Origin of the sequence: Sporofaciens sp. JLR.KK001 (assembly GCF_036941055.1) — a bacterium.
Lineage (GTDB): Bacteria > Bacillota > Clostridia > Lachnospirales > Lachnospiraceae > Sporofaciens.
This window is the reverse complement of sequence record NZ_JAYMNO010000001.1, coordinates 4,199,056-4,256,726: the sequence shown is the minus strand read 5'-3', so window position 1 is coordinate 4,256,726 and position 57,671 is coordinate 4,199,056. Positions and strand designations below refer to the sequence as shown.

Genomic DNA, 57,671 nt, shown 5'->3' with positions numbered 1-57,671 from the left:
GAGCGTATCTATTTAGACCAGATATGCCGCCGCGCAGGGCTTAGCAAATCAACGCTGCTGCGGGCATTTACGAAAGAGAAGGGGGTCACGCCATACCGATACCTTGAGACAATCCGTATCAATGAAGCAAAAAAACTGCTGTCAGAAGGGATTCCCCCTGTGGAGGCAGCAATCAGGACAGGGTTTTCAGACCAGAGCCATTTTACGAATTATTTCAACCAGTTCATAGGGCTTGCACCGGGAACTTACCGTGAAATATTCTCGGAAAAAGACGAGGATGGTGGACAGCATGGGAAATAGCAGATCAGCCGGGCATTTGGCGGCACTGTTCACGATCATCATATGGGGAACAACATTCATATCCACCAAAGTCCTGCTTACGGATTTTAAGCCCGTGGAAATCCTGTTCTTCCGCTTTGTCATGGGCTTTGCGGCATTGTTTCTGGTTTGCCCGCATCGGTTGAAAGCTGTGAGCCGCAGGCAGGAGGCGACATTCGTACTGGCAGGGCTGTGTGGGATATGTTTGTATTACCTGCTGGAGAATATCGCCCTTACATATACAATGGCTTCCAATGTGGGAGTTATCATATCGGTTGCTCCATTTTTCACAGCGATACTGTCGCGGCTATTCCTGAAATCGGAAGGGAAACTGCGGGCAAATTTTTTCACTGGTTTTGTGGTGGCAACGGCAGGTGTTGCGCTGATCAGTTTTAACGGCTCTAAACTGGAACTGAACCCTGTGGGCGACCTGCTGGCAGTTCTGGCGGCTTTTGTATGGGCGTGTTATTCCATACTAACAAGAAAGATCAGCAGCTTTGGCTATCCGGTTATCCTTGCCACACGAAGGACATTTTTTTACGGCATCCTTTTTATGGTTCCGGCATTATTCCTTTTCGATTTCAGAATCGGGGTGGAACGGTTTGCTGATATGACGCATCTGCTCAATATCCTGTATCTGGGATTTGGGGCGTCCGCACTCTGTTTCGTTACATGGAATCTTGCGGTAAAGACGCTTGGGGCGGTTAAGACCAGTGTCTATATTTATATGGTTCCCGTCATAACAGTGGTGACATCTGTTTTGGCACTGAAAGAGCCAGTGACATGGATATCTGCCGTCGGAACTGTTATGGCGGTTGCGGGACTTTTCCTGTCTGAATACAGCGGAAGGGAGAGCCGGAAAATGAATGAGCCTAGAACTGCCGGAACAATATGGGCGGGCAGGCTTTCAGAAAGCCTATCTTTACCGTTGCTATCAAAAGGAGGAGAAATTTTCCAAAGATCAGGAGGATTGAGAATGGATTTACAGAATGAGAAATGTGTCATGGTGATTGACGAGAACCTGCCTTCTGGCATAATTGCAAACACGGCGGCTATTATGGGCATTACGCTTGGGAAGCAGATGCCGGAAGTTGTAGGTGTAGATGTGTATGATAAGACAGGTAACGGACATTTGGGGATTATTGGATTTCCGGTGCCAATCTTAAAAGGTAATGTGGATGTGATCAAAGCCATCCGCAAAAAACTGTATGAGCCAGAGTTTTCTGAACTAACAGTGGTTGATTTCTCTGATTTGGCTCAGGGATGCAAGACCTATGATGAATTTATAGAAAAAATGAAGGATGTTTCAGAAGCGGAACTGAATTATTTTGGGATCGCCATCTGCGGTGCAAAAAAGAAGGTCAACAAATTGACAGGGAGCATGGCATTATTGAGATAATGATATAATCAGCATGCTTTCAAATAACTGAAAATTTCGTTGCATGAAAAGCCGGAGGATGAATATCGGAGAAGGTTAGTATGATAGAATTCACCGTTGACTTGAAGCGCACTTCATAGTTTATGATAGCAGAGAGAGGTAGATTTATATGTATTCAGCAAAAGAGGCAGCAGAAATAACAGGCTTATCAACAGCAACGCTAAGGTATTACGAAAAGGAGCAGTTATTGCCGCAGATTGCCAGAAACGATCAAAAGTATAGACAATATGCAGAAGAGGACATTGAGTGGATTAAAATGATACAGTGTATGCGTAGGGCAATATACCAATTCAGTCCATTAAGGAATATGTCGCATTACTGGTACAAGGTGGAGAAACCCTTGAACAGCGTTATGCTATGGTACAAAACCACTTGAAGGATATTAAAAACCAAATGACCAATTTACAGAATGCATTTATTTTAACACAGAAAAAATTATCTTTTTATGAAAAGCTTTTAAAGGATTCTTCTTATAAAAATATGTCATATGGCGAAGAATGGAAGTTATTTAATCATGGTGAAGACTAAGGAGGAAAAGAATATGCCTTACATTACAGTTGAAAGTGGAGCTTTATCAGATAACCAAAAGGAGGAATTGATAAAGCGATTGACGGAAGTATCTTCCGAGATTATGAAAACACCGCAGGAGTTTTTTGTTACGACAATTAAGGAAGTGCCGGACAAAAATTTTGGTATTGGCGGCAAAACGATTGACAAAGTAAAAGCGGAGTATATGCAGACATATAAGTGATTTTTTAGGGTAGGAAAGGGGTGACAGCGGGCAACCGTCAAGGCTGAAATGAGTGGGTTTGCACCCGGCCTTGACCGCAGCCCGTCTTTGCTATTTTTCATCTGCTTACGATTAAAAGAATAACTCCTATAATGGAGAAAGTTTTCATTGACGGAATATGAAGCAGGCTAAATAGGAATGCCCTGACATTCTTACTATACTATAAACCTCATTGTGTAAAGATCCTACATTGCCAGTATGTAGTATGTCGATACTTTAAATTCCTTTGCCACACCTATGAGAATATCACTGCTGACCGTTCTCGTTTCGCCGCTGACAATGCGGCTCAACTGGGAAGCGGAAACGCCTATCTTCTCCGCAAGTTCTTTTTATATGAGGTGGTTCCCGTTGCATAAATCGGAAATCCGCTGTCCGGGTGTTTGGGGATTGCATTTGTATTCATAATACGGTATGCTTTTATAACACGGGGATAACATATCAGAATACTGGAAGAAGAGAGGAAGAGTTATGAGAGAGGATTCATTTGTTTTAAAGGGGAATATTTGTTATGCCAAGACAAAGGATCAGTTGTCTGTTACAGATCAGGGATATCTGGTCTGCTGTCAGGGAGTTTCTAAGGGGGTGTATCCGGTGCTGCCCGAAGAATATCGGAATCTGCCGGTGACAGATTATCAGGATATGCTGATAGTCCCCGGAATGACAGATTTGCATATCCATGCACCCCAGTATCCCTTTCGGGGGCTGGGAATGGATCTGGAGCTTTTGGAGTGGCTTGATACCCATACATTCCCCGAAGAGAGCAGGTACAAGGATCTGGATTATGCCGAAAAGGCCTATGAGATCTTTGCAGAAGATCTTAAGCAGAGCGCGACTACGAGGGCGGTGGTATTCGGAACGGTGCACGTTCCGGCTACCGAACTTCTGATGGAGAAGCTGGAAGATACAGGACTGATTACTTATGTGGGCAAGGTCAATATGGATCAGAACAGTACGGATGATCTGAGGGAGACAGATGCGGTGACTTCTCTGGATGTAACGGCTGCATGGATTGAGGAGACAAAAGAAAAGTATCAGAATACCCGGCCGATCCTTACACCGCGGTTTGCACCGACCTGCAGCGGTCCTTTGATGGAGGGATTAGGGAAGCTGCAGCGGGAATACGGGCTTCCGGTTCAGTCCCATCTGTCGGAGAATCTGTCGGAGATCGAATGGGTGAAGGAATTATTCCCCTGGTCCTCATGCTATGGAGATGTCTATGAGCACTACGGTCTGTTCGGGGGACAGGCGAAGACGGTCATGGCCCACTGTGTACATTCTTCGGACACGGAGATGGAGCTTATGAAGAAAAAGGGTGTGTATGTGGCGCATTGTCCGCAGTCGAACATCAACCTGTCTTCAGGAATCGCACCGATCCGCAGATACCTGGAAGAAGGGATTCCGGTAGGACTTGGAACCGATATGGCGGGCGGCGCGAATTTATCTATGTTTCGTTGTATGGTCGATGCTGTCGGTGTCTCTAAGCTGTATTGGAGGCTTGCGGATCAGGGGAAGAAATCGCTTGCGATGGAAGAAGTATTCTATCTGGCTACGAAGGGAGGAGGTTCTTTCTTTGGGAAAGCCGGAAGCTTTGAAGAGGGATATGAACTGGATGCACTGGTGCTTGACGATAATGGGATCCGCGGTACAAGGACGCTTGGAACGAAAGAGAGGTTGGAGCGCTGTATTTATCTGGCAGAGGAAGGCAAGAGACTGGCGGGCAAATATGCAGCAGGAAGGAAAGTGATATAGAATAATTTTGGCTTTTACCGGAATGGTTTCGTGTTTTAAGAGAGAAGGTGATTGGCATCGGTTTTACCTAAGCCAGTAGGAACAGACTTTCTGCTTATAATCTTAGTTCCAGTAGTTATATATTTGATAGTTGATATAATCAAGAACGAAAACAGAGAGAAAAAGTAAAAATTCCTGTTTGTGGGACAAAGGGGGACATCCTGTCATTATTGTTGTAACATTGGCGGCGATGGCTGTAGGCGCGATTTTGGGAGCGGCTGAGAGGGGCGGGGAACGGACAAAGGATTTGTATTTTTATATTCTGCATGTTATTATTTTCTCAAAGGGGGAGATTACATGCAGAATATTTTGATTGTAGAAGATGACGCCCGGAACAACCAGATGCTCAAGGAGTATCTGGAGGGGCATGGATATATGTGTACACAGGCTTATTCCGGCAGCGAGGCGAAATTGTTATTCTCTATGGAAGAATATGATCTGGTTCTTCTGGATCTGATGCTTCCTGGAATCTCAGGGGAGGAACTTGTATCCGTATTCTCTAAGAAGGCTCCTGTGATCGTGTTGTCTGCAAAGAGCGGGCTTGAAAGCAAGGTGGAGGTATTGTCTGCCGGGGCAGAGGATTATCTGTGCAAGCCCTTTGACTTGCCGGAGCTGTTGGTGAGGATACAGGTACAGTTCCGCCGTCGTGAGAGAGAAGAGGAGGAGACAGAAGCCAGACAGAGCCGCTGTGTAAACGGGGGAGAGAGTTCCGGAGGGATACCGGCATGGCAGACGTATTCTTACCGCGAATGGACCTTGAATCCGGATACTCAGGAGATGACGGCGAAGGGAGAGCTTATAGAATTGACAAAACATGAATTCCTGATCATGGAGCTTCTGATCCGCAATCCCAGGCGTGTATTCACGAAGCAGATGATCTATGAGTATGCCTGGGGAGAAGAATATCTGGCTGAGGATAAAACCATCAACGTGCACATCAGCAACATTCGTTCCAAGCTTAAGAGAAGCAGAACGGATACGTATATTCAGACAGTGTGGGGAATGGGCTTTAAACTTTCTTAAACTTTTCTGAGCACTTTTTGAAAACTCTTGTACTAGAATGTTTTCTGTAAGGAAGGATAAGAATCATACAAAAAGGAGACAACAAAGTGAGTACAGAAAGACAGGAACAGTTTGCCATAGAGACCATGGCCCTTACGAAGATGTACAGAGACAAGGCGGCAGTAAAGAATGTGACGCTTAAGGTTCGAGAGGGAGAGATCTATGGATTTATCGGCAGAAACGGAGCGGGCAAATCGACGGTCCTTAAGATGGTCAGCGGTCTGGCAAGCCCGACAGAAGGTGAGATCCGGTTATTCGGGAAGCCGGTCAGCGATCCGGCCGTGCGGAGGAGACTGGGAGTTCTGATCGAAGCGGCAGGCCTGTATCCCAATATGACGGCAAGGCAGAATGCGGTAATGAAAGCGAAATGCATGGGACTTGCAGATGAACGCAGTGTGGATACGGTACTTAAGGTCACAGGGCTTGCGGATACGGGCAGGAAGAAGGTGAAGCATTTCTCCATGGGGATGAAGCAGCGGCTAGGGGTTGCGCTGGCGCTTCTTGGCAACCCGGACCTGCTGCTTATGGACGAACCGATCAATGGCCTGGACCCGGAAGGAATCCGGGAACTTAGGCAGTTGATCTTAGAGCTTCACGCGGAGGGGAAGACCATCTTGATAAGTTCTCATATCCTGGGGGAACTGAGCAAGATCGCTACCAGCTACGGAATCATCAAGGATGGGGAGTTGATTGAGCAGATCAGCAGGGAAGAACTGGAAGAAAAATGCCAGGACTATTTCAGAATTGAAGTGCAGGATGTACAGCGTGCGCTTGTTATGATACAGGAGACGTTCCCGGATGTGCAGGCAGAAGTGTCCGATGCCCGGTCGATCCGGCTGTATGGGGTGCGGGATGGGTCGGAGGTGAACCAGATGCTGATAGAGAACCGGGTCTCCGTGTATGAATCAGGATTCCATCATATGGACTTGGAAGAATATTTCTTAGAACGCATGGGTAAGGAAGGGGGGTGCTGATATGTTTAACCTGTTAAGTATGGATCTGTATCGGGTGAAGAGAAGTAAGTCTGTGTATGTATGCTTCTTGTTGCTGGCGGCGGCGACGGTACTGGTTTATGGAATAATGTGGCTGCTTGAGACGCCGCAGGGACAGGAGATCGCGCTGCGGATCGGGCTGCTTGTCCCGCAGGAACTAACAGAAGCAGAGAGTATACTGGACGGTATAGACTCGTTGGGATTCTTCCGGCAGATTTGTCTGGACGGAGGGATGTATAACGTTGTATTCGGTATCTGGGTGATGTTGTTCATATGTGCGGATTTTCAGAGTGGTTTTATCAAAAATATTATGGCGCTGCATCAGAACCGGTGGAATTATATCGGAAGTAAGATTATGACAGCGTGGATCGTGGATGGCTGTTATCTGGTGCTGCATCTGTTGTTTGCGCTGCTGATGAACCGGCTGTTCGATGATCTGGTGCCGTATGCGGGGTGGAAGGATATCTTGTTTTATCTGTCATGGGTGTGGTTTGTGACGGCGGCATTTGCCGCGTTGATCATTTTCATCTGCGTGCTGACCCGAAGTGTGGCGGCAGGTTCACTGGTGGCAGTATTCTTGGGCGGCGGTCTGGTAGTGACGACGCTGTATGGGGTATTGAATATGTTCAACATAGGAGACTGGCTGAAATATTCGATCTATTTGACTTGTGCGATGGGACCTCAGAAATATACTTCCGTGAAGAATCTCTATGTTTATGTGGTAGGATTTGGATTCCTGATCTTGTATACTCTGATTGCAGGAATCGTCTTGAAGAAGAAAGATATTTAGCAGATAAGATTGTGCGGGAGGCAGATATGGTGATTGTACTTGGGGTAATGGGCGTTGTCTGTGTCGTATTGGCAATACGGTTCGTCCGCGTCATCTTTGCGGTACGCTCCTTAAGCAGGCAGATAGAGGAACTTGGGCGGGGCAGCCATATGGAGATTGGCGTGCAATACCGTCAGAGAGATATACTGACATTATGCAGGCGGCTGAATCAGCTTGTAGAGTATTGGTTCCAGAGACAGAAGCGGCAGGAGAATGCGCAGAGGATGATGAAGCAGAATATCACCAGCCTGGCCCATGATATCCGGACGCCCCTTACAGGAGCGGCGGGCTATATCCAGCTTGCACAGGAATGTGACGACGCTGTTAAGCAGGACCGGTATCTGCAGACGGCAGACGACCGCCTGAAAGAACTGGGAGATATGTTGGAAGAACTGTTCCTGTATACCAAGCTGACCAGCGAGGAATTCAAATTGAATATGTCTGAGGTACAGGTATTGCCGCTGCTTGGGGATTGTCTGATTGGATTTTACCGTCAGTTCGAGGAGAGAGGGATTGAACCTGAGGTAGAATTCCAATCAGAGGGACTGAGGGTTCTGGCCGATGAAGAATGTCTTGGCAGGATCTTTTGCAACTTGATCCAGAATGCATTGCTGCATGGCAGGGGAGGAATTGTGATCAGGCAGAAGGGAGAGTGTCTGATCTTCGAGAATCTGGTGTCAGAGACCAGCAAGCCGGATACAGACCAGATATTTGAACGGTTCTACAAGGCGGATACAGCCCGGAGAAAAGGTTCCTCCGGGCTTGGGCTGTTTATAGTAAAAGAACTGGCGGAGATGATGGGAGGAAGCGTGCGGGCAGAGATTCATGGGGAGAAACTATGGATTATGTTATTCTTGAAACAATCTGTGATGCGTGCTAAGATAAATGAAATAAAATCTGCCGATATTTAGGGAAAAGTGTTTTGGAGGAAGAGACAGTGGAATTATTGGAGTTATATGATCTGATCGGTCTGCAGCCAGAGATGATAAAGACGCTGACATCGGTCAGTGATCAGATTGATTTAGATCAGATTGAACCATATTTGCAGGAATTGACGGATATTGAAACAGCGCCCCAGGCTTATCGAGATTTGAAGGATTTATTCGGAGCAGACAAAGATAACATGGCAATGTTATACTGTCAGTTGGAATGTGCCCGAAGGACATATGACAGATATCAGGAGAAGCATATTGCGAAAGCTGTATATGCGGACACGATGAGATGCTTTACGAGGTTTATAGAGGAATGCAGGAAGAAAAACGGCAGGATGTTTTTTGATCGGGGATGGTGGACTTACAGGCAGATCAGTATGAATCTGTTCCGTATCGGGGAATTGGAATATCAGTTTAAGGAGCATGACGGTGAGAACGTGATTGCGCTTCATATACCGTCAGACGCAGACCTGTCAGAAGAGGCAGTTGATGAATCTATGAGACAGGCGGCAATATTTTTTCGGACTTATTACGAAGAGTATAAGTATAAGAAGTATACCTGTAATTCATGGCTGATGTCGCCGGCGTTGCGGCCGTTGCTGCCGGAAAGGTCGAATATATTATCTTTTCAAGAGCGTTTTGATATTGTACAGGAAGACAGAGAGGATCAGGAATATATTGAGTGGCTGTTTCAGGTTCCGGTTGATACGGATCATAGAGAACTGCCGGCAGATAGCAGCTTGCAGAAGAAGGTTAAGGAGCTGCTTCTAAGCGGGGGAGCAATTGGCTCGGCATATGGATTTATGGAGATTTAGAGATTGTAATTGACAAACCGACCGACGGTATGATAATATGAAAAGCATACCAGAGGTATGTTAAGAAAAGGGAGAAACCATGGCAAGAAATAAGCATCCGGAGGAGACTGTTAATTTAATATTGGATGTTGCCTACCGCCTGTTCATGGAGAAGGGCTATGAGCATACGTCTATCCAGAATATCATTCATAACCTGGGCGGACTTAGCAAAGGTGCGATCTACCATCATTTCAAGTCGAAGGAAGATATACTGTATGCGGTTATGGACAGGATGATGGCTGAATCCAATAAGATGCTTGCCGATATCCGGGACCGCATGGACCTTAACGGTAAGGAGAAGCTTAAGGCGATCTTCAAAGCGTCATTGAACCGGCCGGTTCAGGATGAGATATTTACGGTAGCGCCCAATCTGCGCAACAATTCGAAGCTTCTGCTCAGTCTTCTTAAGGAAACCATAGAAGATGCGGCACCCAATTATATTCTGCCGATCATCCGGCAGGGGATCGCGGACGGCTCTATTGAGACGGACTACCCTAAGGAGCTTTCTGAGCTTATCATACTTGTGGGAAATATCTGGACGAATCCGATGATCTTCGACAGTTCAGAAGAAGAGATCTATCGCAAATTCAGGGTATATGGCCAGATGCTTAAGGGATTAGGCGTGGATATCGTAGATAGTGAGATGTCAGAGAGAGCGAGCAGGCTGGCAGCTATCTATCAGCAGAACAAGTAACATTCTGCCCTGGTATACGAAATACAGGGCAGATCATTTTGGGTCAATACATACCGTCATGCGGTATGAAAATTGCAAGGAGGTATTATATGGAACAGAAGCTTTTTTCTAAGGATTTTACATTGGTTGTCATCGGGCAGATCATCTCTCTGTTCGGCAATGCTACATTGAGATTTGCGCTGCCCTTATATTTGCTGAATCTGACAGGATCATCAGCGCTGTACGGGACTGTGATGGCGTGTGCGTTCATACCGTCGATTCTGCTGTCGCCGGTGGGCGGCATCGTGGCAGACCGGGTGAATAAGAGAAATGTCATGGTGATATTGGATTTCTTCACGGCGGCGGTAATATTGGTGTTCTTCCTGCTTATGGATGGGGGGAATATCGTTGTCCTGCTGACGGCAACGCTGATGCTTCTGTATGGTATCGCGGGAGCCTATCAGCCGTCCGTGCAGGCGAGTATCCCGGCGTTGGCGGCTCCGGGCAATATTATGGCGGCGAATTCTATTATCAATACGATCAGCTCCTTTTCTTCTCTGACAGGTCCGGTGCTTGGGGGTATCCTATACAGTGCATACGGGATAAAGCCTGTCTTATGGGTATGTATGGTCTGTTTTGTCTTATCGGCAGTCATGGAGGTCTTCATACAGATACCGTTTCAGAGGCCGGCCTCGGAAGGGAGTATCTGGAAGATCGTCAAGGCCGATATGACAGAAAGCATCCGTTTTATCCGCAGAGATAAGCCTGTAATAGGGAAGACACTTCTGGTAGTATGCGGGATCAATCTGTTTCTGTCAGCCATGATCATTGTTGCGCTGCCGTATCTGGTAACGGAGGTATTTGCGCTGGAAGCGTCGCAGGCAAACAGGCTCTATGGTTATGCTCAGGGCGCCCTGGCGGCAGGAGGACTGGCGGGAGGAATCGGTGCGGGCATATTTGCCAGGAAACTGTCGATCCAGAAGGCTGGAAGCCTCATCACTGCCAGCGCCTTATGTATATTTCCAATAGCTGCTGTGCTGATCTTGTTTTCGTCCGGGATGGTCAATTATCTTGTACTCACCGTATGCTGCTTTATTATTATGATACTATCGACGGTTTTTACGGTGCAGATGATGTCTTTCATGCAGGCGGAGACACCCCAGAACCTGACCGGGAAGGTGATCGCGGTGGCTCTTACGATCGCCATGTGTGCACAGCCGTTGGGAAATGCGCTGTATGGTGTGTTGTTTGAATTCTGTGAGGGATACGAATATGCGGTGGTTCTGTTTTCCGGCGTAACGTCGCTTGTGATTGCTGTGAGGGCGGGAAGTATTTTCAGAAATTTTCGATAGCATGTATGCCAAACGGCTGATTAGCGTTGCAGTAAAAATAGCCGGGAGAGGTTGATGAATTCAACCTTCCCGGCTGCTTTTTAGATGACAAGATAGAACTTACTGTATACGGAATTGGCTGATCAGACGGTTCAAAGTCTTTGCCTGATCGGATAGTTCATTGGAAATTGCCGCGCTCTCTTCGGCAGCATCGGAATTCTCCTCTGTCACCTTAGAGACTTCTTTGATCCTGTTCTCTATAGAAGCGATCATCTCAGACTGCTGGACGCTGGCAAGTGCGATATCATCCATCAATGTCTTGATGGACTGGATGCAGTCGCCGATCACCTTCATCGCAGAGATAGCATGGTTAGTGGATTCTGTGCCTGTCTTCACATCCTGAAGCGAACGGCCGATCAGCGTACTCGTGCTGCCGGCTGCATCGGCAGATTTGCCGGCCAGGCTTCTGACCTCGTCGGCTACGACCGAGAAGCCCTTACCCGCGGTGCCGGCCCGGGCAGCTTCGACAGCGGCATTCAGCGCAAGGATATTCGTCTGAAAAGCGATATCTTCGATCGTCTTTATAATGCTGCCGATCTGGGATGAGGACTGGTCGATATTCCTCGTGGCGGTGATTAACTGCTCCATCTTCGTATCGGCTTCGGCCGCATAGCCGGTAGCCCGGTTAACCAGATCGGTAGCGTCGTTGCAGCGGACGGTACTGTTCTGGATCTGTGCGGTGATATCTGTGACATTGGACACCAGTCCGTTGATAGAATCCTTCTGCTGCATGGTGCCCTGTGATAAGGCCTGCGCTTCGGCAGACACCTGGTTGGCACTGCTATTGACCTGATTAGCGATATGCGTGATATCGCGCATTACATCTGTAAGATGGGTCCGTATGCTCTTAAGGCTCTCGGCAAGGACTTTAAAATCACCGATATAATAAGACTCGTTCTTTACGACGTCCACCGCGATATTGCCATTGGCCATCTCGCCTAAGATCCGTCCGATATCCTCGATGGTCTTCCTGAGGCAGTTGCAGACATTATGGATGGTCTGTGCGATCATGCCGATCTCGTCTGCCCTTCCATAGAAGGACTCTAGTACAGCATTGCGTAATTAGCAGTGAATTCTGCACTCGCTATCTGTGCCAGCTGCACGCCTCCAATCCTAGACGTAGCCCGCTACGCCGTCGGCTTGTAGACGCACATCTGACGCAGATATCAAGCACATTATCCACTGTTAATTATGCAATGCTGTACTAGTTCCTGATCGGCGGAAAGCTCCAGATTACCCAGATGACGGATGGAATGCTCCATAACCATGAGTTCCCGTCCTACACGGTGCAGGATCACTATCGTGACAAATATAATGACTGCCGCTACGGCTGCACACAGAATACCTACGGTAAAACGTACAGTACCGACCTCTCCGTAGACTTCCGACGTATTATCGTGTACCATGAATACCCAATCCCGGTCCTTTAGATACTTGTAGACAACTAACTGATCTACGCCGTTTTCATCCTGATAAGAATAGGTGCCCGCCTGCGTGCTGCCGTCTGATTGAATCTTCTCAAGGATCTTGAGATAACCCTTATCGGTTGTCTCGGTATTCAATAGCTCTTCGTCTTCATGGTACAGGTACATGCCGGTCGTGGCATTCAAGAATACATACTCGCTGTTGGGAAGACCTTCGATGTCCAGATCCAGCAGAGCATCCATCAGCCGGCTGGCGTAGACGCCTGCACCTACATAACCAATACACCTGTCATTGTCAAAGAGCGGGTAATACATGGAGATGATCATGCTTCCGGTTCCCGGAGACTCCATGATCCCCAGGTTGGTGAGCTGCGGCTTGGACAGTATGGTATCGCGGAATACGTCCAGAGAATCACCCTTCCGGGTGGTCATACCGATCGCGCCCTGAGAGGTATGAGTTAGGATATATGTATCAGGAGTGCCGATATAAAGTCCTTCGAACACACCTTTGACTGCTGCAAAATCCTCGGTATATTGCTGCCCTTTCTGCTGCAGGGCAGGGTCGTCAGGATTCATGAGAAGGTCGTGAACTTCGCTGCTCAAGGAAAAGGCCGTAAGATATTCTTCTGCGGAAGCAACATAGTCGTTGATAATGGCGGCCCTGGATTCCACAGCGTCGGTCATCTGGTTCGTGATATTATTTTTTACCATGGAAGCGACGCGGCTGGAGACGACAAACCATAGAAGAAGCATCCCTGCAAAGATGATTGCTGTCGTAATGATACTGATACGTGTAGCAAGCTTGCGATTTACAAGAAATTTCATAAGATTCCCCCTGAATAAATAGATTTTAGAATGAATAATACTCAAATTCCTTCAGGATTCTTGGAGTATAACTATATTTATTGATAATTTTATCACTCTTTTTTTGATTTTCAAGCTTGATTTTTTCATCTGCAAAGCTTATCATAATAAACTGTACCCATAGGATACTTGATGATGGATGGATGCCTGCGGGCGGCTTTGTCCGGCAAGATTTGATATCAGAGAGGAAGGCAGAATGGAGAATAAACAAAGAGAATATCTTTTTGACAATTATAAGGTGCTTTTGATCGTGCTGGTTGTGATCGGTCATTTTATTGAGCCCTGCTATGACCAGAACCCGTTCTTGTATGAGCTGAAATGGGGAATCGTGGCGTTTCATATGCCGGCGTTTATCTTCATATCGGGATATTTCTCGAAGAAGATTCCTTCGGTGAAGAAGCTGATTGGCGGGCTTGTGATCCCGTATTTTGTATATGAAGTGATCTATTACTTATTATATACGTTTGTTCTTGACAAAGAGACGGAGTTGTATTTTACCAGGCCCAAATTCACCTTATGGTATCTGATGGCGTTATGTGTGTGGAGACTGGCGGCGCCCGTTGTCAGGAGGATTCCTTATCATATGCCGATCACTCTGGCGGCAGGGCTGGCAGTCGGATTGGTCGGGATCGGGAATTTCCTCTCGATTCCGCGGATCCTGTTCTTCTTCCCGTTTTTCCTGGCGGGAATGGAGTTTGACAGTGTGTGGCTTGCAAGATTCCGTAATCGGCAGGGGTATATGGGCGCTCTGGGGATCCTGGGGATTCTGGCGGTATCCTTATTTGCCGACGACTATCATCACCGGTTATCGGTTAAGGTGTTCTACGGACGGTATTCCTATGAGGAGCTTGGCTTATCCCCGGCAGAGGGGATATTGGTCCGAGTGGTGTGCTACGCCATCTCGTTTTTGATGATCTATCTGTTCATGCTGGTGCTTCCGTCGAAGAAGAAGTCCTATTCCTATCTGGGGGAGCGGACGATGGCAGTCTATATCTTCCACGGATTGATCTATAGCTGTTTCAAGTACCGGTCGACCATCCTGGGGTCGGTGCGCAGCAACGGGGAGAGCATCTTGCTGATCCTGTTTTGCATAGCGCTGGTGTGGGCGGTATCCCGCAAGCCGTTTGTACGGCTTACGGAGAAGATCGCACATTTGGTATAGTTTCATATTAGTGTGATGCACTTCGGTACCTGCGGTATCCGAGCAGGATTCCTCCGGTCCCGGCTGCCAGAGCGATACACAGGTGCAGTATGAGCTGCCCCCTGGAAAATGAGAATCCGGGATTCTGCGGGAGATATGCCGGCATGGATGCCATGAAGTGGGTTACGAGCTTCGTGAGTCTTGGGCCAAGGATCCATGTAGGGGCAAATACCTTGATCCAGAAGACTGGCAGCAGGAATCCGGCGACAGAGATGACCAGCGCAAGGAAGGGGCTTTGGCAGAATGCGGAGACTCCCGCCGTAAGCCCGGTCAGGAGAATCGCCCCCGCAAGCCCAAGGAAGAAGAGGAATACCAGGAATCCTGCGGCTGTTTCCGGGTAATATCCATAAGCGAAGCTTAAGAGAGCGGCCGAAGCGTCTAGTCCCTGAGTGCCGTAGACGTCAAGGTAGATTCCCCACAGATAGGCGGTCACTGCCAAGGTCAGGACAACAGAGAAGAATAAGGCCGCCAGTATCTTCATCCAGATTCCGCTCTGTCTTCCTCTCCGCGTGGTTCTTAAGATATCCGCGGTTTTCAATTGGTATTCTTCTGAGAAGAGAGGAGTCAGCCCTATGATCAGCAGGATAAATAATACGATAATGGTCATGAGATATATTTCTGCAAGATCACTCCAGCCGTAGATATAGTCGAACCGGATTCCGCCATGGAGAAGCGGTTCGGCATTGTATTCCCAGTCCTGTCCCGTGTAGAAATGGACCTGTCCCGGATCATACCCGTCGGTCTGCATAAAATTCGTGAATTCCTTCGATATAAACCAGTTGCAGTAATTCCCCAGCCGTGTCTTATCATCCTTATCATAAGAGAAAAATCCATATTCTTCATAGATCTGTTTCACCTTATCAAGAGTCAGGGTTCCGGCATAGAGCCGGGTCAGTTCCTGATCCTTCTTGATCGCTTCTGCGCCCCGGTAGGTCTTCCCGTCGATCGTCGAGGAGTAGGTGTTCTGCTCCGAATACAGACGGAAGGTGACGAACGCCAACAGAAGGGATACCCCCAGCCAGACGAGTTTGCGGGATGCGATCTTATAGAGCTCTTCTTTCCAGATTGTCCACATGTTCTGATACCTCCTCGAAATGATATAAATATACGTCCTCCAGGCCGGGATGTACCGGCACGGCGCCTTCGCGGGGACAGGCGTCCGAGACGATTCGGAGACGGACCTTCTCTCCCTCGTTCTTCAGATTGCTGACAGCGAAGATATCGTTCATACGCAGCGCTTCTTCCTGATCTGCCAGATATTCCCATACCCTGCCTTCTATATCCCTGGTGATTTCCCCAACGGCGCCCTGGCTTTCGATCCTGCCCTGCTTCATGAGAAGGATCTTATCCGCGATAAATTCCACATCGGAGACGATATGAGTGGACAGGATGATGATCCGTCCTTTGGACAGAGAACTGATGATATTGCGGAAGCGGATCCGTTCTTTGGGATCAAGCCCTGATGTAGGTTCATCCAGGATCAGGATCTCCGGATCGTTAAGGAGAGCTTGGGCGATCCCCAGACGTCTTATCATTCCGCCGGAAAATGTCTTGATCTTCGCGCGCTGGTCTGCTTCAAGCCCTGTCAGGCGGAGCATTTCCTGCACCTTATCGCGGGCAAGCTCTCTTGGAATCGCCTTGCATGCCGCCAGATATTCCAGGTATCTTCGGGCGGAGAAGTCAGGATAATAGCCAAAGTCCTGGGGCAGATACCCCAGCATACAGCGATAATCGCCGTCTAATCTGCCGATCTCGGCGCCGTCATAGCGGATCTCTCCGGCGGTGGGCTTAAGTACGCCGCAGATCATGCGGAGCAAAGTGGTCTTCCCTGCACCGTTTGCGCCAAGGAAACCGTAGATTCCTTCTTTTAGACAGAGCGAGACATTGTCTACGGCAATCTTATTCTTGAAATGTTTGGTAATGCGGTCTAATGTCAGTTCAGGCATATATGATCCCCTCTTTCTATTTTCGTAAGTATAGAATATATTTCTGCGATCAGCACAGACAGGCCGGCGAAGGCCAGTATCTGCCATATGATCAGGTTTTCCGGCTCATATGCCGGTGCCCACAGTACCGGGAACAGTGCGAGGATACCGCAGAGCAGTCCAAGGGCGAAGGAGCGGAAGCCGTAGGAGGTGCTTCTTATGTGTACCAGCATGTGCAGGTACAGCGTATCTGACCACAGAAACGGAACCAGCATATAGAGCAAGGTTACTCCGATCCCCATGGTATTGTTATGGCCGGTAATTCCAAGAAACAGCGCCAGTATGATCAGATCGGCGATTCCTGCTTCCAGCATCCGGATACAGATCAGTTGTTTCAGGTTCAGGTAAAGTGTCTGCTCAAGCTCTGCCATATGCCAGGAAAACAGGCGTGCCGCATGATTTAAACAGATATTCCCGGCAAATACAAGGAACACGGAGCAGGCGGTAACTGAATTAAGGCTCCCGGTGTTCTCACGGCGAAGCCAAAGCGCCAGCAGCATGGCGGCTATGAGGACGCCTCCCTGGGTGAGCCATTGATCTAAGGGTCTGAAACGAAGCTGGTTCCATATGTGTTCCGGAAATGCCGGATAATGCCGGATTCGTTTCTTTAAAGCTTCCCGGCGGATGACGGCAAGGCTCTGGACTTTCTTTCGTTCGTCCAATGGAAATCGCCATTCATCGTCCTTTGGTATATGTGATGTCATAATAATCTCTCCTCTCTTTATAGATGTTCTCTGAAATCATCAGGATCCAGAAGTTTGCCGAGCTTCTGGAGTCCTTGTCGGATGCGGGATTTGACAGCATCATAAGAAGCGCCTGTCATCCGTGCGATCTCACGGTTCTTATATCCGTAGAAATGGTGGAGAAGTACGGCTTCACGCTGTGTCTGCGGGAGTGCAAGGAGCGCTTCGGCAAGTAAGACCGCGTTTTCAGAGGTTCTCGTACGGCTGTCTGCATGCGGCGTTTCTGAACTTGTCAGAATACTGTGCCAGGCCGCGGGGTCAATGATATTCTCCTGCGAATGTGTCTTCGCGGCTGCCCGCATATATTCCCGGCATAGGTTCATGGCGATGGTCAGAAGATATCCTTTCAGGTTACGGTACCGATAATGGTCTACATATCTTATGAAGCGCAGGAATGTTTCCTGTGCCAGATCGTAGGCATCTTCCCGGCTGCCGGTCTGATAGCGGCAGAAATAGTATATGTCGTTATAGTATTTTTCGGCGATCTTGTTCAGATATTCTGTTTTTCCGTTTTGGATCCGCCGGATCAGTTCCTTATCTTCCAACACGAGGCTCATCTCCCTTATGTAAAACGTCTTACAATTAATATAACCTTTTTAACGGCAAAAAGGAGTTTATTTTGGCAAAATATTTTAAACGGCATGGGAGAGAACCGCAAATGCGTCGAAAACACGGGTATCTCCGTATTGACAGCGAATTGTACAATTGTTACAATATATATGTGAAAGAATGCTTACTATTTTATATGTATATATGAGGAGAGGACAGAGATGTACCATTGCCATATTCATTTCTATTTAATAGGTCATACATGCGGTACTTTTGATATTGTGAAGGAGATACGTCCTTTTGAGAATTTTACCCATGAGTTTATGGAGAGTGAGAAACCAGAAGAAGGGCTGTCGTCCGGGGCAGACGTAATACTGGCGAATCTACATGGTATGGACAGCGTGAGTATAATGAAGACACTGGTTTCCGGGAAGAGGCCGGATGCCAGTCTTATTGTGCTTGCAGATAAGGAACAGATTCTGTTATTGGAAGAATATATGGAGGAGATCCATGATATATGGACGATGCCGATGACAGACGCCGAGAGCAGATTTCATATTCTCAGGTGGCTTAGGGAGTGTAAGACAGAGAAGGATTACTGGCAGACTAGTCATTTCTTTGAAGCAACGATCAATCATATTCCGAATCTGATCTGGTATAAGGATAAGAACGGGATACATGAGAAGGTCAACGACAGCTTCTGCAAGACGGTCAATAAGACGAAGAAGCAGGTAGAAGGACGCGGGCATGCGTATATCTGGGATGTGGAGTTCGACGATCCGGCCTGTATCGAGTCGGAGCGGGAGGTCATGAGCAAGAAGAAGACGTTCGTCTCTGAGGAGACGGTGATGACCGGTGATGGAACCAAGCTTTTGACGACTTATAAGTCTCCGCTGTATGATCTGGACGGGAGCGTGATGGGTACAGTGGGTGTCGCGATCGACGTGACTCAGGAGCGCGCCTATGAACAGGAGATCGTCAGGAAGAATCATACGCTGGAGACGGTTTTCACCAGTATGGACTGCGGAATCCTCTGCCATTCTCTGGACGGAACACGTATCATCAGGGTTAACAGAGCGGCGCTCAATATCCTGGGATACGAATCGCAGGAGGAGATGCTTGCGGAAGGATTCAACATGGTTGCGGATTCTGTCGTGGCTGAGGATAAGGAGAGGCTCAGGGAGTGTATCACGAGACTTAAGAAAGAAGGGGACAGCGTCAGTGTAGAATACAGTGTCCGGCATAAGGATGGGGAGCTTCTGCATGTGATGGGGAATATTAAGCTCCTTAAGGAGGACGGAGAACTGTTCTATCAGCGGTTCCTTCTGGACTGTACCCGTCAGAAGCAGCAGGAGAAAGAGAAGGAGAAGCATAATAAGGAACTGCTTCAGGCATTGAGCGTGGATTATAACATGGTCTGCTTCTTTGACCTTGACACAGGGAAAGGCAGACATCTGCAGGTCGCAGACGACCATATGCATATGTTTGATTCGATCTTCCATGGTGATCTGGTGTTGGAAGAGTGCATGGAAACTTACATACAGAAGTTCGTGTATGAGGAAGACAGGGAGATGCTTAGATTAGCGGCTTCTGTAGACGGCCTTAAGAACGAATTGTCGGACAAGAAACTCTCTATCGTGAATTACCGGACTTTGTGGAATGATGAGATGAGATATTTCCAGATGAAGGTCGTCCGGACCGGAGCATGGGAGAAGATCCAGGGAGTTGTCATGGGTTTCCGCAGTGTGGATGTGGAGATGCGCGAGGAGATGGAGAAGAAGAGTCTGCTTGAGGATGCCCTCATGCAGGCGAACAGAGCCAGCAAGGCGAAGAGCGTATTCCTGTCCAATATGTCTCATGATATCCGAACTCCGATGAATGCGATCGTTGGATTTACAGCTCTGGCGATCACGCATATCGAGCATAAGGAGAGGGTAGAAGAGTATCTGAAGAAGATCATGACATCAGGGAATCATCTGCTGAGTCTGATCAATGATGTGCTGGATATGAGCCGGATCGAGAGCGGCAAGATGCACCTGGATGAGAAGGAGTGCAGTCTGCCGGAGATCCTGCATGGGCTTAAGAATATTCTGCAGGCGGATGTCCATGCCAAGCAGTTGGAGTTATATATAGATACGGTGGATGTCTTCGACGAGGAGATCTATTGCGATAAGCTGCGGCTGAATCAGGTGTTGCTGAATCTGCTCAGCAATGCGGTAAAATATACAGGAGCGGGCGGCATCATCAGCCTTCGGATCACGGAGAAGCCGGGGGCGCCTGCCGGCAGCGCTAATTATGAATTTAATATCAAGGATACCGGTATCGGTATGAGTCAGGAGTTCGTTGACCATATCTTTGAACCATTTGAAAGGGAGCGGAATTCGACGATCAGCGGAATCCAGGGAACTGGCCTTGGGATGGCGATCACAAGGAATATTGTTGATATGATGAACGGTTCTATTGTGGTGAAGAGTGAGCAGAACGTGGGAACAGAGGTTACGGTCTCATTTACGTTCCGTCTGCATTCCGGGGAAAAGATTCCTCAGGATATCCCGCAGCTTAAGGGTTGCAGGGCGTTGGTCGTAGATGATGATTTCAATAGCTGTGACAGCGTTTCCTATATGCTGGGGCAGATCGGAATGCGTGCGGAGTGGACCTTGTCAGGAAAAGAGGCGGTCTTGCGCACCCGTCAGGCGGTCATGCGCGACGATATTTACAGTGTATACATTATTGACTGGCTGCTGCCGGATATGAACGGAATAGAAGTTACACGAAGGATCCGCAAGGAGATGGGAGAAGGTGTTCCGATCATTATTCTGACGGCCTATGACTGGACGGATATTGAGGATGAGGCAAGAGAAGCCGGAGTGACGGCATTCTGCAGCAAGCCGATGTTCTTATCAGAACTTAGGAGCTGTCTGCATTCGATCGTCAATGCGGAGGAAGAGGAACGCAAGGGCGGGATTCTGGAGCAGAAATCATTCCGCGCAGGCCGTATCCTTCTGGCAGAGGATAATGAATTGAATCAGGAGATTGCGGAAGCGATTCTTGAGGAGGCGGGATTCACGCTGGAGGTCGCGAAAGACGGTCAGGAGGCGGTTGATATGCTGAAGGACTCTGAACCGGGGTATTACCAACTGGTGCTTATGGATGTGCAGATGCCGGTCATGGACGGGTATGAGGCGACCAGGACGATCCGTAAGCTTGAGGATCCAAAGCTTGCGTCCATACCGATCATAGCGATGACTGCCAATGCCTTTGAGGAGGATCGGCAGGAGGCGTTAAAGAGCGGTATGAACGGGCATATTGCAAAGCCCATTGATATGGAAGCTTTGTTTGATATTCTGGAGAAGGTGCTGACGTAGTGTGCAGAATGGTTGCAGAGGTGATAGAAGGGAAGCTTAAGGTGCACTCATCACTGGTAGAAGCCCTGTCTCTTGACCGGCAGGGGAGACCAAGGATAGCGGCGGTCGGCGGAGGCGGGAAGACGACGCTGTTGAAACGGCTGGCGAAGGAATACCAGGCATCCGGTGCTAAGCCGGCCGTGATCACAACGACACATATGAAGGCAGAGGATTTCCCGGGATTTCTGATCGACCCGTCTGTAGAAGAGATTCTGGAGACCCGGGAGCGTGTAGGGTGTGTATTTGCCGGAGCCAGAGCCGGGGAGGGGAAGATCAAGATTCTTCCTAAGGTTGTTCTTGAGCGTGTTCTTGAGATTCCTGGTCCCGTATTGATAGAGGCGGACGGGGCCAGACGGCTTCCGGTTAAGATCCCGGCAGAACATGAGCCGGCGCTTCTGCCCCAGATAACCTGTGTCCTGTCGGTATACGGGCTGGATGCGGTGGGAAGACGGATCAGTGAGGTATGTTTCCGGGCGGAGATGGCGGCAGATTTCCTGCAAAAGGATGCGGGGGATATACTTGAGCCGAAGGATATTGCGATGCTTGCTGTGAGTGACCGGGCGGGAAGAAAAGGAATTGCCGGATCTATGGAATATATGGTTGTACTGAATAAGGCAGATACGGACAGAAGGCAGGAGACGGCAGTAGATATCTGGCGGGAGATTAAGAATAGGAAATGCGGGAATACGAAGGTGCTTGTAACTTCAATGCAGGAAGCGCTTCCGGAGGAATATAAGAATGTATAGTTTTGACAAGAAGAACAAGAAGCCCCTGGGTGCACAGATCGAGGATGAATTGATGAAATATATCCTGCAGGAGCCGGTTGAGCCGGGACAGAAGATTCCGAATGAATTCGAGCTTGCAGAGTGGTTCGGCGTGGGGCGCAGCACGATCCGGGAAGCGGTAAAAGGGCTGGTATCCCGGGGGATACTGGAAGTGCGCAGAGGTTCCGGGACCTATGTGATCAGTACGAACACTCTGGATGAGGATCCTCTGGGATTTGGGAAGATGGAGGATAAGTATAAGATGGCGCTGGATCTGTTCGAGGTGCGTCTTATGATCGAACCGGAGATCGCGGCGATTGCCTGCAGGAATGCGGACGAGGACGAACTGGTCACGCTGAAGCGTCTGTGTGACGAGACGGAGCAGCTATATCAGGGCGGGCATAATCATATCAGCAAAGATATTGAATTTCATACCTGCATAGCGCGGTGCAGCAAGAATCAGGTGGTGGAGACACTGGTTCCGGTAATCAATACGGCTGTCTATACATTTGCCAATCTGACGCATCGTTTATTAAAAGAAGAAACGCTGCAGACCCACAGGGCTATCACGGAGGCAATATGTAAGAGGGATTCTGTAGGCGCCAAATGCGCTATGATGATGCATCTGACCTTTAATCGTCAGACGATTATGAGACTTCTTGAAGAAAGAGATAGGAAATCATGAATGGAAATGGGTATGTGGTAAGATGATACATCAGATGTATTTGCCTTTTTTCAAATGACTTAAAAAACAGAATAGATATAATGCACAAAATGGAAGCTTTTCGTATGATGAAAAGTTTCTTTTTTTGTGCAAAAGATAGAATAAAGAATACATACATCAGATGTATTGCGGGAAAGTGAGTGAAATATTATAATAAAACCACAATAACATAAGACGTCAGATGTTGCAATGCTGTATTGCTTTTAGAGAAAGGAGAAGAGAGATTATGGAATTGAGAAGTCAGGAAATACGCAAAATTGCACCGGAATTGGATCCGCTGCGTATCGGAACTGGATGGAGAACTGAGGATCTGTCAAAGCCCCAGGTGATGATCGAGAGCACCTATGGCGACAGTCATCCGGGAAGCGGCCATCTGAATATTCTGGTAGAAGCGGTCCGTGTGGGAATTGAAGAAGCGGGAGGATATGGTGCGCGTTACTATTGTACGGATATCTGTGACGGGGAGAGCCAGGGAACAGACGGGATCAATTACAGCCTGGCAAGCCGCGAGATGATCGCGAATATGATCGAGATCCATGCCAATGCAACGCCTTTTGACGCGGGGGTATACCTGGCAAGCTGTGACAAAGGGATGCCTGGTAATCTGATGGGGCTGGCTAGAGTGGATATCCCTTCCGTGGTAGTGCCGGGAGGGACGATGAACGCAGGACCTGATATGCTTACCCTGGAGCAGTTAGGGATGTACAGCGCCAGATATCAGAGGGGAGAGATCGATGAGAAGACGCTTGAATGGGCAAAATGCAATGCCTGCCCGAGCTGCGGCGCGTGTTCCTTCATCGGTACGGCTTCGACGATGCAGATCATGGCAGAGGCCTTAGGCCTTGCGCTTCCCGGAAGTGCATTGATGCCTGCGACGAGCCCGGATCTTCTGGCTTTTGCCAGGGAGGCGGGGAAGCAGGCGGTGAAGCTTGCATCCATACCGCATATGTGTCCGAGTGATATCGTTACCATGGATAGTTTTGAAAATGCGATCCTTGTGCATGCAGCTGTCTCAGGGAGCACCAATTGCCTTCTACATATCCCGGCGATTGCCCATGAATTTGACATAGAGATTACCGGGGATACTTTCGACCGTCTGCATCGGAATGCCCGATATCTTCTGGATGTCCGTCCGGCAGGACGCTGGCCGGCAGAATGCTTCTATTATGCGGGCGGAGTACTGGCGATCATGGAGGAGATCCGGGATTATCTGCATCTGGATGTTATGACGGTAACTGGCAAGACACTGGGGGAGAATCTGGATAAACTGAGACGCAGCGGATTTTATGAGAGATGTCAGAAATGGCTGCAGGAATTTAATCAGCGTTATCAGGTTTCGCTCTCCAGAGAGGATATCATCCGTCCTTATGAGAATGCAATCGGTACAGACGGAAGTATTGCTGTATTAAGAGGTAATCTGGCACCGGAAGGAGCTGTTATCAAGCATACGGCATGTCCGAAGGAGATGTTCAGGGCGGTCTTAAGGGCGAGACCGTTTGACAGTGAGGAGGAATGTCTGGATGCAGTGCTTAAGCATAAGGTCCAGAAAGGCGATGCGGTATTTATCCGCTACGAAGGGCCTAAGGGGAGCGGGATGCCGGAGATGTTCTATACCTCCGAGGCGATCAGCAGTGATAAAGAACTTGGGAAAAGCATCGCGCTGATCACGGACGGTCGTTTCTCAGGAGCTTCCACAGGCCCCGTGATCGGCCATTGCAGCCCGGAAGCAGTGGATGGCGGCCCGATCGCGCTTGTGGAAGAAGGTGATCTGATCGAGATCGATGTAGAAGAGCGGAAGCTGAATATCATCGGGATTGCGGGAGAGCGAAAGACCATGGAAGAAGTGGAAGCGATACTTGATGAGAGACGTAAGAACTGGAAGCCGCACAAGCCAAAATACAAAAAGGGGGTTCTGCGTCTGTTCAGTGAACATGCGGTAAGCCCGATGAAGGGAGCGTATCTGGAATAGGTTCTCTTTGGGGCTGTTGAATTAGGAGGTAAGGAAGATATGAATACAATTGCGGAACAATTCAGTAAATATGGGGTAGTGCCGGTAGTGGTGCTGGAGGATGCGAAGGATGCGCTCCCGTTAGCGAAAGCTCTTACAGAAGGAGGACTTCCCTGTGCCGAGGTGACCTTCCGGACGGAAGCGGCCGAAGAATCTATACGTCTGATGACCAAGGAGTATCCGGATATGCTCGTTGGGGCAGGTACGGTGCTGACGGTTGAACAGGTGGACCGTGCTGTGGCAGCAGGAGCCAGATTCATCGTGAGTCCGGGCTTTGATCCGGAGATCGTGGATGATTGCCTGGAAAAGGGGATTCCCGTATTCCCTGGATGTATCACTCCTTCCGAGTTGGCGCAGGCGGCAAAGCGCGGTCTGGAAGTAGTCAAGTTCTTTCCGGCAGAGCAGGCGGGCGGCGTTGCCATGATCAAGGCAATGGCGGCTCCGTATACGATGATGAAGTTCATGCCGACAGGCGGAATCAGCGCTAAGAATCTGAAGGATTACCTTAGCTGTGACAAGATTGTCTGCTGCGGCGGAAGTTGGATGGTCAAAGGGGATCTGGTTAAGAACGGAGAATTTGACAAGATCCGCGAGCTTACGAAGGACGCGGTGGAGTTAGCATCATCTATCCGTAATTAAAGAGTTGAAATAAGAAGGGAGATAACAGGCAATGGAATTGAATTTGAGACCGGCAAAGGAATGCAGGTATGACGCGGTATCGTTGGGGGAAGTGATGCTGAGGCTGGACCCGGGAGAAGGACGGATCCGGACGGCAAGGAGCTTTAGGGCATGGGAAGGCGGCGGAGAGTATAATGTGGTCCGCGGGCTTCGAAGATGCTTCGGGATGAAAACGGGTGTGATCACTGCATTTGCAGAGAATGAAGTAGGGCTTCTGATGGAAGATTTTATCCTGCAGGGCGGTGTAGATGCATCTCTGATCAAATGGATGAAGACCGACGGAATCGGAAGGGTCTGCCGAAACGGACTGAACTTTACAGAGAGGGGATTCGGCATCCGGGGAGCAGTGGGATGCTCAGACCGTGCCAATACGGCGATCTCCAAGGCGGCGCCGGAGGATTTCGATTTTGAGTACATCTTTGGAGAATTGGGGGTACGCTGGCTGCATACGGGCGGTATCTATGCAGCGTTGTCCGAGCATGCAAGCGAGACGGCGCTTGCGGCGATCAGGACGGCGAAGAAGTACAAAACGGTGATCTCCTATGACCTGAATTACAGGCCGTCTATGTGGAGCGCCATCGGAGGGCAGGAGAAGGCACAGGAAGTGAACAAAGAGATCGCGAAATATGTAGATGTCATGATCGGAAATGAGGAGGACTTCACGGCCTGCCTTGGTTTCGAGATCGAAGGAAATGACGAGAACCTGAAACAACTGAACCTTGACGGATACAAGAAGATGATCAATCATGCGGCTGAGGTGTATCCGAATTTTAAGGTGGTCGCGACGACTCTGCGGGAAGTGAAGACCGCGACGGTCAATGACTGGAGCGCCATCTGCTGGGCGGATGGCCAGATCTATAAGGCGAAGGATTATAAGGGCCTGGAGATCATGGACCGTGTCGGCGGCGGGGATTCCTTCGCGTCCGGCCTGATCTATGGATTGATGACCACAGGCGATGCCCAGACGGCGGTCAATTACGGGGCAGCGCATGGTGCGCTTGCTATGACGACGCCGGGGGATACCACCATGGCGAGCAAGAAGGAAGTAGAAGCCATCATGGGAGGCGCCGGGGCAAGGGTGCAAAGATAAGAATGATGTGTTGATATTGCATTTGCGGATGCTTTCTCTTATAATGAATATACATAAGAGGAAGGAGCAGAATTATGTGTGATGCGGTAGAACTGACCCGTGAACTGGTACGAATTGAGAGTACGAATCCGGGAGCGGGTGAGAGTGGAATAGAAGCATTCGTCAGGCAATATCTTGCGGATCTGAGTATCGACCTGGCAGTTGATGAGGTACTGCCGGGTCGTAATAATATAGTGGCTACGATTCCGGTAAGCTGCAGGGATGAGCTTTCCGGCAGGCTGTCTGGAGATCGGGGACCGATGCTGGTGCTTGCCTGCCATATGGATACGGTGGTAGCGGGAAAGGATTGGACGAGGGATCCTTTTGGAGGAGAGCTTAAGGACGGCAGGATCTATGGCCGGGGCGCCTGCGATATGAAGGCGGGGCTTGCCTGCGCCTTGAACGTGTTCCGCAAGATGGCAGAAGCGGCGGCCAAAGGAATTCTTCATCTCCGTTATCCCTTGCGTCTTCTGTGTACGATAGATGAGGAAGCGGATATGCGGGGTGTTGAACATGCGATAGAAAGAGGTCTGGTAGGAAGGGATGACTGGGTGCTTGACTTGGAGCCCACAGACGGAGAGATCCAGATGGCCCATAAGGGCAGATTTTGGCTTAAGGTGAATGTGCATGGGATCACGGCGCATGCCAGCAAGCCGGAACAGGGGGCAGACGCGGTGGCTGCCGCGGCAGAGATGATCACACGTATCAGAGCGGCATTCGGACAACTTCCGGTGCATGATGAGATGGGTCCTTCAACGGTGACCTTCGGACAGATCGCAGGAGGATATCAGCCTTATGTGGTTCCGGATGAATGTGAGCTCTGGATGGACTTTCGGCTGTCGCCGCCGATCGATGATAAGGAAGTGCTTAGAATCGTAGAAATGGCGGTCGATGAAGCGAAGAAGATGGTTCTGGGAATTAGGGCAGATTATCAGGTGACAGGTAACCGGCCTTATATTGAGAAGAATGAGGATTCCGTATTGCTTGAAGGGCTTAAGAAGTCGGTTAAAAAGGTGACGGAGGAAGAATGTAAGGTGCGTGTATTCCCAGGATATACGGACACGGCCGTGATCGCCGGGAAGCTTGGGAACCGGGAGTGCATGTCTTATGGACCCGGGAGTTTAAGGTATGCCCACAAGCCGGATGAGTTCGTAGAAACTGCAGATATACGGCGCTGTGAGGCAGTGTTGGAGGCGTTGGTGGAGGAGATGAATGATTGAAGGAGGAACGGAAGATGGCATTGATGCATGTAGATTTTTTCTCGGATGTCCTGGGGATGAGTATGAATATGGATGTGATCCTGCCGCAGAAGACCAGCAGGCAGATCGGCATGGAAGGAAGGGCGGAGAACGGGCAGTATAAGACGATGTATTTGTTGCATGGCATGAGTGACGACCAGACGACCTGGCAGCGCAGGACTTCCATCGAGCGTTATGTGAGCCGTCTTGGGATCGCGGTGGTGATGCCAACGACCCATCTGGGCTTCTATACGGATACTACTTACGGGATGAGGTACTGGACATTTATTTCGGAGGAGCTGCCGCGTATCTGCCGTGAATTTTTCCCAAGGATGTCCCAGAAGAGAGAGGATATGCTGGCGGCAGGACTGTCTATGGGCGGTTACGGCGCATGGAAGCTGGGACTTCGGGCGGGTGATACCTTTGGCGCTGCGGCATCACTGTCCGGTGCGTTGGATATTGTGGAAGATTATAAGCGTAATATAACGGAGCAGTCAGACGTATTGCCGCTGTTTCAGGGAATATTCGGGAGTGCTGAAAAGCTTGCGGGTTCGGATAATGATCTTCTTGCCCTGGCGGATAAGCTCGCGGCTTCTGATAAGGAGCGGCCGCGCCTGTATGCGTGGTGCGGCACGGAAGATTTCTTATATCAGGGGAATCTAACAGCCTGGGAACATGTAAGAAAGCTTGGATATGACTTAAGCAGCAGTGAATCCGCAGGAGATCATCAGTGGAAATACTGGGATGAGAGGATCAAGGATGTGTTGTGCTGGTGGCTTGGGATAGATGCGGATCTTGGAGTGGATTAGTTCAGATCTTTGGCATTAAAAGTGAAAGGCACTGTTTTCGCGGTTAATAGACAGCGGCAGCAGTGCCTTTACTTGTCTTTATCTGGGCTGCCCGGTTATGTTTTTAGCTTTGCAAATAAGCTGTGTCATTGTTCCCATGGGGCAGTATACGCACCAGGAGCGAGGTTTGAATAGGACCATGGTAAGGAATCCTAATATAGTGGAGGTAAGCATCACACTGTAGAAACCGAAAGCAAACTGTGCTACACCGTCGGAGAATAGGGTGCCGTGATAAGCCCAATGCCAGGGCAGTTTGAATGTCCACAGCAGTGTTACCACAGTGCCGAGATTCTTAGCTCCGGCGAAGACCAGCCAGGTGTTCCATAGCATGAGAAAGAACATTACAAAGAAGAATATCAAAAATCCATACCGGAAACAGCCTGATCTCATCCAGCCGGGGATGTCTTTTTTTCGTGACAGTCCGAACCTGCCGCCGATCAGGGAAAATAGCTGGCCTCTGCCGCAATATTTGTTGCAGTATGCCTTATTGCCCTTTATGACCGCTATGGCAAGAGGGATAAAAAAGCACAAAAGACCCAGCCATGCACAGAGGATATTAAAAAATCCAAGGATCAAGTAAGTAAGAGAGGCAATCCAAAGATAATCGTACCATTTCTTTTTTCTTTTCATTCTTCTGTCACCTCCAATGAGATAATGCTTGCAGGGCATTCTTTCGCGCATTTCCCGCATCCGATACATAACTCTCTGTCAATGACCGCATGGATGCCGTGGGGAACGGTGATCGCATTTCGCGGACAGACTTTTATGCAGCATCCGCAGGCAACACATTCCCGGATACTGACAGACGCTTTCCTTTTTGCCATGGTAAAACTCCTTTTGTTTTTTCTTTATTATACAGGGAGAAAAAGATTGAGTCTGTGACGAAGTCACTCACAGACAATTCCTGAAAAGGAATAGACTTTATGCCGCAGGCATGATATAATACTTTTTATCAGGACGAGGTTGCATTGCATAAAGGAGTGATCGTATGGCATTGACAAGCGAAGATTTATTGGCAATTTCTCAATTACTTGACACAAAGCTGGACGCAAGATTGAAGCCGATGGAGAACGATATCAGGTTTATTCGGGACGAACAGATACTAATGAGAGATGAACAGAGCAGACTCCGGGATGAGCAAGCACTAATGAGGAAAGAACAAGCGCTAATGAGAGAAGAACAGGCGCTAATGAAAGAAGAACAAGCGAGAATTAACTTAATCATTGAGAATGATATTTTACATGCGATTAATATTCTGGTCGAGAATTATCTGCCGGCGGCAAAGCGATATGAGAATGCTACTGAGAAGATAGAGTCCATGCAGACTGATATTGATATCATGAAGAAAGTTATCGCTGATCATAGTGAGAAGTTAAAGAAGATTTCATAGATGGAATTTTGACAAGAAGAAATGATTTCCCCCTGCTCCGGCAGTAAGCCAGGGCAGGGGGAAATTGGTATATTTGTTTGTCAGCAGCTCTCTAAAATTACTGCTTTGCTTTTTTCACAACAGGTATCCATACTTCATATTGTGCATTTTGCGGATCCGGGTTCAAGTAGACTTCGACATCGGGAGCATTGCCGTATTCGTATCCTGAGGTTGGAAGCCATTCGGTTACAATGCGCTGTTCCAATTCTTGGATCGACTGATTCGTGCCCTGCCCGGGAAAGATTGCCCAGGTAGCCGCCGGTACGGTATATTCTTCCAGGTCTCCCTGTGCCTGTGAAGTAGATACGGCAATATAGTACCTCCACTGTTCTGTATCATTACAAGTGCTGACGCCGAGCACACCCATAGGCGGGGTGTCCATCATGCCGATCAATCTCTGTAAGGTCCCATTCTGAGATATCTCCTGCCACTTTGGCGGTATGATTGCAAAGTTTTTCTCAATCTCCTTATACAGAGGGACCGATACGCCGACGATACGGAATGCCTCTTTTGTTTCAATTCGATAATTCATCTCTTCCGCTCCTTTTATTGTGATTTTGAATGCAATAGGCGGGAAGGATTTTACAGATATACCCTCATTTTTAACGGCTGACGGGGCAACCCCATGAACAGACTGAAAAGCCCTGTTGAATGAAGTGGGGGAACTGTAGCCATATTTACCTGCAACGTCAAGGATCTTCATATCCCTTCCCTGCAGATCCACAGCGGCAAGTGACATTCTCCTTCTGCGGATGTATTCGGACAAGGGGATGCCGGCCATATAGGCAAACATTCTCTGAAAATGATAGGAGGAACAACAGGCGATGCGCCCAAGTTGTTCATAATCAATTTCATCTGTCAAATGCTCTTCAATATAATTGATCGTGTCATTTAATCTGTCTATCCATTCCATGATATCAATCCTCCCGGTAAAGTTCAGTATATAGTATCGTTTTGATTTTTTCCTCTTAATTTATGCACGATAAAGAGAGGTTGTTTTACAGCATAGTATAAAGTATTTTTTGGTGTAATGTCAACTTTACAAAACAGTATAGTTTAGAGTATGATTGTAGAAGAATATAAGATAATCATAGAATTCGGGAGGATAGTGTGAAGAAATTATATCTGATCGGAGGCACTATGGGGGTGGGGAAGACTGCCGTGTGCCAGAAGATGAAACGTAAATTACATAATAGTGTATTTCTCGACGGTGACTGGTGCTGGGATTCCGATCCATTTCAAGTGACAGAAGAGACTAAGGAGATGGTTATGCAGAATATCTGTTTTCTGCTTAATCAGTTTCTTCATTGTTCGGCATATGATCATATTATATTCTGTTGGGTAATGCATGAGCAGAATATCATTGATACTATCCTTGAGAGGATTGATAAGACGGATTGTAATAGAACAGTGGTTTCTTTGACTTGCGATCCGGATACGCTTTGCCGTCGTCTTGAGGGAGATATTTCGAGAGGTGTGAGGGGAAAGGATATTATTAAGCGGAGTATAGAGAGGCTTCCGCTGTATAATGAGTTGAATACCGTTAAAATTCATACGGAGAATAGGAGTTTGGATGATATTGCGGACAGTATCATCAGAATCCGGAGAGAAGAGGTGACATAGTGGCTAAGATATTCAATGTGACAGGACCTTGTATACCTGCAAAGCATTATATGACGGATGTGACAGAGCGTATAGGGCAGATCAGGGAAATGGTCGATGCCGGGTATTATTTTACGATCAACCGTGCAAGGCAGTATGGAAAGACAACGACTTTGGTTATGTTAGATGAGGAGCTTGGAAGGGATTATCTTGTGATAAGGCTTGATTTCCAGTCTCTTGGAAGCGCATCATTCAGAGATGAGAATGTATTTTCATTGGCGTTCTTAAGAATCGTTCTGAGGGAATTGAGATGGCGCGTAAAAGAAGATGCAAAGATAGCGGGGCTTATAGATCAGATGCAGGTGATTTCAAGAGAAAAGAACCGGGATTTTGATTTTATGGAATTATTCGAGTATCTTATGGAGCTCTGCAAAAGCAGTATAAGACCCGTTGTCCTGATTATTGATGAGGTGGACAGCGCGTCGAATAACCAGGTATTTCTTGATTTCCTCGCGCAGCTTCGAAGCTGTTATCTGGAGCGGGAAACAAAGGGAGCACCTGCATTTCAGGCAGTGATCCTGGCTGGGGTATATGACATTAAAAACCTGAGAAGAAAGCTGCGTCCGGAAGAAGAGCATAAAACGAATAGTCCGTGGAATATTGCGGCAGATTTTAATATAGAGATGGGATTGTCAAAAAATGGGATTGAAGGGATGCTTAAAGACTATGAGGCAGATCACCGGATCAGAATGGATATAGATGAGATAGCAGGATTGCTCTATGATTATACCTCCGGATATCCATATCTGGTATCGCGTCTATGCAAGCTGATGGATGAAAAGGCAAGTAATACAAGCGCAGCAGAAGAGGAGAGTGTATGGACGAAGGAGGGATTTCTGGAGGTAGTGCGTATACTGCTTTTGGACAATAATACATTGTTTGAGTCATTGACCAATAAGCTGACAGATTATCCTGAGCTTGGGCAGATGTTGAAGGAGCTTTTATTTTCAGGAAAATCAATCACTTATAATCCGACCAATCCAGTCATTCATCTGGCACTTATGTTTGGATTTGTGAAAAATGATGAAGGGAAAGTGATACCTGCAAACCGGATTTTCGATACGTTTCTGTATAATCATTTTCTTTCTCTCGATGAGATGGGGAAATCTGACATTTATAAAGCATCCCTTCAGGATAAAAATCAGTTTATCTGTGATGGGAAGCTTGATATGCGCAGGGTACTGGAGAAGTTTGTCTGGCATTTTCATGAGTTGTACGGTGGGTGTGAGGAGAGATTCTTAGAAGAAGAAGGTAGGCGGTATTTTCTTCTCTATCTGCGTCCGATCATTAATGGGATGGGAAACTATTATATTGAAGCCCGTACGCGCAGCCTTGGAAGGACAGATATTATAGTGGATTACGGCAATGAGCAATTCGTGATAGAGACCAAAATCTGGCGGGGAAATGAATATCACTCCCGCGGTGAGCGCCAATTAGAAGGATATCTGGATGATTATAATCTTCAGACAGGGTATATGCTTAATTTTAATCGTAGGAAGCAGATCGGTGTCCACGAGATCAGAGTGGGAGATAAGGTACTGATTGAGGCAATTGTGTAAAAAGGTACAGGGCAAAACGCAATTTGGTACAGGGCAAAACGCAAATAGGGACGTAGTAAAATTGAATTTTACTACGTCCCTATTTGAATGTCTGCGACTAAGATATACAGCTTATTAAGCATGGAACATGGTTCCGGTCTTGCCCTGTACAGCGTCCCTTGATTTCTCAAGGAGTGTGATCAGTGCGGTGCGTCCTTTCTTGGAGGAAGCGAAGTCGACTGCGGCCTGTACCTTCGGAAGCATAGAGCCGGGAGCGAAATGTCCTTCGCTGATATACTGGTTCGCTTCTTCTACGGAGATATCGCCAAGCCACTTCTCATCCGGTTTACCGAAGTTTAACGCGACCTTCTCTACCGCGGTGAGGATGATCAGGTAGTCCGCGTCCAGTTCCTTCGCAAGCAGGCAGCTTGCGAAGTCCTTGTCGATCACGGCGCTTGCGCCTTTTAAGTGATTGCCCTGTCTGGTAACCGGGATTCCGCCGCCGCCTCCGGCGATGACCAGGTTTCCTGCATTCACCATGGTGCGGATGGTCTCGATCTCGATGATCTCCACCGGTTTCGGAGAAGCTACCACACGGCGGTAGCCTCTTCCGGAGTCTTCCTTCATAATATAGTGGAAGCTTTCTTCCATCTTCTTCGCCTGCTCGGCGTCCACGAATTTGCCGATCGGTTTGGATGGATTCTGGAAGGCAGGGTCATTCTCATCTACGCGGACCTGGGTGATCATGGTTGCCACCGGTACGTTAGAGATATTGCGGTTCAAAAGCTCCTCGCGTAGCGCGTTCTGAAGATCATATCCGATATAGGCCTGACTCATGGCGACGCATACGGAGAGAGGAGTGTTGGGCTGCGCCGCGTCCTCGTGGGTGAGGGCGATCATGGCGTTGTTCACCATGCCGACCTGGGGTCCGTTCCCATGGGATACCACAACCTCGCAGCCGTCTTCAATCAAGTCTACGATTGCTTTGGCGGTGATCTTGACGGCTGCCATCTGCTCAGGCAGAGTGTTGCCAAGGGCATTGCCGCCAAGGGCGATCACGACTCTTTTTTTCTTTTCCATAATAGATCCTCCTGTCAAATCCTACTTAAATACTCTGGGAGTGCTTTTCTCTTCCAGTCTCTTAAGAACATCGGCCGGGTCAGCGAATTTCGCAAGGAAGATCATAGCGGCGATGATGTATGGCTTGAAGCTGGCTTCCTTGTATAACGGATCTCTGTAGCGGTCGAATACGGAAGCGTCAACCTCGCCTGTCTCACAGCTTACGCCGGTGATGTCGGCCGGCAGACAGTGCATATAGAGTGCCTTGCCGTCCTTCGTCGTAGCCATCAGCTCTTCCGTACAAGCCCAATCCTTGTATTCCGCGTTCTGTGCGAGCAGTTCTTTCTCCAGAGCCTTGATTCCTTCGGTATCTCCGTTGCCGTAGAGTTCTGTACGCTTCTCCATGGCAGCGAACGGCGCCCAGCTCTTAGGATATACGATGTCGGCATCCTTGAATGCCTCTGCCATGTTGTTGGTCTTGGTAAATGTACCGCCGGATTTCTCGGCGTTCTTGGCAGCAACCTCTTCTACCTCCGGGAAGATCTCGTATCCTTCCGGGTGAGCCAGAACAACGTCCATGCCGAAACGTGTCATCAGTCCGATGATTCCCTGCGGAACGGACAGCGGCTTGCCGTAGGAAGGAGAGTAAGCCCATGTCATGGCAAGCTTCTTACCTTTTAAGTTCTCGACACCGCCGAACTCGTGGATGATGTGAAGCATATCGGCCATAGCCTGTGTCGGGTGGTCGATATCGCACTGCAGGTTCACGAGCGTAGGCTTCTGCTCAAGGATTCCGTCCTTGTTGCCCTGCGTTACGGCGTCAACAACCTCGTGCATGTAAGCATTTCCCTTGCCGATATACATATCGTCGCGGATACCGATCACGTCAGCCATGAAGGAGATCATGTTCGCCGTCTCGCGGACGGTCTCACCGTGAGCAACCTGAGACTTGCCTTCGTCAAGGTCCTGAACTTCCAGGCCAAGCAGGTTACAAGCGGAAGCAAAGGAGAAGCGTGTACGGGTAGAATTGTCACGGAATAAGGAGATGCCAAGCCCGCTCTCGAATACCTTCGTAGAGATATTGTTCTCTCTCATGAAACGAAGCGCGTCAGCAAGTGTAAATACCGCTTCGATCTCATCATCCGTCTTCTCCCATGTTAAGAAGAAATCTCCATTGTACATCTCTTTAAAGTTCAACGCATTTAACTTATCAATATAATCCTGTAATGTTTTCATAATCATAATCCTCCGAATTTTAATAATTTATGGTTGTATATATGGATACAGTATCCGGGTATGGCATGATACCCGGATGGGTAAGAAAATATATAGTTAGCTATGAATTATTTGCAATATTCTGTAGGGAGAACAGCATATACAGCCGCACATGTCACAAGGTCCTGCTTCCAGGTCTTCTCGTTTGGCGCGTGAGCCTGAGCCTCTGCGCCGGGTCCGAATCCGATACATGGAATTCCGTTTCTTCCCATGATAGATACACCGTTGGTGGAGAAGGTCCATTTGTCAACCAGCGGGCGGGCCTTTCTCATCTCAAGCGTCTCGGCAGCGCCGATACGGTCGTCGCCGTAGAGATTCTTGTAGGAAGCTTCCAGGGCCTTGGTTACCTTGTGATCCTTTGGGATCGCCCAGGTCGGGAAGTAGCACTCGATCTCATATACACATCCTGTGTAGGACGGACGATCATAGTTGTACATAGATACCGTCACATCATCGCCGTACTTCTGGACACTTGGCAGGGCGCGGATCTCGTCAAGGCAGCTCTCCCAGGTCTCGCCGAATGTCATACGGCGGTCAAGAGAGATCGCGCAGGAATCAGCAACCGCGCAGCGGCTAGGTGAGGTGTAGAAGATCTGGGATACGGTTACGGTACCGCGTCCAAGGAAACGAGCCTCTTCCCAATCCGGGTTGTACTTGGCGTCTAACATCTTCACAAGACCCTTGATCTCGGTTCCGTCTTCTGCGTCATTCTCATTCAGTGCGCGGACATCCTGAAGGATATCTGCCATCTTATAGATCGCGTTGTCTCCGCGCTCCGGAGCAGAACCATGGCAGGATACGCCCTTAACATCCACGCGGATCTCCATACGTCCTCTCTGTCCGCGGTAGATACCGCCGTCGGTCGGCTCTGTGGAGACAACGAATTCCGGGCGGACCTTATCTTCGTTGATGATATACTGCCAGCAGAGTCCGTCGCAGTCTTCTTCCTGAACGGTTCCCACAACCATGATCTTTAAGCCTTCCGGGATCAGACCAAGGTCTTTCATGATCTTAGCGCCGTACACGGAGGATACGATACCGCCGCACTGGTCAGACACGCCGCGTCCGCCGATCTCTGTCTCGTTCTCGTAACCTTCATATGGGTCGAAGTTCCAGTTCTCGATATTGCCGATACCGACAGTATCAATATGTGCATCATATGCGATGATCTTGTCGCCGGTCCCCATGTAGCCGATTACATTTCCCTGCGGGTCGATCTGGACCTCATCGAATCCGACCTTCCTCATCTCGTCAGCGATCGTAGTAATGTGAGCCTTCTCATCACAGCTCTCGCCCGGATTCTTCACGATTGCACGTAAGAAAGCAGTCATATCCTTCTCATACCCCTGTGCAGCTTCTTTTACTTTGTTAAAGTCTAACATGTTTCTTCTCCTTTATTATATTATTATGTATATTGTATCCAAGATAAAATTTCACGAATTGCCTGGAATCACCGTAACAGTTCAGATACCTTCATGGTTACGAATCACCTTCCAGATACCTCTTATAATCCTGCAAATAGTTCCTTATCGGATCCGCATAATCCTTCCCAGGTAATCTCGCGGTAACGGTCCGGATCAGTATCGCCTTCGGAGGATACCAGAAGGACTTCGGAATCTGCGTCTAACTTCAAGGCTTCCTTGATATCCTTGTATTCCGGCTTCGTCATCAGCGCGTGCACCAGCCCCATAGTGACAGAACCAGACTCACCGGAGATGACCTGTGTATCACCTTTGACCGGAGCGCCGTAGATACGCGAGCCGTTCGCGCTTACCCAGTCGGGGCAGGAGACGAATGCGTCGGCGTGGTTCCTTAAGATATCCCAGGATACGGTGTTGGCCTCGCCGCAGGCAAGACCTGCCATGATGGTCAGCATGTCGCCGGTCACATCCACACGGCTTCCGTCGCCCTGCATAGCGGAGCGGTAGAGACAGTCTGCCGCATTAGCTTCCACAACGACCATGACCGGAGGATTCTCCTTGAAGCGGTTCGCGAAGTATCCGACAACCGCGCCGGCCAGTGATCCAACGCCTGCCTGGATAAATATGTGAGTCGGGCGGCATCCGTCTTCGGCTAACTGCTGGTCGGCTTCCATGGCAAGTGTTCCGTAGCCCTGCATGATCCAGGTCGGGATCTCCTCATAGCCTTCCCATGCGGTGTCCTGCACCATGATCCCGTGCTCTGTGTTCTCGGCTTCCTTAGCCGCCATGCGTACACAGTCGTCGTAGTTCAGGTTCTCGATGGTAACGGTCGCATTCTCCTTCGCGATGTTCTCAAGCCTGGTCTGGGTGGTGCCCTTCGGCATTCTTACAACACATTTCTGTCCCAGCTTGTTGGCGGCCCATGCGATTCCGCGTCCGTGGTTTCCGTCGGTAGCGGTGAAGAAGGTCGCCTGACCGAACTCTTCTCTTAACTTCTCGGAAGTAAGTACGTTATAAGGAATCTCACTTACATCCTTGCCGGTCTGCTGTGCGATATATCTCGCGATCGCGTAAGACCCTCCAAGTACCTTGAATGCATTCAGGCCGAAGCGGTATGACTCGTCTTTGACATAGAGACGCTTAAGTCCCAGGTGACCGGCCAGACCGGATAAGCGGGTCAGAGGTGTGACCTCATACTGAGGGAAGCTCTTGTGGAAATTACTTGCCTTCTCCATCTCTTCCAAGGACATATTCTGAACCTGCTTATCATCGCTTTTGGCAATGTTGTTGAGCGTCCATTTGATTGTTCCAGTGCTGCTCATTTTACTAAAAACCTCCTTATAATATGAAATGATTATTTGTTGATGTCTACATAACTGTAGAGTGTGTACTTGGAGATGCCGAAATATTTCGCTACTTTATCTCCTGATTTTGTAATTAGGAACGCGCCTGCATCGTTAAGGAAATTGATCGCCTTGATCTTATCCTCTTTCGTCATGAGCGGTACAGGTACGCCTACCAGGGCAACGGACTGTTCGATCAGCTCGGATAACAGCTTGTTGACGTCATGGGTGATGACGTTAGGCGAGCTCTGCTCTGTGTGTGCATCCGAATCCGCACAGCTTGTGAGGGAGTGGATGCTGCTTTCTATCGCAAGGAGATTCGTGATATCGTAATTGATAGAAAGGATATAGTGCAAGTCTCCATTGTCATCATTGATATAGATGGTGCTGGATTTGAAGATCCGTCCGCTCTCGGTTCTGGTCAGGTAAGCAAGTCTGTCCTTAAGCGGTCCCTTCTGATGCTTGAGAGCGCTTAAGACTGCGCCGGACGGACCATCGCCGATCTGACGGCCGGTGAGGTTCCCGTTCTCGATATGTACGATAGAACTGTTCGCCGGTCCGGCAGTCAGGTCGTGTACGACAATCTCACAGTTCTCTCCGAACTGCGCAGCGAGTCCGGCCGCAATCTGTTTTAACATATCTAATCTGGATATTGCCATATGGATACCTCCGTTTCTTCGTTCTTCAATTTTCATTTTTTTCGGTCTCTCTACGTCCATCATAGCACAAAAAATTAAAAAAGCAATAGAAAAATAAAAAATTTTTAGATAAGCAAAAATATTTTTGTATTTGAAAATGTACAATCCCAGTAACCACAAGGCTTTGCGGATTTATGCGATAAAAAATTTTTGTGGAACAAAAAAAATATTAAGATATAGATTGCACTTTGAGCAATTTGATGTTATTATAGAGTCAACAGGTGCGGAAATTGTTAAAAACTAATGAAAGAATATGGAAGGATGCAGGATTGGTCTCTCTGAAATTACTAATTTAAGCAGATGTTCCGATTTGAGAAAAGGAGGAAATGAAAAAAGAGATGAGCAGAGAATCAATGAGTGGAGCCTCGGGTGAATTATTCAGAATCGACGGAAAGCCGTCAGCCTCACAGGCAATTCCGTTGGCGCTGCAGCATGTAGTAGCGATGATCGTGGGATGTGTGACCCCGGCGATCATTGTGGCAGGGGTGGCGGGATTATCATCGGCAGATTCTATCATATTGATACAGGCGGCGCTGGTTATGTCTGCGCTGACTACCTTTATCCAGTTATTTCCGCTGCGCAAGGGAGCGCTTGCCATCGGTTCCGGACTTCCGATCATTATGGGGATCAGCTTCGCCTATGTGCCGACGATGCAGGCGATTGCCGGAGATTATGATGTGGCGACGATCCTGGGCGCGCAGATTGTGGGCGGTGTGATAGCGATCATCGTTGGGATCTTTATTAAGCAGATCCGTAAGTTTTTCCCGCCGTTGATCACCGGTACGGTCGTATTTGCCATTGGATTGTCACTGTACCCGACCGCGATCAACTATATGGCAGGCGGCGCGGGCAGTGAGAATTACGGTTCCTGGCAGAACTGGGTTGTGGCATTCATCACGCTGATCATTGTAACGGCGCTGAATCATTACGGGAAGGGAATCTGGAAATTATCTTCTATATTAATAGGCATTGTTGTAGGATACGTGATCTCACTGTTTTTCGGAATGGTGGATTTCACGTCCGTCGCGGCGGCATCCTGCTTCCAGCTTCCAAGGGTGATGCATTTCGGGATCACATTCGAGCCCTCATCCTGTGTGGCGATCGGCGTATTATTTGCCATCAACTCCATCCAGGCAATCGGCGACTTCTCGGCGACGACGACCGGGGGACTGGACCGGATGCCGACGGACGGGGAGCTTAACGGAGGAATTGTTGCTTATGGGATCAGCAATATCTTCTGTGCATTCTTCGGCGGGCTGCCGACTGCTACATACAGCCAGAATGTGGGAATCGTGGGAGCCACGAAGGTGGTGGCGAAGAGAGTATTCGCGATGGCGGCAGGGATCTTGCTGATTGCGGGACTGATCCCCAAGTTCTCGTCGGTACTCACGACGATTCCTTCATGCGTTCTTGGCGGAGCCACCGTATCTGTATTTGCATCCATTGCAATGACAGGTGTGAAGCTGATCACGGCATCGCCGATGAATTACCGCAATACAACCATCGTAGGGCTTGCCATTGCGCTTGGAATGGGGATCACCCAGGCGAATACGGCGCTGGCGGCATTCCCGGCATGGGTGACGACCATATTCGGCAAATCACCGGTGGTACTGGCAACGATCACGGCAATCATCCTGAACCTGGTACTTCCCAAGGATATGGAATATGAGGAAGTGCTGGACCAGGTGAAGTAACGATACATGGTATATTGAGATTTAAGGAGGAGACGATATGTTAATAATAGGAAACGGCAAAGTGATTACAAGAGATGCAGCCCGTCCATTTCTTGCCAATGGAGCGGTGGCAGTCGAGGGAACGAAGATCGCCGCAGTAGGGACCTTAGAAGAGATTCGGGGGAAGTATAAGAACGCGGAATATATTGACGCCAAAGGCGGGATCATCATGCCGGCGTTTATCAACACCCATGAGCATATATACAGCGCTATGGCAAGAGGGCTTAGTATCAAAGGTTATGATCCGAAGGGATTCCTTGATATCCTGGACGGACAGTGGTGGACCATTGACCGGAAGCTGACATTAGAGCAGACGAAATACAGCGCGATGGATACCATGATCTCCTGTATCAGAAATGGTGTGACAACCATCTTCGACCATCATGCAAGCTTCGGTCATATCAAAGACAGCCTGTTTACCATAGCGGATGCGGCGAAGGAATTGGGAGTAAGGTCTTGTCTGTGTTATGAGGTCTCCGACAGGGACGGGTTGGATAAGGCAAGAGAAGCGGTGATGGAGAACGCAGAATTCATCCGGTATGCGCTGAGAGATGATTCGGATATGCTTGCCGGAATGATGGGAATGCACGCGCAGTTCACCATATCTGACGAGACCATGGAGCTTGCGGCGGCGAATAAACCGGATGAGGTAGGATACCATATCCACGTGGCAGAGGGGATCGAGGATCTCCACGACTGCCTGAAGAGATACGGCAAGCGAATCGTTGACCGGCTGATGGATTTTGGCATTCTGGGAGAGAAGACGCTGCTTGGACACTGTATCTACATTAATTCCCATGAGATGGACCTGATCAAGGATACCGATACCATGGTGGTCCATAATCCGGAGTCCAATATGGGCAATGCCTGCGGCTGTCCGCCGACCATGGAGCTGGTTCACCGCGGAATCCTGGCAGGGCTTGGTACGGACGGATATACCCATGATATGACAGAGTCCTATAAGGTGGCGAATGTTCTCCACAAGCATCATCTGTGCGACGCTAACGCGGCATGGGGCGAGGTGCCAAAGATGCTGTTCGAGAATAATGCGGCGATCGCGAACCGATATTTCAAGACACCGCTTGGAGTCCTGAAGGAAGGAGCGGCAGGTGATGTGATCGTTGTGGATTATGATCCGCCGACTTATCTGGATGAGAATAACATCAACGGACATATCTTATTCGGAATGACCGGACGAGATGTTGTGACGACGGTCGGTAACGGGAAAGTGCTTATGAAGAACAGAGAAGTACAGGTTGCAGATGTAGAAGAGACCATGGCGAGATGCCGTGAAGAGTCTGCGAAGCTGTGGAAGAGTATTAACGGATAAGGAGGAATTGATATGAGTGATATTATGACATGTATGCCTTTTGAACAGTTGTTGAACTGGATTCGGAGAGAGCATGACGAGAAGAATACGGTATTTGGAGTACATAGACCTTATACGGCGGACGGTAAGAAGGCGCAGACCATCTTCGGACGCAGGCTTGAGACGCCGATCGGACCGGCGGCAGGCCCTAACAGCCAGCTTGCGCAGAATATTGCGGCAGCCTACTATGCAGGGAGCCGGTTCTTCGAATTGAAGACGGTGCAGATCATGGACGGGGCCGAGCTTGCCGCATGTGTGAATAAGCCCTGTATTAAGGCGGATGACGAATGCTATAACTGTGAGTGGTCCACAGAGCTCTATGTGCCGCAGGCGCAGGAGGAGTACATCAAGGCATGGTTCCTGCTTGCGTTCATGGCGAAGGAATACGGACTTGGAAGTATGGACGGCTATCAGTTCAATATCAGTGTGGGCTATGATCTGGCAGGCATCAAGTCCGAGAAGGTGAACACATTCATCGAGAGTATGAAGGATGCAGGCCAGACGGAGACATTTAAGAAATGCAGGGAAGTGCTTCTTCCCCATGTAGGAGAGTATCGGAATGTGACGAAGGAAGATATTGAGAGCATTACGCCTTATATCTGCAATTCGGCAACGATCTCAACGCTCCATGGATGCCCGCCGCAGGAGATCGAGAGTATTGCCAATTATCTGCTGACAGAGAAGAAGATGCATACCTTTATCAAATGTAACCCGACCCTTCTGGGGTATGATTTTGCCCGTGAGACATTAGACCGGATGGGATATGATTATATTGCATTCGGAAGATTCCATTTCGAAGACGACCTGCAGTACGAGGACGCGGTGCCGATGCTCACAAGGCTGATGAAGCTGTCCGGTGAGATGGGGCTTGAGTTTGGCGTGAAGATCACCAACACCTTCCCGGTAGATGTGAAGGCCAATGAGCTACCAAGCGAGGAGATGTATATGTCCGGCAAGTCCCTGTATCCGCTGTCCATTTCTCTGGCGGCGAAGCTGTCGGAAGAGTTTGGCGGGAAACTTCGGATCGCATATTCAGGCGGAGCGGATGCATTCAATATAGAAAGAATCGTGGGAAGCGGGGTATGGCCGGTGACGGTTGCCACAACCATACTGAAACCGGGTGGATACCAGAGACTTTCCCAGATGGCGGAAGCCCTGGATGCTATTGGAGTCAGGGCATTCGACGGAATTGATGTGAAGGCGCTCTCTGGGCTTGCGAAAGACGCGGTCGCAGATCCGCACCATGTGAAACCTGCGAAGCTTCCGATATCCAGGAAGTCCAACGAGAGAGTTCCGCTTCTTGACTGCTATACGGCGCCGTGCGAGGATGCCTGTCCGATCCATCAGGAGATCACGACCTATGTACAGTTGGCGGGAGAAGGCAAGTATAAGGAAGCGTTAGAGGTGATCCTGAACAAGAATGCGCTGCCGTTCATCACAGGAACCATCTGTGCACACGGATGCCAGAGCCATTGTAACCGTAATTTCTACGAGACTCCGGTGCAGATCCGTGATACCAAGCTTACCTGTGCGAAGAATGCGTATGACGAAGTGATCGGCAGCATAAAGCCTCTTGGAAGCTCCGACAAGAAGGTGGCGGTCGTAGGCGGCGGTCCCGCAGGTATGGCAGCGGCATATTACCTTGCGAGAATGGGAGCAGAGGTCACCATCTTCGAGAAGCGCGGCAGGCTTGGCGGTATCGTGAGCGCTGTGATCCCGGATTTCCGTATCGACGACAGCGTAATCGGCAAGGATGTATCCCTGCTGGAGCGATTAGGTGTGAAGATCCTTACCAATACATGGGCGCCGAATGTAGAAGAGCTTAAGAAGGAATATGACGATGTGCTCCTGGCTGTAGGTGCGTATGAGAGAGGACAGCTCAAGCTTGAGAGCAAGGAAGCGGTAAATGCACTGGCATTCCTGGAAGAATTCAATGAGAAGAAGGGCAAGGTAGACCTTGGCAGGAATGTGGTGGTCATCGGCGGCGGAAATACGGCGATGGACACCGCAAGGGCGGCCAAGAGATGCGAAGGCGTAGAACATGTATATCTGGTATACAGAAGGACGAAACGCTACATGCCGGCTGACGAGCATGAACTGCTGCTTGCCATCGAGGATGGCGTGGAGTTCAAGGAGCTTCTCGCCCCTGTGAAGACAGAAGAAGGTAAGCTGATCTGTAAGGTGACGAAGCTTGGCGAGCGGGATGCTTCCGGACGCGCGGGCGTGGTTGAGACGGACGAGACGGTATCCATCCCGGCAGATACGGTGATTGCTGCGGTGGGCGAGAAGGTTCCGACCAGCTATTATCAGGCAAATGGACTGAATGTGGATGACCGCGGACGTGTGAAGACAAGTCAGACATTGGAGAGCAGCATCAAAGGCGTATATGTGATCGGTGACGGCTTGTACGGCCCGTCCCTGGTTGTAAAGGGAATGGCGAACGCCATGACGGCGGCGGAGGCGATCGTGGGCGCTCCGGTATCCGGCGATATGAGCAGACCGGCAGATATGGCTGCTATATATAAGAAGAAAGGAATCCTTACGGAGCCGGGAGACAGCAAGGAGGCGAACCGCTGTCTGGGCTGTTCAACCGTATGTGAGAATTGTGTGGATGTGTGTCCGAACCGTGCGAATATCTCCGTCAAGGTTCCGGGCATGGCGAAGGCACAGGTGATCCATGTGGATTATATGTGTAATGAATGCGGGAACTGCAAGGTATTCTGCCCGTACGCGAGTGCGCCGTATCTGGATAAATTCACCTTATTTGCCAATGTGGTGGATATGGCGGATAGCAAGAACGATGGTTTTACCGTATTGGATAAGGATGCGCTGGAGTGCAGGGTGAGATTCGTCGGGAAGGAAATGGTATGGAAGAAGGGCGAAGCCACAGAAGTACCGGAAGGACTTCAAAAGCTGATCGAGGCGGTATGCGAAGATTATAGTTACCTGTTGGGTTAACAAGACGCGGACGGTTCGTCTTATGGGGCAGCAGATTGCAGGAGTGGATGGTATGAGAACGATTATAAAGAACGGGCATATTTTTACAGAATCAGAAGATTATCAGGCTGATCTATTGATTGAGGGCGGGAAGATCGTCTGTGTTGGGCGAAAGCTTCCGGGGGATGAGGCCGAGATTATTGATGCAAAGGGATGTTATATCCTTCCGGGAGCCGTGGATGTACATACCCATATGGATCTGGATGTTGGAATCTCCCGCGCGGTGGACGACTTCTATGACGGGACGGTGGCGGCTGCCTGCGGCGGCACCACCGCCATCGTGGACCACATGGCTTTCGGCCCGGCGGGAGTACCGCTGCATCATCAGTTCGAGGTCTATAAGAAGCTTGCCGAAGGGAAGGCTGTGATCGACTATGGCTTCCACGGAACGGCCCAGCATGTGAATGATGAGATTCTTGAGGAATTAGCGGCAATGGCTTCTGACGGTATCCCCAGCGTGAAGGTATATCTGACCTATGGGTTTCGGTTAAATGACGCGGATGTGCTGCAGATCTTGCAGAAGATGAAGGAGGTCGGCGGGGTTACGGCATTCCATTGTGAGAATCATGAGGTGGTGGAATTCCTGAAGCAGAAATATAAGCTGGAAGGTAAGACCGCGCCTGTCTACCATGCCAAGAGCCGTCCGAACCTTGCAGAAGCGGAGGCAGTAAGCCGCGTGCTGAATTTGGCGCGGATGGCAGACGATGCTCCGGTATATATCGTACATCTGTCCTGTAAGGAGAGCTTAGAGGCGGTCAGAGATGCCAGAAGGCACGGTCAGAAGAATATATTTGTAGAGACCTGTCCTCAATATCTGGTGCTGACGGAGGAGTGTTACCGGAGGGAAGACGGGCTGAAATACATCCTGTCTCCTCCGCTCAGGACCAGGGAGGATTGCGAGGCGCTGTGGGAAGGGATTGCAGACGGGACGATCCAGGTGGTCGCGACGGATCACTGCCCTTTTAACTACGGCATAGAGAAACAGATGGGGAAGGATGATTTTACAGCCTGTCCCAACGGGGCGCCCGGAGTGGAAGAACGGCTGATGCTGATGTTCTCCGAGGGTGCGGCGAAAGGCAGGATTACTATGAATCAGTTGGTGAAGACGCTCTGCGCAGAGCCGTCCAGGATCTACGGGCTGTATCCTGAGAAAGGAGTGATCCAGCCGGGGGCAGATGCGGACCTTGTCATCCTGGATCCAAGGGGGAGCTATGTGATGACACAGGAGAGGATGCATGGGGCGGCAGATTACACTGCTTATGAGGGGATGCAGATTACTGGAGAGATCCGAAAGGTCCTGCAGAGAGGCAAGGTGATCGTAGACGGCGGAAAGTTCCTGGGTAAGAAGGGCGATGGACGGTTTATCAGGCGCAAAGGCTTAAATTGATTGAAAAGGCGGGTGGAACGAATGAAGGTATTGATCAAGGGAGCAGGCGATCTGGCTACGGGAATTGCATATGAGTGCTGGCTTGCCGGATATGAAGTATTGATGACGGAGATAGAGATCCCTCTTGCCGTGAGAAGGGCGGTTTCCTTCTCGCGGGCAGTCTATGAAGGAGAGGCGAAGGTCGAGGATGCGACAGGTATTCTTGTCCATAATATCGAAGAAGCCCTTAAGGTTACAGAGGCGGGGAATATCGCTGTCATCGTGGATGAACATGCGGATATCAGGAAAGAATACCGGCCGGACGTCCTTGTGGACGGGATCATGGCGAAGAAGAATGTCGGGACCGGTATCGAAGACGCACCGGTGGTGGTGGCGATCGGACCGGGATTCGAGGCCGGCGTCGACTGTCATTATGTGATCGAGACGCAGAGAGGTTCGACACTTGGGCATGTGATCCGTGAAGGAGGCGCCCTTCCCAATACCGGAGTTCCAGGAGAGGTGGGCGGCTATACAAGAGAACGGCTGATCCAGGCGTCTGCCAACGGCAGGATGGAGCCGGTTGCAAGAATTGCCGATGTGGTGGAAAAGGGACAGATCGTAGCCAGGACCGGCGGCGTTCCGGTCTATGCGCAGATGTCCGGGATTGTGCGCGGGATGCTTCAGGAAGGCGTGGAGGTGACGAAGGGCTTGAAGATCGGAGATATCGACGCCAGAGAAGTCGAGGCTTATTGTTATCAGATCTCAGATAAGGCAAGACGCATCGGGCAGGGAGTGCTGGAGGCTATTTCGTCTGCCCGGATCTGAAATCTGTGAGAAAGGGTTTTCGGACAGTTGGTTATGACAAATTACAGAAAAAAGAAGGTGAGAAATTAGTGTATACATTTACAGTAAATGGCCAGGTTGTTACCACCAGGAAGAAGCAGACGCTTCTGCGGTTCTTAAGGGATGAACTGCATCTGACTTCGGTGAAGGACGGATGCAGCCAGGGAGCGTGCGGAGCATGTACCGTTATCATAGACGGGAAGACCTGTAAGGCCTGTGTTCCGACGACGGACCGGCTGGAGGGTAAGAATATATTGACGGTGGAGGGCTTAAGCAAGTGGGAGTCAGAGGTATTTACCTATGCTTACGGCGAGGCCGGAGCGGTCCAGTGCGGATTCTGTATCCCGGGGATGGTGATGTGCACGAAGGCGCTTCTGGATGTGAATCCGGATCCTGCGGAAGCCGAGATCAAGTATGCGATCCGCAATAATTACTGCCGCTGTACCGGTTATGTGAAGATCATTGCGGCGGTGAAGCTTGCGGCGAAGATCTTACGGGAAGGCGTGATCCCGGCAAAGAGCGCGGACGACTGGAAGATCGGTTCCCGCGTGCACCGTCTTGATGTGGAGGAGAAGGTGCTTGGATTCGGGAAATATCCGGACGACTTCTATATGGACGGAATGTGCTATGGTTCTGCTCTTCGGAGTAAATACCCAAGAGCAAGGGTGATGTCTATTGATGCTTCGGCGGCGAAAGCGCTGCCGGGTGTGGTCGCGGTGCTGACCGCTGAGGATATCCCCGGGGAGAATAAGATCGGGCATCTGAAGCACGACCAGTATACGCTGATACCGGTGGGCGGGCTGACCCATTATCTGGGAGATGCCGTCGCGCTGGTTGCGGCAGAAGATATGGAGACAGTGGAGAGGGCAAAGAAGCTGATCAAGGTAGAATACGAGGTGCTTCCGGCGGTACATAGCATAGAAGAGGCGAGAGCCATGGATGCGCCGCTTGTATTTGACGAGGAAGAGTCTAATGTGCAGGCGTACAAGCATGTGAGCCGGGGAAATGCGAAGGAGGCCATCAAGAACGCGAAGCATGTGATCACACAGCATTTCGAGACGCCATGGACGGAGCATGCGTTCCTGGAACCGGAATGTGCAGTGGCATATATAGACGAAGACGGGGATTTGAGGATCATTTCTACGGATCAGGATGCGTACTGTACCTTCCATGAGTGCAGCCTGATGCTTGGAACCGATAAGGTGAAGGCGGAGAATGCACTGGTGGGCGGCGGTTTCGGCGGCAAGGAGGATATGACGGTGCAGCATCATGCGGCGCTTCTTGCGTACCGTACCGGGCGGCCGGTGAAGGTAAGACTTACACGGGCGGAATCCTTGCTGATCCACCCCAAGAGGCATCATTTTGTGATGGATTTCACCATGGGATGTGACGAGAACGGCAGGATACTTGGCGTGAAGGCCAAGGTGGCTTCCGATACAGGGGCTTTCGCTTCTCTTGGAGGACCGGTTCTGGAGCGGGCGTGTACCCATGCGGCGGGACCGTATGCTTATGAGAATTTTGAGATCGAAGGAACGGCGTATTATACCAACAATCCGCCGGCAGGAGCGTTCCGGGGATTCGGCGTGACGCAGACTTGCTTCGCGACGGAGACCCTGTTAAATATGATGGCGGACGAGATCGGCATTACACCCTGGGAGATCCGTTACCGCAATGCCATCCGTCCGGGCGGTGTGCTGCCTAACGGGCAGATCGTGGATGAATCCACCGGGCTTGCAGAGACATTGGAGGCAGTAAAGGAAGAGTATGACGCTGCAATGGCGGCAGGGAAACCAGTGGGTCTCGCCTGTGCCATGAAGAATGCCGGTGTGGGTGTTGGGATTCCTGACTGGGGCCGTGCGAAGCTGATCGTGGAGGAAGATCAGAAGCTCCATATCTATGCCGGAGCTTCCTGTATCGGGCAGGGACTTGGAACGGTGCTTGTCCAGATGGTGGTCTCCAATACGGACCTTAGGCGGGACGATATCGTCTATGAACGGAGTAATACCTGGATCGCGCCGGATTCCGGCACGACCTCCGGCTCCAGGCAGACCATGATCACGGGAGAAGCAGTAAGGCGCGCCTGTGAGAAGCTGATGGAGGCAAAGAAGGACGGGAAGACGCTCGCCGATCTTGCGGGGCAGGAGTTCTACGGAGAATATCTGGCGAAGACAGACCCTCTGGGTGCGGATGTACCGAATCCGGTGTCCCATGTGGCTTACGGGTATGCGACGCAGGTGTGCATCCTGGATTCTAAGAGCAGGAAGATCGACACCATGATCGCTGCCCATGATGTAGGCAAGGCGGTGAACCCGCTGTCCTGTGAGGGACAGATCGAGGGAGGCGTGGTGATGTCTCTTGGATTTGCCTTGACGGAGCGGTATCCCATCGACGAGAACTGCAAGCCGATTGACAAATTCGGTGCGCTGGGACTGTTCCGCGCCCATGAGATTCCGAAGATCAAGGCGATCGTGATCGATAAGCCGGGACTGAACGTCGCCTGCGGCGCCATCGGTATCGGAGAGATCACGTCGATCCCCACGGCGCCGGCAGTGACGGACGCGTATTACCGGCTGGATGGAGAGCGGAGATTCACCCTGCCGATTTCCGGCACACCATATGAAAGGAAGGGATCATGATGGCAGTAAAGAAGAAATTCCCCTATCGTGCGGCGGTGGTGGCGTGTAACGGCGATTGTCCGGCAAGCGCGGGATTCAGGTGCAGTTACGGTTGTGTGGGCTGCGGCAATTGTGCCGCAGTCTGTAAGTTCGGCGCCATCTCTCTGAATGCGAACGGCGTGGCAGAAGTGGATGAGGAGCGATGTATTGCCTGCGGCATGTGTGTAAAGATCTGTCCGCAGCAGGTGATCCGCATCCATGAGTGCGCCAATTCTATCGTGGTGAAATGTTCGAATCAGGATAAAGGGAAGGAGGCAAGAGAGGTTTGCGCGGCAAGCTGTATCGGCTGCGGGATCTGTGAGCGTACCTGTACGGCGGAGGCGGTAAAAGTAATAGAAAATTGTGCGAAGATCAGAGAAGAGGACTGCTTAAGCTGCGGGATGTGCGCGGTGAAGTGCCCAAGAGGGGCGATCATGGATCTGAGAGGAATATTATAAATAGAAGAGTTATGTCATGACAGAAGAACTGGAGATGTTAATTTTCCAGTTCTTCTGTTTTTTTGGAGGAAAATACCCCTATGATTTATCGGTATTGTCTTTGATGTGCTGGCAAATATCCTCAACCTCGCAATCTAATATTTCACAAAGCCGGTCAAGGGTAATCGTTTTTATCACTTTATTTTTTCTTAGGCGGTGAAGCTGTGCTTCGTTTACGTGGTAATCTTTGATCAGTGAATATTGTGAAATTCCTTTTTTCTTCATGGTTTCCCATAAACGGTCATATACAATCATATTCGTTCCTTTCTGGAGTGTATATACTTATTATTCCATGAGATTCGGAAATATAATATTGTGCGTGTAAAAACAATATTTTTTGGATCTTTCTATTGATTTATTTTCAAACTTGCACTAGAATAAGTGAAATAATATTGTTCGTGAAAGAACAATAAAGAGAAAATTTTATAAGATGATTTTTTTGATAAATGCATTAAGAATTTGATACATATTGGAGTTTGAGAAAGGGTATGATAGTTAATGTTATTTAGTAGGGCAGAGTGGCAGAGCGGGGTGTACTTGTATGGAGAAGACGTTGGATTATATCTGTAACCATATCATGAGAACAGCACATACGCAGATTCGGTGGTACAAGATTAATGAAGAAGGGATCTCTGAGTTACTGTATTATTATGGAGACTCGCTCCAAGAGGATATTGTCTGCTCTGATCAAATATTTACGCAGCAATTATTAAGTATCAGGTCAGAGGAATATCCAATTTTATATGCAGAAAAGTATCCGATATATTTTGCGGTAATTTGCCAGTTACATTGTTGTTTTATTCTTGGGCCTGTAAATGTAGAACAGCAGCAGATTTATTATGAAGGTATGACGGTAGAACGTTATCTGGCACAAAAGCATAATGTCAGAAATACAAAAGTTCCGTATTGTAAGTATGAAAATTTTTGCCAGGAAGTATTGCTGCTGTTTTATATGATGAGTGGCAGGGAAATGTCATACGTGGAATTAAATGAAAAGAATTATATAACGGAGAGCCTGCTTGCGTCAATGCAGATAAAAAAGAGTGAATTATTTTTTAACTATCACGAGCACTCAAGAGTCCACAATCCATATGAACTTGAGGCGAGAACAATGGAGGGGATCAGGAAAGGAGATGTTGAGAGAGTGATAAAAAGTCTTGATGAGACATTTACAGGAGAATATGGAATCTTATCAAAAAGCTCATTGCAGAGTGCCAAGAACCTGGGGATTATTGGTTTGACGCTTGCCTCAAGAGCGGCTATTGGTGGCGGAATGCCCTATGAGAAAGCCTTTTCTCTTCATGACAGCCAGGTACTTAGGCTGGAAGAGATAAATAATATTGGAGAAGTAGAGGTGATGATTCGGCAAAGTAAGATCCAATATGCAGAAATGGTGCATGAATTAAGATCCGGATGTGACAGGAAGAAAAATTTATTGATAGAAGAATGCAAGAATCTGATTTTCAGAAAAATGCACACGAAGATTATTATACGCGAACTTGCCGATGAATTGGAGGTGTCTGTGGAGTATTTATCTGCCCTGTTTAGAAAAACTGAAGGTATATGTATTAAGGATTATATTACGAAAGAAAAAGTACAACTAGCGGAAAATATGCTGATCTATTCTCAATATTCTATTGAACAGATTGCATTATATCTGGGGTTTAACTCACAGAGTCATTTTGGATCTGTATTTAAGAAACATGAAAATATGACTCCAAAACAATATAGAGATAATTTTGCTAAAAAAATGTAATAACCAATAATAATCAGACAAAAACATTAATAATTTGATATAAAAATGCGGATGACATATGTATAGTGTTAACAACAGACGATTTGATGTTTATTTCCAAATTGTCAAAAAATACACAAAACATTAAAGGAGGAAGCACATGAAAAAGAGATTGATAAGCAGTGTTTTATGTGTGATGCTGGCGTCATCCATGCTGATGGGCTGCGGTGGCGGATCATCTGACAGCGGAACAAAGGATGATACGGCGGCAGAAGACGGCGGTAACGACAGCGGAGACAGCGGCAGCGAAGAGGGTATGACGCAGGGGAAAAACAAGTTCGTAGACGGAGGAACAGAGTTATCGCTCTGGACATTCCAGGAACTGCACGTGGCCTTCTACACGACGATGGCAGACCTGTGGAATGAGGAGCATCCGGATGAGCCGATCAATCTTACGGTAACAACCGGAGAGTCATATTCTCTGCACAGCAAGCTTCTTGTGGCATGCCAGGCGGGCGAGGGAACGCCTGATATTGCGGATATTGAGGTTGGTTATTATGGTTCATTTTTAAAGGATGATTATCTTCTCCCGATCAATGATGTTGTTGAACCGTATGAGGATGAGATTGTAATGTCACGTGTTAAGATGTATGGGAAAGATGATAACTGGTATGGTGTTGACTTCCATCTTGGCGCTTCCGTTTGCTATTACAATATGGATGTCATGAAGGAGGCAGAGGTTGATCCGGCGGAAATCGTGACTTGGGATGATTATATCGAAGCGGGAAAGAAAGTGCTTGAGAAGACAGGTAAGCCGATGTGCGCGGCTGAGACTGCTGATCTGTTCCTCCCTCAGTTAATGTTGCTTGAGAAGGGCGTTCAATATGTGGACGAGTCCGGACAGCCGAATATCAATACGAAGGAACATGCGGAGGTTATTGAATATATCAGGGATATGATCGATTCCGGTGTCTGCGAGATCGCTCCCGGCGGCGGTTATCATATGGAAGAATGGTATGGGCATCTGAACGGCGGAGAAGTTGCATCTGTTGCATTGCCGCTGTGGTATATGGGACGATTCCTGGACTATTGCCCGGATCTGGAAGGAAAGATCGGGATCTATGAGATCCCGGTATGGAACGAGGGAGATACTCGCGAAGTTCTTCAGGGCGGTACCGGCACATCTGTTATTAAGTTTACAGAGCAGGCAGATCTTGCAAAAGAATTCCTGGCATTCTGTAAGTTGTCAGAGGAAGGCTGTAAATACGAGTGGAATGAACTTGGATTTGACCCGATCAGGGTGTCTCTGTGGGAAGACCCTGAGATTACAGAGAATAAAGACAACAGATTCCTCAAGTACTTTACGACCAATCCGTTTGATATTCTTAAGAAAAACGGTACGGATCTGACAGCGCCGGATATCTCCGGCGGATACTCGGCTACCTACAGTACGCTGGTATCAACCACTTATGCGAATGCATTCGAACTGGATACGGAAACCCCGGCAGAGGAACTGCTTGAGATGGAGGAAGCTTCTATCATTTACGATGAATAAATTGAATATGGATAAAGTGCTGTTGAAGCGATATTGAAGGGTAAGTGGAAGGTGCGTTTGTGAATGCACCTTCCACTTTAAAATGGAATCGATTTGGAGAGGAAAGGAGAGAAGATAATGGAAAAAAAGAGTGTTTTTAGGCGTTTCCTATATTCTCAGAAGGTAGCACCCTATGTGTTTATCCTTCCCTTCATTTTAACATTTCTGATTTTTTTCGCTTATCCGATCGTCAGTACGGTTGTGATGAGTTTTCAGAAGGTAGCGGGGGAGAATACTACTTTTGTAGGATTAAAGAATTATAAGACACTGATGAATCCCGTTTTTTACAAGAGTATGAAGAACAGTATCTTCTATATGCTTGTAAGCTGTGCGATCATGATACCGATTCCGATGGTTCTGGCAACAATGCTGAACAGCAGGCATATGAGGGCGAAGGGGTTTTTCCGCAGTATGATGTTCGTCCCGGCGCTTACGTCAGTGGTCGTGGCGGGGGTTGTATTCCGATTGATGTTCGGAGAACTGGAAGGATCCTTTATGAATCAGGTTCTTGCCTTTTTTGGCGGGGATCCGGTGATATGGCTGAGAAAGCCTCTGACTGTGTGGATCGCATTGTTCATCTTGTGCCTATGGCGTTGGACGGGGGTAAATATGATGTACTATCTGTCCGGATTGCAGCAGATATCAGGAGACTTGTATGAGTCGGCCAATATCGACGGCGCATCCTCTGTTCAGCAGTTTCGCTATATAACACTGCCTTTATTGAAACCGACAACGGTCTATGTGCTGACAATCTCCATATTCGGCGGTCTGGCGATGTTCACGGAATCGTACCTGTTGTTCAACGGAAATAAATCGCCGAATAATGTAGGTACGACGATCGTGGGATATCTATATCGTATGGGAATGGAGCAGAATAATCTCGGTATCGGGTCTGCGATCGGTGTGTTGCTTCTTGTGATCGTAATGATCATTAATGTGATTCAGCTTGCCCTAAACGGCACATTTAAGAAAGGAGAGTAGCTATGAAAAAGAAAAATAAGACGTTATCGATCCTCTTGTTTTTGTTCTTTGCGGTGGTCGTATTGATCACGATGCTGCCTCTGATCCTGCTCCTTGCGTCATCCTTTCGGCCGGGATCCGATCTGATGCGTTTTGGGCTTAATTTTGATATTGACTGGACAATGGCGAATCTGGACAATTATAAGCTCTTGTTCAGCGGACAGAATAATTATTTTAACTGGTATAAGAACAGTCTGCTTATTACTGTGATCCAGGTTGTGCTCGCGTTGTTTCTAAGTGCCTGTGTCGGTTATGGGTTCGCAATGTATGATTTCAGATTCAAGAATCTGGCTTTTGCCTGTGTACTTGTTGTTATGATGATTCCGACAGAGGTGATCATCCTTCCGCTGTACCGGCTGATCATCGGGATGGGAATCATGGATAACATGTGGGGGATCATGCTGCCCTATATCGTAGCGCCGATGCTGATCTTCTTCTTCAGACAGTATTTGTCGGGGATATCGAAGGAGTTCCTGGATGCGGCGCGTGTAGACGGATGTACGGAGTACGGGATATTCTTCCGGATTATGCTGCCGCTTATGAAGCCGTCCTTTGCGGCAATGGGTATTTATCAGGGTATGTCAAGCTGGAATAACTTCCTATGGCCCATGATCGTCATGCGTACGCAGTCCAAGATCACGCTTCCGGTCGGCCTTCAAAGTCTGATGTCTCCTTACGGCAATAATTATGATATACTGATTGCAGGATCTTGCTTTGCGATCATACCTATATTGATTCTGTTCGTATGCTTCCAGTCCTACTTTATTGAAGGTATGACGGCAGGCGGTGTCAAGGGATGATAGCATCAAAAGATGATTAGACAATAGACAGTTGAACTGACTGATAAGACCAGAAGAGGAGAATAATAAGATGAGATTGTATATCAATGGGAAGCGGAAGATTGGGACAAGGGATATCATGATCTACGGACATTTTATTGAACATTTTCACCGGCAGATCTATGGCGGAGTGTATGATCCGGGGAATCCGCTGTCAGATGAAGACGGGCTCCGTAAGGATGTGCTGGAGGCGATGCGGAGGATCAAGGTGCCGGTATTAAGGTGGCCGGGGGGATGTTTCGTATCTTCTTATCACTGGAAAGATGCGGTAGGAGAGAACAGAAAACCTCTTTTTGATAAGGCATGGAGAGTGGAAGAACCCAATACTTTTGGGACAGACGAGTATATCCGGATGTGCAGGAAGATTGGCTGTGAGCCTTACATTTGCACTAATGCGGGGACGGGTACGGCGGAGGAGATGAGCGACTGGGTGGAATACTGTAATCTGGAATCAGAGGGGCAGTATGCCAAATGGAGGATCGCGAACGGGCATCCCAAACCGTATAAGGTCAAATACTGGAGTGTGGGCAATGAGAATTATGGGTTCTGGGAAATCGGCGCTAAATCAGCCGAAGAATGGGGCAGACTCGTTGCGGAGTCATCTAAGATGATCAAGCATGTAGATCCTGAGACAGAGCTTACGGCGGCAGCGCTTACAGATCTGAACTGGAATATTAATCTGTTGGATCACAGTGCGCAGTTTCTCGACTGGATCTCCATTCATGAGTATTGGGACGGCATCAATCAGACCAATGACTATGCGGATTATGAAGCGGTTATGGCTTATACCAACCGGACAGAGCATTCGATTGCTGAGGTGCGTGGTCTTATCACTGCCATGAAGCTTGAGAAGAAGATCAAGATCGCCTTCGATGAGTGGAACTTAAGAGGCTGGTACCACCCCAATGTCCATACCATTGAGCAGGGAAGAACGAAGGAAGAGTATCTCTATCCCCGTGACAAGAATGACGATAACAGCAAATATACGATGGCAGACGCAGTGTTTACCGCATGCTTCTTAAATGCGTTAAACCGGAACTGTGATATCGTGGGGATGGCGAATTTTGCGCCGATCGTCAATACCAGAGGATGTATCTTTACCCATAAGGATGGGATTGTGCTTCGAAGTACCTACTATGTATTCGACTTGTATGTCAATTATCTGGGAGATGTGGTTCTGGATTCCTGGTGTGCGGGCATGGAGAGTATCCGTGTACGCAATAAAGCGGGAGATTTGGAAGAGACAGATACGCTTGACATAGCGGCAACATCCTTCAGTGACAGAGCAGGATATGCGGTTGCAGCCGTGAATAAATGTGCGGATCAGGAGAAAGAGCTGGAGATTGACCTGGAGGCTTCAGGGGACATACGGATATATTACATCTCGGGTAGGAGTACGGAGTCCTATAATGACGTTGGCCGGGAAGAGGCTGCGATCCAATGTGAAGAACTAGGGAAGTATGTTCCCGGAATGAAGGTTACGCTGAAACCGCACATGGTAGGAATCATCCAGATTGGCATGTAGACAGAGCTGTATGGATGACGGAAATGATACAGGACAGAAGGAGATAGGATGAATATGGACGGCAGAATTATGGGATTACTGAATCGACTGGGTGATCTGTTCCTCTTAAATATCATATATCTTGTAAGCTGTATTCCGGTTGTGACGATCGGAGCCGCCACTACGGCGCTTTATTATACGACATTTAAGATGGCGGAGAACAGAGAATCCTATGTATGGCGGGATTATCGGCAGTCCTTTCGGCAGAACTGGAAGCAGGCGACCGAGATTTGGATGATCCTGTTGGCAATGATCCTCGTATTAGGAGCGGATCTGCTCCTTATAGGGGGAATGAGCCAGGCTCTGGGGGCGGTGGTTGCCCTTGTAGTCATTGTACTTAGCATTTTTTTGATCATGATGGGTATCTATGTATTTCCGGTGCTGGCAAGATTCGACAACACGATAAAAA

General features: G+C 48.9%; 52 protein-coding genes and 2 pseudogenes (2 of these 54 only partly in view). 38 read left to right on the top strand and 16 right to left on the bottom strand.

The window, feature by feature from the left end; translation table 11 throughout:
- From VSQ62_RS21595 to dmpI, 5 genes and pseudogenes are all read left to right on the top strand, one after another.
- A protein-coding gene (locus VSQ62_RS21595) for a helix-turn-helix domain-containing protein (RefSeq protein WP_334636846.1) crosses the window boundary here: on the top strand, positions 1 to 300 show its 3' portion. It extends 564 nt beyond the left edge of the window; only the last 300 of its 864 coding nucleotides appear in the window; its start codon lies beyond the left edge, outside the window; it ends in the stop codon at positions 298 to 300.
- Positions 290 to 1,156, top strand: a pseudogene (locus VSQ62_RS21590) (DMT family transporter); the annotation flags it as partial. The gene VSQ62_RS21595 and the pseudogene VSQ62_RS21590, both read left to right, overlap by 11 nt.
- Before the next feature lie 138 nt (positions 1,157 to 1,294).
- Positions 1,295 to 1,717, top strand: a complete 423-nt coding sequence (locus VSQ62_RS21585) for a DUF2000 domain-containing protein (protein ID WP_334637745.1) — start codon at positions 1,295 to 1,297, stop codon at positions 1,715 to 1,717.
- A 148-nt stretch (positions 1,718 to 1,865) separates the two neighbouring features.
- Positions 1,866 to 2,132, top strand: a complete 267-nt coding sequence (locus tag VSQ62_RS21580) for a MerR family transcriptional regulator (RefSeq protein WP_334636845.1) — start codon at positions 1,866 to 1,868, stop codon at positions 2,130 to 2,132.
- Between the two features lie 165 nt (positions 2,133 to 2,297).
- Entirely contained in the window at positions 2,298 to 2,507 is a 210-nt protein-coding gene (gene dmpI / locus VSQ62_RS21575; protein ID WP_334636843.1) for a 4-oxalocrotonate tautomerase DmpI, read from the top strand.
- Between the two features lie 224 nt (positions 2,508 to 2,731).
- Here the strand turns inward: dmpI and VSQ62_RS32710 are convergent.
- Positions 2,732 to 2,863: pseudogene (locus tag VSQ62_RS32710) on the bottom strand (helix-turn-helix domain-containing protein); the annotation flags it as partial.
- Positions 2,864 to 3,014: 151 nt separating this feature from the next.
- Here VSQ62_RS32710 and VSQ62_RS21565 point away from each other — a divergent pair.
- The 8 genes from VSQ62_RS21565 to VSQ62_RS21530 all read left to right on the top strand — a co-directional run bounded on the left by VSQ62_RS21565 (position 3,015) and on the right by VSQ62_RS21530 (position 11,028).
- On the top strand, positions 3,015 to 4,295 hold the full coding sequence (locus VSQ62_RS21565; protein WP_334636842.1) for an amidohydrolase family protein: 1,281 nt from the start codon (positions 3,015 to 3,017) through the stop codon (positions 4,293 to 4,295).
- 336 nt (positions 4,296 to 4,631) lie between these two features.
- On the top strand, positions 4,632 to 5,357 hold the full coding sequence (locus VSQ62_RS21560) for a response regulator transcription factor (protein ID WP_334636841.1): 726 nt from the start codon (positions 4,632 to 4,634) through the stop codon (positions 5,355 to 5,357).
- Positions 5,358 to 5,443: 86 nt separating this feature from the next.
- Complete coding sequence (locus VSQ62_RS21555) at positions 5,444 to 6,370, top strand: ABC transporter ATP-binding protein (RefSeq protein ID WP_334636840.1); 927 nt, start codon at positions 5,444 to 5,446, stop codon at positions 6,368 to 6,370.
- Between the two features lies 1 nt (position 6,371).
- Entirely contained in the window at positions 6,372 to 7,178 is an 807-nt protein-coding gene (locus tag VSQ62_RS21550) for an ABC transporter permease (protein WP_334636838.1), read from the top strand.
- Positions 7,179 to 7,204: 26 nt separating this feature from the next.
- On the top strand, positions 7,205 to 8,128 hold the full coding sequence (locus VSQ62_RS21545) for a sensor histidine kinase (protein ID WP_334636836.1): 924 nt from the start codon (positions 7,205 to 7,207) through the stop codon (positions 8,126 to 8,128).
- A gap of 26 nt (positions 8,129 to 8,154) precedes the next feature.
- A complete protein-coding gene (locus VSQ62_RS21540; RefSeq protein WP_334636834.1) occupies positions 8,155 to 8,964 on the top strand; it encodes an acyltransferase domain-containing protein in 810 nt (269 codons plus the stop codon).
- A gap of 79 nt (positions 8,965 to 9,043) precedes the next feature.
- Positions 9,044 to 9,697, top strand: a complete 654-nt coding sequence (locus VSQ62_RS21535; RefSeq protein ID WP_334636832.1) for a TetR/AcrR family transcriptional regulator — start codon at positions 9,044 to 9,046, stop codon at positions 9,695 to 9,697.
- Between the two features lie 89 nt (positions 9,698 to 9,786).
- Entirely contained in the window at positions 9,787 to 11,028 is a 1,242-nt protein-coding gene (locus VSQ62_RS21530; RefSeq protein WP_334636831.1) for an MFS transporter, read from the top strand.
- Positions 11,029 to 11,127: 99 nt separating this feature from the next.
- Here the strand turns inward: VSQ62_RS21530 and VSQ62_RS21525 are convergent, their stop codons facing one another.
- Both VSQ62_RS21525 and VSQ62_RS21520 read right to left on the bottom strand, forming a co-directional pair.
- Positions 11,128 to 12,078 carry a methyl-accepting chemotaxis protein gene (locus VSQ62_RS21525; protein ID WP_334636830.1) on the bottom strand — a complete coding sequence of 317 codons (951 nt, stop codon included), beginning with the start codon at positions 12,076 to 12,078 and terminating at the stop codon, positions 11,128 to 11,130.
- A gap of 164 nt (positions 12,079 to 12,242) precedes the next feature.
- Positions 12,243 to 13,316 (bottom strand): cache domain-containing protein, encoded by a 1,074-nt coding sequence (locus VSQ62_RS21520; protein ID WP_334636828.1) that lies wholly within the window; start codon positions 13,314 to 13,316, stop codon positions 12,243 to 12,245.
- Positions 13,317 to 13,551: 235 nt separating this feature from the next.
- Between VSQ62_RS21520 and VSQ62_RS21515 the strand changes: the two genes are divergently transcribed.
- On the top strand, positions 13,552 to 14,517 hold the full coding sequence (locus VSQ62_RS21515; protein ID WP_334636826.1) for an acyltransferase family protein: 966 nt from the start codon (positions 13,552 to 13,554) through the stop codon (positions 14,515 to 14,517).
- Between the two features lie 7 nt (positions 14,518 to 14,524).
- Here the strand turns inward: VSQ62_RS21515 and VSQ62_RS21510 are convergent, their stop codons facing one another.
- The 4 genes from VSQ62_RS21510 to VSQ62_RS21495 are packed head-to-tail and all read right to left on the bottom strand — an operon-like array spanning position 14,525 to position 17,832.
- A complete protein-coding gene (locus tag VSQ62_RS21510) occupies positions 14,525 to 15,631 on the bottom strand; it encodes an ABC transporter permease subunit (RefSeq protein ID WP_334636825.1) in 1,107 nt (368 codons plus the stop codon).
- The gene (locus VSQ62_RS21505; RefSeq protein WP_334636824.1) at positions 15,600 to 16,502 is read right to left on the bottom strand and encodes an ABC transporter ATP-binding protein; all 903 of its coding nucleotides are present in this window, start codon (positions 16,500 to 16,502) and stop codon (positions 15,600 to 15,602) included. Before VSQ62_RS21505 ends, VSQ62_RS21510 begins: the two co-directional genes overlap by 32 nt.
- Positions 16,490 to 17,245 carry a hypothetical protein gene (locus VSQ62_RS21500; RefSeq protein ID WP_334636823.1) on the bottom strand — a complete coding sequence of 252 codons (756 nt, stop codon included), beginning with the start codon at positions 17,243 to 17,245 and terminating at the stop codon, positions 16,490 to 16,492. The genes VSQ62_RS21505 and VSQ62_RS21500 overlap by 13 nt, the downstream gene beginning before the upstream one ends.
- Positions 17,246 to 17,262: 17 nt before the next feature.
- Positions 17,263 to 17,832, bottom strand: coding sequence for an RNA polymerase sigma factor (locus tag VSQ62_RS21495; RefSeq protein WP_334636822.1), 570 nt, complete (start codon positions 17,830 to 17,832; stop codon positions 17,263 to 17,265).
- Positions 17,833 to 18,054: 222 nt separating this feature from the next.
- On the opposite strand from VSQ62_RS21495, the gene VSQ62_RS21490 reads away from it, so the two are divergent.
- The 8 genes from VSQ62_RS21490 to VSQ62_RS21455 all read left to right on the top strand — a co-directional run bounded on the left by VSQ62_RS21490 (position 18,055) and on the right by VSQ62_RS21455 (position 28,587).
- Positions 18,055 to 21,198 carry a hybrid sensor histidine kinase/response regulator gene (locus VSQ62_RS21490; protein WP_334636821.1) on the top strand — a complete coding sequence of 1,048 codons (3,144 nt, stop codon included), beginning with the start codon at positions 18,055 to 18,057 and terminating at the stop codon, positions 21,196 to 21,198.
- 8 nt (positions 21,199 to 21,206) lie between these two features.
- The gene (yqeC, locus tag VSQ62_RS21485) at positions 21,207 to 21,983 is read left to right on the top strand and encodes a selenium cofactor biosynthesis protein YqeC (RefSeq protein WP_334637744.1); all 777 of its coding nucleotides are present in this window, start codon (positions 21,207 to 21,209) and stop codon (positions 21,981 to 21,983) included.
- On the top strand, positions 21,976 to 22,686 hold the full coding sequence (locus tag VSQ62_RS21480; protein WP_334636820.1) for a FadR/GntR family transcriptional regulator: 711 nt from the start codon (positions 21,976 to 21,978) through the stop codon (positions 22,684 to 22,686). The genes yqeC and VSQ62_RS21480 overlap by 8 nt, the downstream gene beginning before the upstream one ends.
- Before the next feature lie 265 nt (positions 22,687 to 22,951).
- Positions 22,952 to 24,694: a dihydroxy-acid dehydratase gene (gene ilvD / locus VSQ62_RS21475; RefSeq protein WP_334636819.1), complete on the top strand. Its 1,743-nt coding sequence runs from the start codon at positions 22,952 to 22,954 to the stop codon at positions 24,692 to 24,694.
- A 39-nt stretch (positions 24,695 to 24,733) separates the two neighbouring features.
- Positions 24,734 to 25,372 carry a bifunctional 4-hydroxy-2-oxoglutarate aldolase/2-dehydro-3-deoxy-phosphogluconate aldolase gene (locus tag VSQ62_RS21470; RefSeq protein WP_334636817.1) on the top strand — a complete coding sequence of 213 codons (639 nt, stop codon included), beginning with the start codon at positions 24,734 to 24,736 and terminating at the stop codon, positions 25,370 to 25,372.
- 31 nt (positions 25,373 to 25,403) lie between these two features.
- A complete protein-coding gene (locus VSQ62_RS21465; protein ID WP_334636816.1) occupies positions 25,404 to 26,501 on the top strand; it encodes a sugar kinase in 1,098 nt (365 codons plus the stop codon).
- A gap of 74 nt (positions 26,502 to 26,575) precedes the next feature.
- Positions 26,576 to 27,760 carry a M20 family metallopeptidase gene (locus VSQ62_RS21460; RefSeq protein WP_334636814.1) on the top strand — a complete coding sequence of 395 codons (1,185 nt, stop codon included), beginning with the start codon at positions 26,576 to 26,578 and terminating at the stop codon, positions 27,758 to 27,760.
- A 14-nt stretch (positions 27,761 to 27,774) separates the two neighbouring features.
- Positions 27,775 to 28,587 carry an alpha/beta hydrolase gene (locus tag VSQ62_RS21455; protein ID WP_334636813.1) on the top strand — a complete coding sequence of 271 codons (813 nt, stop codon included), beginning with the start codon at positions 27,775 to 27,777 and terminating at the stop codon, positions 28,585 to 28,587.
- A 78-nt stretch (positions 28,588 to 28,665) separates the two neighbouring features.
- Here VSQ62_RS21455 and VSQ62_RS21450 read toward each other — a convergent pair whose 3' ends face one another.
- Together VSQ62_RS21450 and VSQ62_RS21445 are read right to left on the bottom strand one after the other, a co-directional pair.
- Positions 28,666 to 29,256 (bottom strand): 4Fe-4S binding protein, encoded by a 591-nt coding sequence (locus VSQ62_RS21450; protein WP_334636812.1) that lies wholly within the window; start codon positions 29,254 to 29,256, stop codon positions 28,666 to 28,668.
- Positions 29,253 to 29,450, bottom strand: coding sequence for a 4Fe-4S binding protein (locus VSQ62_RS21445; protein WP_334636811.1), 198 nt, complete (start codon positions 29,448 to 29,450; stop codon positions 29,253 to 29,255). Before VSQ62_RS21445 ends, VSQ62_RS21450 begins: the two co-directional genes overlap by 4 nt.
- Positions 29,451 to 29,614: 164 nt before the next feature.
- Between VSQ62_RS21445 and VSQ62_RS21440 the strand changes: the two genes are divergently transcribed.
- Positions 29,615 to 30,016 (top strand): hypothetical protein, encoded by a 402-nt coding sequence (locus VSQ62_RS21440; RefSeq protein ID WP_334636810.1) that lies wholly within the window; start codon positions 29,615 to 29,617, stop codon positions 30,014 to 30,016.
- 97 nt (positions 30,017 to 30,113) lie between these two features.
- Here VSQ62_RS21440 and VSQ62_RS21435 read toward each other — a convergent pair whose 3' ends face one another.
- A complete protein-coding gene (locus tag VSQ62_RS21435; RefSeq protein ID WP_334636809.1) occupies positions 30,114 to 30,968 on the bottom strand; it encodes an AraC family transcriptional regulator in 855 nt (284 codons plus the stop codon).
- A 197-nt stretch (positions 30,969 to 31,165) separates the two neighbouring features.
- Between VSQ62_RS21435 and VSQ62_RS21430 the strand changes: the two genes are divergently transcribed.
- On the top strand, positions 31,166 to 31,678 hold the full coding sequence (locus VSQ62_RS21430; RefSeq protein ID WP_334636808.1) for an AAA family ATPase: 513 nt from the start codon (positions 31,166 to 31,168) through the stop codon (positions 31,676 to 31,678).
- Positions 31,678 to 33,276: an AAA-like domain-containing protein gene (locus VSQ62_RS21425; RefSeq protein WP_334636807.1), complete on the top strand. Its 1,599-nt coding sequence runs from the start codon at positions 31,678 to 31,680 to the stop codon at positions 33,274 to 33,276. Before VSQ62_RS21430 ends, VSQ62_RS21425 begins: the two co-directional genes overlap by 1 nt.
- 114 nt (positions 33,277 to 33,390) lie before the next feature.
- On the opposite strand, the gene arcC is transcribed toward VSQ62_RS21425, so the two are convergent.
- The 5 genes from arcC to VSQ62_RS21400 all read right to left on the bottom strand — a co-directional run bounded on the left by arcC (position 33,391) and on the right by VSQ62_RS21400 (position 39,012).
- Positions 33,391 to 34,335: a carbamate kinase gene (gene arcC, locus VSQ62_RS21420; RefSeq protein WP_502957777.1), complete on the bottom strand. Its 945-nt coding sequence runs from the start codon at positions 34,333 to 34,335 to the stop codon at positions 33,391 to 33,393.
- A 21-nt stretch (positions 34,336 to 34,356) separates the two neighbouring features.
- The gene (gene ygeW, locus VSQ62_RS21415; protein ID WP_334636806.1) at positions 34,357 to 35,550 is read right to left on the bottom strand and encodes a knotted carbamoyltransferase YgeW; all 1,194 of its coding nucleotides are present in this window, start codon (positions 35,548 to 35,550) and stop codon (positions 34,357 to 34,359) included.
- Between the two features lie 107 nt (positions 35,551 to 35,657).
- A complete protein-coding gene (locus tag VSQ62_RS21410) occupies positions 35,658 to 36,971 on the bottom strand; it encodes a YgeY family selenium metabolism-linked hydrolase (RefSeq protein WP_334636804.1) in 1,314 nt (437 codons plus the stop codon).
- A gap of 122 nt (positions 36,972 to 37,093) precedes the next feature.
- Positions 37,094 to 38,332 (bottom strand): diaminopropionate ammonia-lyase, encoded by a 1,239-nt coding sequence (gene dpaL, locus VSQ62_RS21405; protein WP_334636803.1) that lies wholly within the window; start codon positions 38,330 to 38,332, stop codon positions 37,094 to 37,096.
- A gap of 32 nt (positions 38,333 to 38,364) precedes the next feature.
- A complete protein-coding gene (locus VSQ62_RS21400; RefSeq protein WP_334636802.1) occupies positions 38,365 to 39,012 on the bottom strand; it encodes a helix-turn-helix transcriptional regulator in 648 nt (215 codons plus the stop codon).
- A gap of 377 nt (positions 39,013 to 39,389) precedes the next feature.
- Between VSQ62_RS21400 and VSQ62_RS21395 the strand changes: the two genes are divergently transcribed.
- The 7 genes from VSQ62_RS21395 (at position 39,390) to VSQ62_RS21365 (ending at position 50,471) form a co-directional block, all read left to right on the top strand.
- Positions 39,390 to 40,745 carry a uracil-xanthine permease family protein gene (locus VSQ62_RS21395; protein WP_502957776.1) on the top strand — a complete coding sequence of 452 codons (1,356 nt, stop codon included), beginning with the start codon at positions 39,390 to 39,392 and terminating at the stop codon, positions 40,743 to 40,745.
- Positions 40,746 to 40,782: 37 nt separating this feature from the next.
- Positions 40,783 to 42,114, top strand: a complete 1,332-nt coding sequence (gene ssnA, locus VSQ62_RS21390; RefSeq protein WP_334636798.1) for a putative aminohydrolase SsnA — start codon at positions 40,783 to 40,785, stop codon at positions 42,112 to 42,114.
- A gap of 12 nt (positions 42,115 to 42,126) precedes the next feature.
- Positions 42,127 to 45,111 carry a putative selenate reductase subunit YgfK gene (ygfK, locus tag VSQ62_RS21385; RefSeq protein WP_334636797.1) on the top strand — a complete coding sequence of 995 codons (2,985 nt, stop codon included), beginning with the start codon at positions 42,127 to 42,129 and terminating at the stop codon, positions 45,109 to 45,111.
- 52 nt (positions 45,112 to 45,163) lie between these two features.
- Positions 45,164 to 46,537, top strand: coding sequence for a dihydropyrimidinase (gene hydA / locus VSQ62_RS21380; RefSeq protein ID WP_334636796.1), 1,374 nt, complete (start codon positions 45,164 to 45,166; stop codon positions 46,535 to 46,537).
- A gap of 21 nt (positions 46,538 to 46,558) precedes the next feature.
- Complete coding sequence (gene yqeB / locus VSQ62_RS21375; protein ID WP_334636795.1) at positions 46,559 to 47,341, top strand: selenium-dependent molybdenum cofactor biosynthesis protein YqeB; 783 nt, start codon at positions 46,559 to 46,561, stop codon at positions 47,339 to 47,341.
- Positions 47,342 to 47,409: 68 nt separating this feature from the next.
- Complete coding sequence (xdh, locus tag VSQ62_RS21370; protein ID WP_334637740.1) at positions 47,410 to 49,995, top strand: selenium-dependent xanthine dehydrogenase; 2,586 nt, start codon at positions 47,410 to 47,412, stop codon at positions 49,993 to 49,995.
- The gene (locus VSQ62_RS21365; protein WP_334637739.1) at positions 49,995 to 50,471 is read left to right on the top strand and encodes a 4Fe-4S binding protein; all 477 of its coding nucleotides are present in this window, start codon (positions 49,995 to 49,997) and stop codon (positions 50,469 to 50,471) included. The genes xdh and VSQ62_RS21365 overlap by 1 nt, the downstream gene beginning before the upstream one ends.
- A gap of 78 nt (positions 50,472 to 50,549) precedes the next feature.
- Here the strand turns inward: VSQ62_RS21365 and VSQ62_RS21360 are convergent, their stop codons facing one another.
- Positions 50,550 to 50,765, bottom strand: a complete 216-nt coding sequence (locus VSQ62_RS21360; protein ID WP_334636793.1) for a helix-turn-helix domain-containing protein — start codon at positions 50,763 to 50,765, stop codon at positions 50,550 to 50,552.
- Positions 50,766 to 51,489: 724 nt separating this feature from the next.
- Here VSQ62_RS21360 and VSQ62_RS21355 point away from each other — a divergent pair.
- From VSQ62_RS21355 to VSQ62_RS21330, 6 genes are all read left to right on the top strand, one after another.
- Positions 51,490 to 52,266 (top strand): helix-turn-helix domain-containing protein, encoded by a 777-nt coding sequence (locus VSQ62_RS21355; RefSeq protein ID WP_334636792.1) that lies wholly within the window; start codon positions 51,490 to 51,492, stop codon positions 52,264 to 52,266.
- Between the two features lie 139 nt (positions 52,267 to 52,405).
- Positions 52,406 to 53,800 carry an ABC transporter substrate-binding protein gene (locus VSQ62_RS21350; protein ID WP_334636791.1) on the top strand — a complete coding sequence of 465 codons (1,395 nt, stop codon included), beginning with the start codon at positions 52,406 to 52,408 and terminating at the stop codon, positions 53,798 to 53,800.
- 117 nt (positions 53,801 to 53,917) lie between these two features.
- Entirely contained in the window at positions 53,918 to 54,820 is a 903-nt protein-coding gene (locus VSQ62_RS21345; RefSeq protein ID WP_334636790.1) for a carbohydrate ABC transporter permease, read from the top strand.
- 2 nt (positions 54,821 to 54,822) lie between these two features.
- Complete coding sequence (locus tag VSQ62_RS21340) at positions 54,823 to 55,659, top strand: carbohydrate ABC transporter permease (protein WP_334636789.1); 837 nt, start codon at positions 54,823 to 54,825, stop codon at positions 55,657 to 55,659.
- Positions 55,660 to 55,729: 70 nt separating this feature from the next.
- On the top strand, positions 55,730 to 57,223 hold the full coding sequence (locus VSQ62_RS21335) for an alpha-L-arabinofuranosidase family protein (protein WP_334636788.1): 1,494 nt from the start codon (positions 55,730 to 55,732) through the stop codon (positions 57,221 to 57,223).
- Positions 57,224 to 57,277: 54 nt separating this feature from the next.
- On the top strand, positions 57,278 to 57,671 hold the 5' portion of the coding sequence (locus VSQ62_RS21330) for a YesL family protein (protein WP_334636786.1). 239 nt of this gene lie beyond the right edge of the window; only the first 394 of its 633 coding nucleotides appear in the window; the start codon lies at positions 57,278 to 57,280; the stop codon falls past the right edge of the window.

Excerpts from the sequence above, each read along its gene's own strand:
- ilvD (WP_334636819.1), top strand. The coding sequence starts at position 22,952 with ATGGAATTGAGAAGTCAGGAAATACGCAAAATTGCACCGGAATTGGAT.
- VSQ62_RS21335 (WP_334636788.1), top strand. The coding sequence starts at position 55,730 with ATGAGATTGTATATCAATGGGAAGCGGAAGATTGGGACAAGGGATATC.
- arcC (WP_502957777.1), bottom strand. The coding sequence starts at position 34,335 with ATGGAAAAGAAAAAAAGAGTCGTGATCGCCCTTGGCGGCAATGCCCTT.
- VSQ62_RS21465 (WP_334636816.1), top strand. The coding sequence starts at position 25,404 with ATGGAATTGAATTTGAGACCGGCAAAGGAATGCAGGTATGACGCGGTA.
- dmpI (WP_334636843.1), top strand. The coding sequence starts at position 2,298 with ATGCCTTACATTACAGTTGAAAGTGGAGCTTTATCAGATAACCAAAAG.
- VSQ62_RS21505 (WP_334636824.1), bottom strand. The coding sequence starts at position 16,502 with ATGCCTGAACTGACATTAGACCGCATTACCAAACATTTCAAGAATAAG.
- VSQ62_RS21435 (WP_334636809.1), bottom strand. The coding sequence starts at position 30,968 with ATGGAATGGATAGACAGATTAAATGACACGATCAATTATATTGAAGAG.
- VSQ62_RS21440 (WP_334636810.1), top strand. The coding sequence starts at position 29,615 with ATGGCATTGACAAGCGAAGATTTATTGGCAATTTCTCAATTACTTGAC.
- VSQ62_RS21490 (WP_334636821.1), top strand. The coding sequence starts at position 18,055 with ATGTACCATTGCCATATTCATTTCTATTTAATAGGTCATACATGCGGT.
- VSQ62_RS21360 (WP_334636793.1), bottom strand. The coding sequence starts at position 50,765 with ATGATTGTATATGACCGTTTATGGGAAACCATGAAGAAAAAAGGAATT.
- VSQ62_RS21395 (WP_502957776.1), top strand. The coding sequence starts at position 39,390 with ATGAGCAGAGAATCAATGAGTGGAGCCTCGGGTGAATTATTCAGAATC.
- VSQ62_RS21350 (WP_334636791.1), top strand. The coding sequence starts at position 52,406 with ATGAAAAAGAGATTGATAAGCAGTGTTTTATGTGTGATGCTGGCGTCA.
- ygfK (WP_334636797.1), top strand. The coding sequence starts at position 42,127 with ATGAGTGATATTATGACATGTATGCCTTTTGAACAGTTGTTGAACTGG.
- VSQ62_RS21365 (WP_334637739.1), top strand. The coding sequence starts at position 49,995 with ATGGCAGTAAAGAAGAAATTCCCCTATCGTGCGGCGGTGGTGGCGTGT.
- VSQ62_RS21450 (WP_334636812.1), bottom strand. The coding sequence starts at position 29,256 with ATGAAAAGAAAAAAGAAATGGTACGATTATCTTTGGATTGCCTCTCTT.
- VSQ62_RS21480 (WP_334636820.1), top strand. The coding sequence starts at position 21,976 with ATGTATAGTTTTGACAAGAAGAACAAGAAGCCCCTGGGTGCACAGATC.
- hydA (WP_334636796.1), top strand. The coding sequence starts at position 45,164 with ATGAGAACGATTATAAAGAACGGGCATATTTTTACAGAATCAGAAGAT.
- ssnA (WP_334636798.1), top strand. The coding sequence starts at position 40,783 with ATGTTAATAATAGGAAACGGCAAAGTGATTACAAGAGATGCAGCCCGT.
- VSQ62_RS21530 (WP_334636831.1), top strand. The coding sequence starts at position 9,787 with ATGGAACAGAAGCTTTTTTCTAAGGATTTTACATTGGTTGTCATCGGG.
- VSQ62_RS21525 (WP_334636830.1), bottom strand. The coding sequence starts at position 12,078 with ATGATCGCACAGACCATCCATAATGTCTGCAACTGCCTCAGGAAGACC.
- VSQ62_RS21565 (WP_334636842.1), top strand. The coding sequence starts at position 3,015 with ATGAGAGAGGATTCATTTGTTTTAAAGGGGAATATTTGTTATGCCAAG.
- VSQ62_RS21340 (WP_334636789.1), top strand. The coding sequence starts at position 54,823 with ATGAAAAAGAAAAATAAGACGTTATCGATCCTCTTGTTTTTGTTCTTT.
- VSQ62_RS21510 (WP_334636825.1), bottom strand. The coding sequence starts at position 15,631 with ATGTGGACAATCTGGAAAGAAGAGCTCTATAAGATCGCATCCCGCAAA.
- VSQ62_RS21535 (WP_334636832.1), top strand. The coding sequence starts at position 9,044 with ATGGCAAGAAATAAGCATCCGGAGGAGACTGTTAATTTAATATTGGAT.
- VSQ62_RS21455 (WP_334636813.1), top strand. The coding sequence starts at position 27,775 with ATGGCATTGATGCATGTAGATTTTTTCTCGGATGTCCTGGGGATGAGT.
- yqeC (WP_334637744.1), top strand. The coding sequence starts at position 21,207 with ATGGTTGCAGAGGTGATAGAAGGGAAGCTTAAGGTGCACTCATCACTG.
- VSQ62_RS21520 (WP_334636828.1), bottom strand. The coding sequence starts at position 13,316 with ATGAAATTTCTTGTAAATCGCAAGCTTGCTACACGTATCAGTATCATT.
- yqeB (WP_334636795.1), top strand. The coding sequence starts at position 46,559 with ATGAAGGTATTGATCAAGGGAGCAGGCGATCTGGCTACGGGAATTGCA.
- VSQ62_RS21585 (WP_334637745.1), top strand. The coding sequence starts at position 1,295 with ATGGATTTACAGAATGAGAAATGTGTCATGGTGATTGACGAGAACCTG.
- VSQ62_RS21345 (WP_334636790.1), top strand. The coding sequence starts at position 53,918 with ATGGAAAAAAAGAGTGTTTTTAGGCGTTTCCTATATTCTCAGAAGGTA.
- VSQ62_RS21545 (WP_334636836.1), top strand. The coding sequence starts at position 7,205 with ATGGTGATTGTACTTGGGGTAATGGGCGTTGTCTGTGTCGTATTGGCA.
- VSQ62_RS21445 (WP_334636811.1), bottom strand. The coding sequence starts at position 29,450 with ATGGCAAAAAGGAAAGCGTCTGTCAGTATCCGGGAATGTGTTGCCTGC.
- dpaL (WP_334636803.1), bottom strand. The coding sequence starts at position 38,332 with ATGAGCAGCACTGGAACAATCAAATGGACGCTCAACAACATTGCCAAA.
- VSQ62_RS21550 (WP_334636838.1), top strand. The coding sequence starts at position 6,372 with ATGTTTAACCTGTTAAGTATGGATCTGTATCGGGTGAAGAGAAGTAAG.
- VSQ62_RS21560 (WP_334636841.1), top strand. The coding sequence starts at position 4,632 with ATGCAGAATATTTTGATTGTAGAAGATGACGCCCGGAACAACCAGATG.
- VSQ62_RS21470 (WP_334636817.1), top strand. The coding sequence starts at position 24,734 with ATGAATACAATTGCGGAACAATTCAGTAAATATGGGGTAGTGCCGGTA.
- VSQ62_RS21580 (WP_334636845.1), top strand. The coding sequence starts at position 1,866 with ATGTATTCAGCAAAAGAGGCAGCAGAAATAACAGGCTTATCAACAGCA.
- VSQ62_RS21400 (WP_334636802.1), bottom strand. The coding sequence starts at position 39,012 with ATGGCAATATCCAGATTAGATATGTTAAAACAGATTGCGGCCGGACTC.
- ygeW (WP_334636806.1), bottom strand. The coding sequence starts at position 35,550 with ATGAAAACATTACAGGATTATATTGATAAGTTAAATGCGTTGAACTTT.
- VSQ62_RS21515 (WP_334636826.1), top strand. The coding sequence starts at position 13,552 with ATGGAGAATAAACAAAGAGAATATCTTTTTGACAATTATAAGGTGCTT.
- VSQ62_RS21500 (WP_334636823.1), bottom strand. The coding sequence starts at position 17,245 with ATGACATCACATATACCAAAGGACGATGAATGGCGATTTCCATTGGAC.
- VSQ62_RS21460 (WP_334636814.1), top strand. The coding sequence starts at position 26,576 with ATGTGTGATGCGGTAGAACTGACCCGTGAACTGGTACGAATTGAGAGT.
- VSQ62_RS21410 (WP_334636804.1), bottom strand. The coding sequence starts at position 36,971 with ATGTTAGACTTTAACAAAGTAAAAGAAGCTGCACAGGGGTATGAGAAG.